A 57195-nucleotide genomic window follows, 5' to 3' on the forward strand; every position below is an offset into this window, starting at 1 on the left:
TCCCGGCGGACCGGCGTCGCTCGGCGGTCCGCGCTCGGTCCCGTTCCCCGGCGGACCGGCGTCGCTCGGCGGTCCGCGCTCGGTCCCGTTCCCCGGCGGACCGGCGTCGCTCGGCGGCCCGCGCTCGGTCCCGTTCCCCGGCGGCCCGCGCCCGGGTGCGACCGGCCCGCCGACGCCCCCGCCGGCCACGCCCCGGGCGATGGCGGCGACCTCGGGGCCGCTGAGCTCGTTCGCGCGCTCGCGCAGCGCCGCCAGCCGCTCGCCGTCGACGCCCGTCTCGTTGCGGACGGCGGCCGGGAGCTCGGCGGCCGCGCTCGCGCTCCGGTTCAGCCCCCGGGAGAGCGTCTCGATCCGTGCGGTCGTCGCCGCCATCCGCGCGGCGTACGCGCCCCGGCCCAACTCGCCGGCCGCGCGCCGCTCGCGGAGCTCCCGCTGTTGCTCTTCCAGCTCCGCGAGCCGCTCCTCGGTCCGGTTCAGGCGCTCCGCGACGACGCCGGCGCGGCTCTCGTTCGTCTCTGCCTCCCGGAGCCCGACCTCGAAGGCGCGCGACTCGACCTCACCCTCGATCTCGGCGCCCTGAACGCCGACGACGCCGGCGAGCCGCTCGCCGGGACTGAGGTCGACCGTCTCGTTCGCGACGCTCGCGTTCTCGGCGCCCGAGCCCGCACCGCTCCCGTTGGTCGGGTCGGTCTGTGCGGTCGCCATTCCCGCCGGCGCGGCCGCGGCGGCCCCGGCGATCACCGCCGCAGTGACGGCCACGACGACGAGGCTGGCAATCCATCGGTTCATTACCAGCCCGTACGCGCTCCGTCCCTATATACCCGAAACTCCGTTAAGCCGGATCAACGCGGATTAATCGCACGACGTAGCGGAGATCCCGCGGACGCCCGAAAACTGGGCCGACCCGGTTCGTCGCCGCCGGGCAGTCGCCGGTCCGAGTCAGTACGTCTTCGCGAAGTAGGCGGTCCGCTCCGCGTCGGCGTCGCACATCGCGCAGGTCTCGTCGTGATCGTCGGCGAGGGGGTCCTCGTCCTCGAACGGGACCATCACGATCTCGGCGGCCAGCGGCTCCTTGATCGGCTCCTCGCAGGCCTCGTCGCCGCACCACGGCGCCTTCACGTAGCCGCCGTGCTGTCCGAGCGTGCCGAGGATCTCGGCGCGGTCGTCCGCCTCGCGCACGCCGTCGTCGAGCGTCTCCTCGGCGGTCGCGTACAGCTTGGCGTATATCTCGTCGAACCCGTCGCGGACGGTCTCGGCGACGCCGTCGCGGTCGACCTCGACGCTCTCGCCGTCGGGGCGGTGGACGAGGGTGAGCTCCTCGTCGTCGACCTCGTGGGGACCGATCTCGATCCGGAGCGGGATCCCGTTGAGCTCGTGTTCGTTGAACTTGAACCCGGGGTTGCGCTCGTCGCGGTCGTCGAGCTCGACGCGGATCCCGGCGTCGTCGAGCTCGTCGGCCACGCCCTCGGCGTACTCCAGCACGTCGTCTTTCGTGTCCTCCTGCCAGATCGGGACGACGACGACCTGCGTGGGCGCGACCGTGTGGGGTAAGACGAGCCCCTGCTCGTCGGAGTGGGTCATGATCAGCGCGCCCAGCGCGCGCCACGAGAGCCCCCACGAGGTGGTGTGGGCGGTACGCTCCTCCTCGTCCTCGTCCGAGTAGGTGATGTCGAACGCCTCCGCGAACGACTGGCCGAGGTGGTGGGAGGTGCCCGCCTGAACCGACTTCCCGTCGGGCATCAGCGCCTCGACGGTCGTCGTCGTGTCCGCGCCGGGGAACTTGTCGTGGTCGGGCTTTTGCCCCTTCAGGACCGGCAGCGCCAGCAGGTCCTCGTAGACGGACTCGTACTGGTCGAGCCGCGTCATCGTCTCCGCCCACGCGTCCTCGTGCGTCGCGTGCGCGGTGTGGCCCTCCTGCCAGAGGAACTCCTTCGTGCGGAAGAACGGCTTCGTCTCGGTCGCCTCCCACCGGACGACGGAGCACCACTGGTTCACGCGCAGCGGGAGGTCGCGGTGGCTCCGCACCCACTGGCTGATGTACGGCGTGATGATCGACTCGGAGGTCGGGCGGACCGCGAGCCGCTCTTCGAGCTCCTTGTTCCCCGCCTCGTCGACCCACGCGACCTCGGGGTCGAACCCCTCGACGATGTCCTTCTCTCGTTCGAGGTACGACTCGGGGATGAAGAGGGGGAAGTAGGCGTTCTGGACGCCGGTGTCCTTGAACTTCGCGTCGAGGAACCCCTGGAGTCGCTCCCAGACCGCGTACGCTCGCGGGCGAGTGACGATGAAGCCGCTCATTCCCTCCGGCCCGTAGTCGGCCAGCCCGGCCTTCCGTACGACCTCGGCGTACCACTCGCCGGTGTTGTGCGTCTTGGACTCGGTGATCCCGAGTTCCTGGTCGTCGTCGCTCATTACTCTCGAAAGCGGGTGTCGCGGGCTTAAAAGGTCCGAACCCGAGCGCCGCGGCGCGGTCCGCCCCAGGCTTGCGGACAGATCACGTCCCGCGCGGACGGAATCCGGGGAAACGTTAACCGCCTCGCGTCGCCTAACTCGCCCATGGACCTGTCGGGGCTGCGTCGACACGCGCCGCAGTCGCTCGCCGGGCGGCGGCAGGCCGCGGTGCTGGCGCCGGTGATCGCGCGCGACGGCGAGGCCCACCTGCTCTTCACCAAGCGCGCCGCGCACCTCGGCGAACACCCCGGACAGATGAGCTTCCCCGGCGGCGGCCGCGAGCCGATCGACCGGACGTTGACGGACACCGCGCTGCGCGAGGCCGACGAGGAGGTCGGGATGCGGCCGACGGAGGTCGACGTCCTCGGTCGGATCGACGACACGCGCACCTCGTCGCAGTACGCGGTCCGCCCGTTCGTCGGCGTCGCACCCGACCGCGAGTACGTCCCCGACGAGTCGGAGGTCGCGGAGGTGGCGATCCTCTCCGTCGACGCGCTCACCGACCCCGCGAACTACGAGTCGGAGCGCCGCGTCGGCCACCCGGAGTACGGCGACCACCGCGTCCACTACTTCCACGTCGGCGGCTACACCGTCTGGGGCGTGACGGGCCGGATGGTCGTCCAGCTGTTGGAGCGGACGACCGACTGGCGCGCGCCCGCGGAGCCGGACCGCGTGGTCGGCGCGGACGCCGAACTGCCGATTTGAATTGTATACCGCAGAGGTCGGTCTTGAAGCGCCCGTTCAGTTGGGAGTTGACTGTGGATTGACCGCGACAGCCGCCAAAGCCCCACCTGCTCGTTTATAAATCGTTGACTTCGGATCGACCGCGACAGCCGCCAAAGCCCCAGCCGCGAGGACGGCGCACGCTCGCTGCGCGCTTCAGTCGCTCACTTCGTTCGCTCCTTCCAGTGCTTGCGTCGCCTGCGCCGTCCTCGCGGCTGCCCCTTTGAGTCCCGCCCCACACGGCACCGCACCGCAGCCTCACACCTCCCCAGCCTCGTCGGCGGTCCTCCGCCTCGCTCCGGACCGCCGACTCCCTCGCGCGTGCTGCTCGCGGCCTACCGGCCGCTCGCAGGCACGCGCCACCGCAGACGTTTATAAGTAATTCTCGTCCCCGTTCACGGCTATTTAAATACCGGACCAGTCGCGGTTCGGCGAAGCCCGACGGTCGTGCCGGATCCTGCGGACCTTTGTCGCTGGCGCGGACAGGTGGAGACATGCCACGCGAGTTCGACTTCGACTTCGACCTGCTCCGAGAGCTGACCGAGGCCCGCGGCGTCCCCGGCTACGAGGACGACGTCCGCGAGATCGTCCGCCGGGAGTTCGCGGACAGCGTCGACCGCGTCCGGACGGACGCGATGGGCAACGTCGTCGGGACGATCGAGGGCGACTCGGACTACTCGGTCGCCGTCGCCGCCCACATGGACGAGATCGGCTTCATGGTCCGCCACGTCACCGACGAGGGGTTCGTCCAGGTCGACCCGCTCGGCGGGTTCGACGCCCGCGTGCTGCGCGCGCAGCGCGTCACCGTCCACGGCGACGAGGACCTGACGGGCGTCATCGGCTCCGTCCCGCCGCACACGCTCACGGAGGAGCAGATGGAGAAGGACGACGAAGTGAAGGACGTGTTCATCGACCTCGGCCGCGACGCCGAAGCGGTCGAGGAGGCGGTGAGCGTCGGCGACCTCGTCACCCTCGACCAGACCACGACGCGGATGGGCGACCGGGTCACGGGGAAGGCGCTCGACGACCGGATCTGCCTGTTCGCCATGCTGGAGGCCGCCCGGCGTATCGACGAGCCCGACGTGACGGTCCACTTCGCGGCGACCGTTCAGGAGGAGGTCGGGCTCCGGGGCGCGCGGGCGCTCGGCGTGGACGTCGACCCCGACCTCGCCGTCGCCCTCGACGTCACCGTCGCCAACGACGTGCCCCAGGTCGGCGACCCGGCCGACGCAGTCACCGAACTCGGCGAGGGGACGGCGGTGAAGCTGAAGGACTCCTCGGTGATCACCAGCCCGAAGGTTCACAGCCGGCTCACCGAGGTGGCCGAGGCGGAGGCGATCGACCACCAGCACGAGGTGCTTCCCGCGGGCGGCACCGACACCGCGGGGTTCCAGAACACGGCGGGCGCGAAGCCCGTCGGCGCCATCTCGATCCCGACCCGCTACCTCCACACGGTCACCGAGACTGCCGACGCGGGCGATGTTGAGGCGACGATCGACCTGCTGACGGCCTTCTTGGAGTCCGAGACCGGCGAGCACGACTACACGCTGTAGGCGGGTTTGCCGCCACGCCGCGGTCGGATCAGTCGTCACCGGGGACGGCCCCGCCCGGGTCCCGGTCCGCGCGGTGGGCCGCCCGCGCCTGCCACGCGAAGCCGGTCGTCGCGAACGCGATGAACGCGGCCGCCAGCAGGAACCCCGTCTCGGTCGTCGTCGCGTCCATGGTGACGCCGACCAGCACGGGTCCGATCACCTGCCCGACCTTCCACGAGACGGAGCGTAAGCTCATCGCGCTGGCGACGGAGTCGTACTGCTCGCCCTCGCTGACGAACAGGGACATGCTCGCCGGCAGCCGGATCGAGTCGGCGACCCCTAAGAGCGAGTAGGCGGCGAACAGCGCGAAGAACGCCCCGCCGAGGGTCTGGGAGTCGCCGAGGTAGGAGACGGTGACGGGCGCGAGCGTCCCCTCGAAGTACGCCGCGAGCGGGATGATCGCGGTGCCGACGCCGTACAGGAGCGCGCCGACCGCGACGAACAGGTAGGTGCGCTCGTAGCGGTCGGTGAGGTCGCCGACGAACCCCTGCGTGAGCGCCTTCGTCAGCTTCCCGCCCGCCATGATCCAGCCGATGGCGAACGCGGAGATGCCGAACGTCGTCCGCGCGTAGATGGGGAGGAAGATGATCACCGCCATCTTCCCGACGCTGAAGGTGAACCGGAAGAAGACGAGCGCGCGCAGCATCGGGAGCTCCAGCAGCGACCGGAACGTCTCGATCCCGCCCGCGTCCTCGGGGTCCTTCCGGCCGCCGGGGTTGTCGCGGAGGAACGCGAAGACGAGCGCGAACGCGGCGAGCGTGACGAGGGTCAAGACGAGGTACGTCTCCGTGAACCCGTAGGCGTACAGGAGGTAGCCGCCGACGAGGTCGCCGGCGAGCGACGAGACGGAGGCGAACTGGTTGTACGAGCCCAGCCAGCGCCCCTGCTCGTCGTCCGGGCTGATCTCGCCGATCACCGTCGCGCCCGTGATCCAGAGGACGCTCGCGCCGAGCCCCTGGACCATCCGCACCAGGATGATGTGAACTGAGCTGTCGACCAAGGCGAAGCCGACGAAGACGGCGACGTTGATCAGGAAGCCGCCGAGCAGCCACCGCTTCGCGTTGCCGGTGTCTACCTTCCGGCCCAGCGGGAGGACGATGACGAGTTGGACGATCGCGAACGCGGTGCCGAACAGCCCCTCGACGAACCCGGTGGTCCCGAACAGGTCGGCGTACAGCGCGAGGGCGATGAGGATCGTCGAGTACGCCTGGCTACGGGCGAACGCGGTCCCGGCGAGCGCCGCGAACTCCCGGTCCCCGAGCAGCCGTACCGAGTTGCCGAACTGGGCCACGGTCGTCTCCGATCCGAGACGAGGGGAGCCCGAGAAAAAAGCGCCGTCGATCCGGCGGTCCGCGTGGGGTTATCGTTTCAGGCGGACGAGACGCGAGTCGGGCGCGGCGCCGACCCGTGACGTGCGGCGTTCCCGCGTCGAAATAACGTCCGGTTAATTCATAGGAAAGTGTGTACGATTTCGACTACATCGCATGCGACGTCGACAGTACGTGCGGGCGCTCGGCCTCGGCGGTGCCGCCTCGCTGGCCGGCTGTACGAATCGGACCGAGGAGCGCCCGTCCGACCTCGGCTCGCTGACGCTCGCCACTGCCACGACGGCGTACGACAGCGGGCTGCTCCCCGTCCTGAACCGAGGATACGCCGACCGGTTCGGCGCGGCCGTGGAGTCGGTCGTGCGCGGGACGGGCGCCTCGCTCCGCACCGCCCGGGACGGCGACTGCGACGTCGTGCTCGTCCACGCTCGCCCGCTGGAGGACGAATTCATCCGCGCTGGACACGGGATCAACCGACGCCGGGTGATGGTCAACGATTTCCTGGTCGTCGGGCCGCCCGACGACCCCGCGGGCGTCGCCGGAGCGGGTCCCGTGTCGGCGTTCGAATCGATCGCCGACGCGGAGGCGACGTTCCTGTCGCGGGGTGATCGGTCGGGAACCCACATCCGCGAGCGCCGGATCTGGGACGAGGCCGGCGTCGATCCCGGCGGCGAGTGGTACCTCGAAACCGGTCAGGGAATGGGCGACACGCTGACGACCGCGCAGCAGTCGGGCGCCTACACCCTCGTCGACCGCGGTACCTTCCTCGCCGTGGGCGGCGACGGCGCCCTGGCGCGCCACGTCGACGCCGGCATCGACGACCCGCCGCCGCTCCTCCGGAACGAGTACGCCGTCATCCCCGTCAACCCCGCGCGACACGACGCGGCGTACCCGCTCGCGATGTCCTACGTCGGCTACCTCACCGGTCCCGGGCAGTCGCGGATCGAGGAGTTCCGGGTCGACGGGGAGCGGGCGTTCCGGCCGCTCGCCCGCTCGGCCGACCCCGAGTTCGAGCAGTACGTGCCGAGCGGCTGGCCGGAGTGAGGGCGGGAACACGACGGCGGGCCGGGGACGATTGGACCGGGCTCGGCGGACTCAATCGTGCCGGAAGCAGCGCGACCCGGTGAACGCCATCGCCATGTCGCGCTCGTCGGCCGCGGCGATCACGTCCTCGTCGTTGACGGAGCCGCCGGGCTGGATTATCGCCTCGATCCCCGCGTCGGCAGCCTCCTCGACCGCGTCCGGGAACGGGAAGAACGCGTCCGAGGCCACCACGGCGCCCTCGGCGGACTTGCCCTCGGCGTCCTTCTCCGCCTTCATCGCGGCGAGCGTCACGGCGTCGACGCGGGACACCTGCCCCATGCCGACGCCGACCGTCTCCGTGCCGGTCGCGAAGAGGATGCCGTTCGACTTGACGTGTTTGAGCGTCTTCCACGCGAACAGCATCGTCTCGACCTGCTCGTCGGTCGGCTCGCGCTCGGTGACGACCTCCAAGTCGTCGGCCGTCGGCGACTGCCGGTCGCGCTCCTGAACGAGCCGCCCGCCGACGATGGGCTTCTCGGTGAACCGCTCCGAGAAGCGATCCTCGCCCTCGCCGAGCGGGCCGACGTCGAGCACGCGGAGGTTCTTCTTCTCGCGTAGCACGTCGAGCGCGCTGTCGGTGTAGCCGGGCGCGACGACGACCTCCTTGAACGAGTCGGCGACCGCGGTGGCGGTGTCGGCGTCGCACTCGCGGTTCAGCGCGACGATGCCGCCGAACGCCGACTTCGCGTCGGTGCGCAGCGCGCGGTCGTACGCGTCCGCGAGGTCCGAGCCGACCGCGCAGCCCGCGGGGTTCGTGTGCTTGATCACCGCGGCCGCGGGCTCGTCGAACTCCTTGACGAGGTCGAGCGCGGCGTCGGCGTCGTTGTAGTTGTTGTACCCCATCCCCTTCGCGCCGGGGTTCAGCTGGTCGGCGTCGACGACGCTCGCCTCCTCGCAGCCGTCGTCGACGTACAGGGCGGCGTCCTGGTGCGGGTTCTCGCCGTAGCGCAGCGAGGCGGACCGCTCCTCGGAGACGAAGCGCCGCTCCGGGAAGTCGCCGCCCACGTCGCCCGCGACCGCGACGCGCTCCGGGCTCCCGTCGGCGTCGCGCTCGACGGTCACGCGGTCCTCGGCGAACCAGCGGACCGCCCGCGGGTACGCCGTGAACTCGGCCTCGCGGAGGACGCGCGCCTTCAGCGAGTCGGCGTCGTCGTCCTCGTACACCGGGATCGGCTCCTGGGTGACGACCGGGCCCGCGTCGACCTCCTCGGTGACGACGTGGACCGTACAGCCGGTCGTCCGGACGCCGGCGTCGAGGACCTGCTCGTGGGCGTCCGTGCCGGGGAACGACGGGAGCAGCGAGGGGTGGACGTTCAGCGTCGTCGGGACGGCGTCGAGGAACTCGTCGGTGAGCACGCGCATGTAGCCGTCGAGGCAGACGAGGTCAACGTCGTAGTCCGAGAGGCGCTCGACGATCCGGCGCTCGTGCGACGCGCGCGACTCGCCCTCGTCGCGCTCGACGACCTCGGTCGGGATCCGGCGCTCGGTCGCGGCCCCCAGCACGGGCGCCTGCTCGCGGTTCGTCAGGACGACCGACAGCTCGGCGCCGCCGGGCGCGGCGTCGGCGATGTGTCTGAGGTTCCGTCCCCGGTTGCTCGCGAGTCCCGCGATCTTCATACTCGACGGTCCGACCGATCGGGTATATCGATTGCGGTCCGCACCGCGGCAGTGTACATGATCGGGGATCGAAATGTGATTTTCGGGCGATTCGAAGCGGATTCGGATCCACGTCTGTGCGTCGCCCCATCGACACGCTTTTGCTGGCTCCGGAGGCAGTCGCGGACATGACCGACGACTCCGAACCGGCCGGCGACGGCTCCGAACCGGCCGATGACGACACCATCGCAGGGCTGTCGCGCTCGGACCCGCTCGCGGCCGTCTCGCCGCTCGACGGCCGCTACGCCGGCCGGACGGCGCCGCTGTCCCCGTACGCGAGCGAGGCCGCGCTGATGCGCGCCCGGACCCGCGTCGAGGTCGAGTACCTGCTCGCGCTGGGCGAACTCGACGCGACGCCGATCGCGTTCGACGAGGCGACCGAGGCGGCGCTCCGGCGGATATACGAGGGATTCGACGTTGAGGACGCGCGCCTGATCAAGGGGCTGGAGACCGAGGGCGCCGCGGGATACGACGCGACCAACCACGACGTGAAGGCGGTCGAGTACTTCCTCCGCGTCCGACTGGCGGAGATCGCCGGAGGGGGCGAAATCGGTGCGGACGAGGCGTCCGAGGCGCCGCTCGACGACGCCGAGTCGCTGTACCCGTGGATCCACTTCGGGCTCACCAGCGAGGACGTGAACAACCTCGCGCAGCGGCTCCTCGTCAAGCCCGCGGTGAGCGAGGTGATCGTCCCCGCGGTCCGCGAGGTGCGCGACGCCCTCGTCGAGCTGGCACAGGAGCACCGCGACACGCCGATGCTGGCGCGCACCCACGGCCAGCCCGCGACGCCGACCACCTTCGGCAAGGAGATGGCGGTGTACGCCGCGCGGCTCGGCCGCGCCCTCGGGCGGGTCGTGGTGGCGAACGGGGACCTCTCCGGGAAGCTCGCGGGGGCCTCGGGAACCTACGCGGCGCACCGCGCCGCCTACCCCGACGTCGACTGGCGGGAGTTCTCGGAGTCGTTCGTGCGCGGACTCGACCTCGAACACACCGCGCTCGCGACGCAGGTGAACCCCTGCGACGACCTCGCGGCGCTGTTCGACGCGCTTCGGGGGGTCAACAACGTCCTCCTCGATTTAGACCTCGACGCGTGGCTGTACGTCTCCGACCGCTACCTCGGGCAGGAGGCCGTCGAGGGGGAGACGGGCTCGTCAACGATGCCCCACAAGGTGAACCCGATCGACTTCGAGAACAGCGAGGGAAACCTCTCGAAGGCGAACTCGGACCTCACCTTCCTCGCCGACTACGTGACGACCTCCCGGCTCCAGCGCGACCTCTCCGACTCGACCGTCAAACGCAACGTCGGCGCCGCCCTCGCCCACTGCCTGATCGGCTACTCGAAGGCCGCGGACGGGCTCGCGAAGGTCGTTCCGAAGGAGACCGTCATGCGCGAGGAGCTGGACGCGACCCCCGAAGTGATCGGCGAGGCGGTCCAGACGATCCTCCGCCGCGAGGGCGATACCGAGGCCTACGAGCGCGTGAAGGCGCTCTCCCGCGGCCGGTCGGTGACGCTCGACGACTTCCGGGAGCTGTTCGACGACCTCGACGTCGACGAGGGGGTCCGCGCGGAGCTGAAGGCGCTGACGCCGGCCGGCTACACCGGCTTCGGCGACGGGCTCGTCGACGAGATCGACGAGTAGCGTTACAGATGGACCGGCGGGTAACGCCACAAGAGGTTTAGCGATCGCGGGAGCAGGGGGCACCGATGCCCTCCGACAACGACGAGGAGACGGAGTACTCCGTCTTCGGCGACGAACCGAACGACGAGTGGGACGACGCGGGGGACGGCGATCGCGCCGCTCCCGACTCGGCTCACACGGGAGAACGGCCCGAGTCGCTGGCGGCCGGAGACGACGACGGCTGCCCGAAGTGCGGCGGCACGGAGACGGAGACCGACGAGATCGCGACCAGCGGCACCGGTCTCACCAAGATGTTCGACGTCCAGAACCGGCGGTTCGTGGTGGTCTCCTGCGCCGAGTGCGGCTACTCCGAACTGTACAAGGGCCAGTCGTCCGGCAACGCCATCGACTTCTTCCTCGGTTAGGTCGCGCGCGGTGGGCGGCGGTCGTTCCCGGGCGCCGTCTCGCATCGACGCCCCCGCCGCCGTCGAGCGAGCGATTTTTGTCGGGCGAGGAACCAGTCGCGGTATGGTCTCCCTCCGACCGCTCGCAGCCCTCCCCGTCGTCGGCGTGATCGCCGACGGCCGCACGTATCGCCACCTGGTGTACCTGCTGATCGCGGTGCCGCTGGGATTCGTCTACTCGGGAATCGGATCGTTCGCGCTCGTGTTCGGGGTCCTCCTCTCGGTCGTCCTCGTCGGAGTCGGCCTCCTGATCGCGGCCGTTATCGGCTCGCGGCTCGTCGCCGGGCTCGAACGGTGGCTGGCGAACCGCCTGCTCGGCACCGACCTCGTCGCGGCGGACGACCTCCCGGCCGCCGCCGCCGACGGCTCGACGGGCGCGACCGCGACCGTTCGCGCCTACCTGTCGGCGCCGTCGACGTGGCGGGGGCTCGGGTTCATCTCGCTGAAGTTCTGGGTCACGGTGGCGGCGGTCGCGCCGTTCGCCGTCCTCGCGCAGGCGCTCTCACTCGTCGGCGCCCCGGTCCGGTACCCGTACGAGACGACGTTCGGCGAGGTGAACGGCGAACCGGCGGTGTGGGCGATCGACACCGCGCCCGAGGCCGCCCTCGCCGCGGGGCTCGGGGCCGTCGGCCTGCTCGTCGGCCTCCACCTGACGAACCTGATCGCGGGCGGCGCCCGACTGATGGCCGTCGCGCTGCTCGGCGAGGACGCCGGGAGCGGCGACCGCCCGCCGGGCGACGCCGGGCGCGTCACCGTCGACGGCGACGCGGCCGATCGCGAGGGCGATGCCGGCCGGAACCGCGACGGCGACCGCGATTCGGAGGAAGGGACCGAGTCGGGCGAGGGGTCCGACTCGGACGCCGACGGCTTCGAGTCCGACGCGGACCCCGCCGACCCCGACGCGGACCCCGCCGACCCCGACGCGGACCGGAACGACCGCGACTGACCCGCCCGGAGCGCTTATTCGCCTCCGAGCGTCAGGACGGGTATGGCGCCGACGCTCGTGAGCGCGGCCGTTGGGGCGCTGCTCGCGGCCGCGCTGCTGGGCTTCGCCTTCGACCGGCGCGCGGTCGCGGTCGTCGTCGCGGCCGCGCTCGTCCCCTCGCTCGACGCGGTCGCGAGCCTCGCCGTCCCCGGCGCGACGAACGCCCTCCTCCACGCCGTCTGGCTCCCCCTCCTCGCTGGTGGACTGCTGTACTGGGACGCGACGCTGCGCCCCGAGTCGACCCTCCGCGAGCGGTGGGGTCACCGCGGCGTGCGGGTCGCGTGGGTCGCGCTCGCGTCGCTCGTCGTCGCCGGGATCGGGTCGGCGCTGTTCGCCGGCGAGGGGGCGGCGCTGCTGTACCCGCTGGAGGACGCGCGCTACGTCGTCCGCGGGCGGCTCAGCTACTCGACGCGGGAGGGGATCGTCCAGACGTTCCTCGCGCTCGGCGCGGAGGGGCCGGGGATCCTGCCGATAACGAGCGTGGACGGGGCGGTCGCCGACCCGGTCGCCTCGTGGCTCAACCCCGACGGGCGCCCCGGCCTCGACCCGGGCGCCGACCGGGAGGTCAGGTTCGTCGACGGCGGGTGGCAGCTGGTCGTCGTCGCCGCCGCGGCCGCGACGCTCGCGGTCCGGTTCCGGCGGGACGGGGACGCGACGGGCGGAAACGGGGTGACCCGCTGAATGCCCTCGACGGTCGTCCACGCCGGGTTCGCGCTGCTGCTCGCGGCGGGGCTGCTCGGCGCGTACTACGACCGGCGGGCGCTCGCGGTCCTGCTGGTCGTCCTCGTGATACCGGAGGCGGACAGCTTCCTCGGGGTGGTCATGGCGGGCGCGCACCGCACGGTCGGCCACAACTTCGTCCTCCCCGCGGCCGCCGCGCTGGCGCTGTACTACGACACGCGCGTCCGGGAGCGGTCGCTGATCCGCGAGCGGCTCTCGCCGCGGTGGGTCGCGGTCGCGTGGGTCGCCGTCTTCGTCCACGTCTTCGCGCACGCCGCGCTCGACTGGACGCACCTCGACGGAGTGAACGCGTTCTGGCCGCTCCGCGACCGCTTCTTCCAGCTAAACGGGGAGGTCATCTACTCGACGGCCGACGGATTCGTCCAGACGTTCGTCGACGTGCGCGTCGACCCGGAGACGGGATCTCGGACGGTCGACGCGGGCGCCGGCGGCACCAGCGAGTCGGTCCACGTCAGCAACCCGGTCCAGCCGCGCGACCCGGACGTCGACGTCGAGGAGCCGGTCGACCGGCGGTTCCCGGTCGCGAGCAGCGGGTGGCGGCTCTACCTGGTCGGGCTGGGGCTGTTCGCCCTCGGCGCCCGACGGCTCCAAGGGGACGGCGTCGGAGACGGGGAGTGAGCGGAGGACAGTATCCGGAAGGGCCGCCCGACCGCGGCGCCCCTAACATGGTATGACCCCAGCGTAAACGGCCCCCGACGCGTAGCCAGAGGTAATGTCACCCCAACCAGACGCGGGTTCGTCGAACGCAGCCGAACCGCTCGCCGGGGAGTCGATCGCGGTCGTCGGCGCCGGCTTCGGCGGGCTCTCCGCGGCCAGCTACCTCGCCGACGCCGGGGCGGACGTGACGCTGTTCGAGCGGAACGAACACCCAGGCGGGTACGCCGGACGGATCGAGCGCGACGGGTTCCGGATCGACACCGGGCCCTCCTGGTACCTCATGCCGGAGGTGTTCGACCGGTTCTTCGAGCACTTCGGCCGCTCGACCGACGACTACTACGACCTGATCGAGTTGGACCCGCTGTACGAGGTGATCTGGAAGGACGGCGACCGCGCGTCGATGCCGGCCGACCGAGAGGGACAGAAGGCGCTGTTCGAGTCCTACGAGCCGGGGGCGGGGGAGGTCTTGGACGACTACCTCGCTGACGCCGCGGAGGCGTACGAGCTCGGCATGGACCGGTTCGTCTACCCGAGCCGGTCGCGGCTGCGCGACATGGTCGACGCCGACGTGCTCCGCTCCGGCCGCGCGCTGCCGAAGCTCCGCGAGATGGACGAGTACGTCGGCGACTACTTCGACGACGAGAAGCTCCGGCAGATCGCGGAGTACAAGCTTGTCTTCCTCGGCGGGTCGCCGTACAACACGCCCGCGATCTACACGCTGATGAGCCACGTCGACATGAACCTCGGCGTCTACCACCCGGTCGGGGGGATCGCGAGCGTCGTCGACGCGATGGCCGACCTCGCCGAGGAGCTCGGCGTCTCGGTCCGAACGAGCGAGCCGGTGACCGCGATCGAGCCGTCGGTCGCCGCGTCCGTCCCGAAGTTCACCGTGGAGACCGAGCGGCGCGACGGTGGCGGTGCGACGACGGGCGACGGCGCGTCCGGGGGCGGCCGCTTCGACCGGGTCGTGGCGAACGCCGCCCCGCCGCACGTCGAGCGCGAGCTCCTCCCCGCGGGGACCGTCGACCGCGAGTCGTACTGGGAGTCGCGGACGTACGCGCCCTCGGCGTACCTCTCGTACATCGGCGTGGAGGGCGACGTCGACCTCGACCACCACACGCTCGTGTTCCCGACCGACTGGCGGCCCCACTTCGACGCCATCTTCGACGAGCCCGGGTGGCCCGACGACCCCGCGTACTACGTCCACGTCCCGTCGAAGACGGACCCGGAGGCGGCGCCCGACGGTCACGAGGCCGTCTTCCTGCTCGTCCCGCTGGCGGCCGGGCTGGAGGACGACCCGGAGACGCGCGAGCGGTTCCGCGAGCTGGTGTTCGACGACCTCGCCGAGCACGCCGGGGTCGACTTCCGCGACCGGATCGTCTTCGAGGAGACGGCCTGCGTCTCCGACTTCCGGCAACGATTCAACGCGCCGCGCGGCACCGCGCTGGCGCTGTCGCACACGCTCGAACAGACCGGGCCGCTCCGCCCCGCGCACCGCGCGCCCGGCGTCGACGGCCTCTACTACGCCGGGGCGTACACCAACCCCGGCATCGGGATGCCGATGTGCCTGCTCAGCGGCGAACACGTCGCCGAGGCGGTCGTCGAGGACGCGACCGGCGGCGGCGTGCTCCCGTCGGTCGTCCCGACGTCGACGCTGCGGTGAGCGGTCGAATCCGTTCGTTCGTCGGCGGCGGCCTCCGCCTCACACGTCACCACCTCACTCGCCGCCGGCGTTCGATCCCTCGATCGGTTCCGGTTCCTGCGCCGCGACCCAGTGCGTGACCGTCCCCGCGTCGCCGAACAGCGGCCGCAAGGTGACGCGGTTCGCGAACGGGACGCCGTCGCGGCGTCGGTTGCGGACGTCGACGGTGACCCGCGACCACGTCGACAGCGCCTCGCGGAAGTCCGCGCGGACCTCGTCGTCGACGTCCGGGGCCTGAAAGAGGCGCGGGTTCCGGCCGCGGAGTTCGTCGAACTCGTACCCGGTCCAGTCGCGGAACCAGCGGTTGACGTAGACGATCGGCGTGTCGCGGTACGCCGGCCCGGTGAGCGTGAGCCCGAGCGGCGCGTCGTCGAACGCCCGAACGCGGTCGACGAGGGTCGCTTCGCGCTCGGACCGGTCGCCCGGGTGGTCCGGCTCTTCCGGGAAGGACGCGGCGTCGAGGTCGCGCTCGTCGGCGAGCGCCGCGAGCCGGTCGGCGAACTCCCCGGGATCGGCGTCGATCGCCGCGAGAACGTCGCTTCGAAGCGTCACGTGTGGGGTTGGACGCGCTGCGACAAGCACGTGTCGTTCGGGCGGAGGGCGCCGGGGTCGCGTCCGCGTTCCGGTCGCGTCCGCCTCACGTGATGGGGAGCTGAAACGAACGTTATGTACGTCCGGGCCCGACGGTGAGGTCACGGATGCGCGACTCCACCGTCACCGCCGTCGTCGCCGTCGGGCTGCTCGTGGTACTCGCCGGCTGCGGCGGGCTCGGCGGCGACACCGCCGGAGGACTCTCGGGCGCGCCGTCGCCGTCGATCGAGTCCGTCGACGCGCCCGAGTCGCTCGGCCACGACGAGCGGGCGACGGTCGAGGCGAGCGTGCGGTGGGAGGGGCTCGCGAGCGACGGCGGCGGTGGTGAGAGCGGGGGTTCGGCGAGTTCGAACGCGACGCTCGACCCGGTTCGGGTCGCGGTTCGGGCCGGCGACGCGACGCTGCTCTCGGAGAACCGGTCGGTCCCGGCGAACGGGACGATGACGGTGACGGCGACGGTCGACGCCGCGGCGCTCGACCCGGGAGAACGCGAACTCGCGGTGTCGGTCGGCGAGGCGACGGCGAGCCGCACTGTCGTCGTCAAGGAGGCGCGGGCGGCGACGTTCGCGGTCTCCGAGGTCGAGGCCCCCGAGAGCGTCGGGTACGGCGATGACCTCGCGGTCACGGCGACGGTGACCAACGTCGGCGACCTGGCGGGCAACCAGACCGTCCGGATCCGGTACGGGTCCGGCACGAGCGCGAACGTGACGGACGCCCGGACCGTGGCGCTCGACGGCGGCGCGGAGGCGGAGGCGTCCGTCACGTTCGCGGACGTGCGGCTCGACGGCGGCGACTATCCGGTCGTCGTGACGACCGCGAATCGGACGCGCGAGCGGGCCGTCTCGGTGGTCCACCCGAGCCCGTACGGGAAGACGACGCTCGGGCTCTACGTCGACGACGCGGCGGTCGACCGGAACGTTTCGGACGTCGTCGTGGCCGCGACGGGCTACTGGGAGCGGAGCGACGAGCGCTACCTCGGCTACCCGGTCGAGTACGATCGGGTCGACGACGAGGAGCGAGCCGACGTCGTCCTCCGGTTCGACCGCGTGGAGCGGTGCGGCGTGGAGGAGACCAACGAGACGCGGTACTTCGGCTGCGCGGACCTCCTCGTCGACGAGCCGCGGACGCCGATGACCGCGACCGTCGACCCCCGGATCTCCGACGCGGAGATGAACGCGACGATCATCCACGAGCTCGGCCACGTTCAGGGGCTCGAACACGGCGCGGAGCCCGCCGGACTGATGAACGCGACGAGCACGCTCGCGACCCACCGGGCGCTGAAGGTCCACCTGCGCGCCGACGAGGGCGCGGTCACGGGCCCCGTCGAGGACGAGGTCGCTGCCGCGCTCGACTACTTCGCCGGCCGTGACGATATCGCCGGGAACGACCGGTTCGCGTGGGAGTTCGTCGACGGCGCGCGCGAGGCGCACGTCCAGATCACCTACGACGAGCGCGGCGACGTCTGCTTCGCCGACGGCGGCGGGTCCTGTACGGTCGAGGGCGAGTACTACGGACAAGAGGACGTGCGCTTGGAGGCGTTAGACGAGGAGGTCGTCGCGTGGCACGTCGGCGCGTCGCTGGCGCCGGTGTTGCTGGAGGAGGTGCCGCCGGAGCTTACAGGCGATGCGGAGCGGCGGGAGCGGGAGGCGTGGCCGGGATAGAGTTCGGGCGGCGAGCTACTCCCGATACCGCGCTTCGAGTTCGTCGGTGAAGTAGACGTATCGGCGCTCGACGCGTTCGAAGTCCGTCCCGGGGATGAGGATCGATTCCTCCGGTGAGCCGCTGTCGCGCACCGTCTCCTCGACCCGCTCGGTGGTGACGAGTCCCCTCGATTCGAGGCTCTCGATGGCCGTTTCGGCGCTGCCGTCGCTGCCGAGAACTCGGAGTTCTTCCGCGGGGAGGCCCTCCTCGATCATGAACTCGAACGTGTCCCGCTCGATGACCTCGCCCACCTCCAAGACGTCCTCGACGAGCCGTTCCTCGGGGTCGGTCAGCACGGTCGGCTGGTCGTCTGTCGCGATTTCACTTTAGCGTTCGTGCGGGAAGGCGAACGGAGTGCTCCCGTCTCGCCGGGAGAGACTCTCGATCCCGAGCCCAGTTTTGTGTCCCGAGGATCGAACCGTCCGCGGCTCGGGCGTTCGAAAACGGTGTTCGAAGCGACAGAACGCTTATTCCACGGTGACGACTACTACCATCCATGAGTACTGGCCGGGAGATCCGCCTGATCGAGGAGGACGAGGGGGGATGGTCTGCGATCGATCAAGAGCTGAACGTCGCCAGCCAAGGTGAGACGCGTGAGGAGGCGCTTTCGAACCTCGACGAGGCGGTCGAACTGACGAAGGAAGCCCGCGAGGCGGACACGAACGCGCCAGAGCCGGACGCTCCCTGGTTCGAGGAATGAGCGGTCCACCGCGAAACTTCTCCGGCCGAGAGATCGTCACCGTCTCACCTCTTTCAATTACCGCAAAGACCGACAGCGCGGAAGCCACGCGATTCTGAAGTACACGAACCCCGACACCGGCGAGGTCCGAACCGTCACCGTCCCGCTACACGACCGGGTGAAGATCGGGACGCTCCAGTCGATCGCGGATCAGTGCGGCGCAGAGGACTTCGACGCGTGGTGTCGCTGGATCGACGAGCATCGCTGACGCGGTCACACGCGAGTTCCTTCTACGCCGCTCACTGTCGGTATCGGCGACCTTGTCGACCGCTGCGTCGCAAGAGAACGAGGAAATGAGGCGACCGGAGGGAATCGAATGGACTCGCGGGGGTCCCGCGAGCGAACGGAGCGAGTGGGACCACGCGAGGGAACGACTAAGCGAACGAAGTGAGCGCAGGAGTGGACTCGCGGGGATTTGAACCCCGGGCCTTCCCCGTGCCAGGGGGATGATCTACCACTGATCTACGAGCCCGCGAACGCATTCGTTCGTTCCGCGGTGAATATCTTAAGGGCTTCGAATCGCGGACCGACGAGGCCGCGCTCCGCCCGCGCTCAGATCCGGTCGGAATCGACGTACACGTCGAGGTCGACGTCCCGCGTCGACCCCTCTAAGTCCTGGACCGCGCGCTCGACGACGCGCTCGGCCTCGTCTCTGATCAGCGGGATCGCCTTCTTCAACACCCAGTCGAACGAGACCAGCCGCGGGAGGTCGAGCGCGTCGGAGCTGGCCGATCCGGGGTCGAACTGGACTTCGAGTGCGACCTCGCAGGGGGCGTCGTCGGTCGCGTCCGCGTCGTCGTCGTCGTCGCCCTCGACGCTCTCGGGCGGCGTCACTCGCCAGCAGCCGCCGGCGTCGATGTCCTTCGTGATCTCCCAGTCGATGCGCTCGGGCGGCTCGACGCCGGTCACCTCCGAGCGAGCGGTGTAGGAGATCTTCCACCACGCGAACGTGAGCGCGTACTTGGTCCCGGGACCGCCGTCGCCGGTGACGGTCCGGACCTCGCGGAGGTACTCGGAGTAGTTCGCGTACCGCGGGAAATCGAGCAGGAAATCGTACACCTCCTCGGGGTCGGCGTACACCTCCGTTCGCACGACGAGTTCGTCCACGTACTGGGGTTCGGGCGGCGCTTATTAAACGGACCGGCGATGGTACTCGTTCAATATCTCTGTGGTGGTCGCTCTCCCGGCCTCGGCCGCTCGGTTATAAATGAGAGACTGTGGATCGGCGGCGTAAACCTCCAAAGCCCCAGCCGCTCGGTTATAAATGAGAGACTGTGGATCGGCGGCGTAAACCTCCAAAGCCCCAGCCGTGAGGCCGCAGTACGCTCGTTGCGCTCCTCGTCACTCGCTTCGCTCGTTCCTGCGGTGCTTACGTCGCCTACTGCGGCCTCACGGCTGCCCCTTTGAGTCCCACCCCGCACCGCACAGCACCGCACCTCACACCTCCCCAGCCTCGTCGCTGGCGCCGGCGGCGCCAGCGACTCCCTCGCGCGTGCTGCTCGCGCCCGCCGGGCGCTCGCAGGCACGCGCCACCGCACTCGGTCGGTTCTTTATAAGTGATCGGCGGGTCGAGAGCCGCAATCGTCGGAACCCGGAACGGGCCGCCGAGGCCGCCGGATACATGGGGCCTCCGGCGCTCGTACGCCTATGGCTGCCGACGAGCGCAACGCCTTCGAAGTGTACCGCGACCGGGTCGACCGACCCCTGGGTCGGCTGTTCCGCGAGTACGGGGCCTCGGAGGCCCACTGGCTCGTGATCGGAATGGTCGCCAACGTCGTCGCCCGGGTCGCGGGGCTGATCCCGCCGGTCGTCCTCGGCGTCGCCATCGACGCCGTCTTCACCGGCACCGGCCCCTACACGCTTCCCATCGTTCCCGACGCGTGGCTCCCCACGGAGGCGGACGCGCAGTTCCGCCTCTCGGTGATCCTCATCTTCGGGTCGTTCATCGTGACGGGCGTGTTCACGTACGTCTACGGCATCGCCGCGAACAACTTCGCCCACCGCGTGATGCACGCGGTCCGCACCGACTCCTTCGACCGGATGCAGCGGCTCGACATGACCTTCTTCGACGACAAGCAGACCGGCGAGGTCATGTCCGTCCTCAACAACGACGCCTCGAACTTAGAGGTCTTCCTCGATAACGCCCTCCAGAACTCCGCGCGCCTCGGCGTGATGCTCGTGGGGATCGCGGGCGTCCTCGTCTACTACAACTACGAGCTCGCGATCGTCACCCTGGCCGCGGTCCCGCTCATGTTCCTGTTCACGCTCTGGTTCATGCGCGCGGTCGAGCCGCGGTACGTCGCGCAGCGCTCGGTCGTCGGCGACCTGAACACCTCGCTCGAAAACGCGCTGTCGGGCGTCGAACTGGTGAAGACCTCCAACACGGAGGCCCACGAGAGCGAGCGCGTCGAGGACGCCTCGTTCTCGTATTTCAAGCGCACGATGTCGATCCTCCGGCTCAACTACGTCTACCGGCCCGGGATGGAGCTGCTGGCCGGGCTCGCCTTCGCCGCGACATTCGCGGTCGGCGGCTTCTGGCTCGCGAACGGCCCGCCGGGCCCGTTCACGACGGAGCTGACGGTCGGCACGTTCGTCACCTTCGTCCTCCTCACCCAGCAGTTCGTCGCCCCGCTCGCCGAGGTGTCGAACATCATCGACCAGTACGAGAACGCGAAGGCCTCCTGCGAGCGCGTGTTCGGCCTGCGGGACATCCCCGTCCGCATCGAGGACGACGACGACGCGGTCGAACTCGGCGGCGGGACGCGGAGCGACGGCGGAAGCCAACAAGCCGGCGGAACCGACGAGGGTAGCGGCGGCGTGACGCCGGCCGGCGACCCCGACCGCGGCGGCGTCGCCGGCGCCGTCGAGTACGACGACGTCTCCTTCGCGTACCCCGAGAACGCCCTCGTCGACCCCGAGGACGCCGAGGAGGAGGTCCTCAGCGGCGTCTCCTTCACGGCCGAGCCGGGCGACACCGTCGCCCTCGTCGGCCCGACCGGCGCCGGGAAGTCGACGCTGCTCAAGCTGCTCCTCCGGCTGTACGACGTCACCGACGGCGCCATCCGCGTCGACGGCCACGACGTCCGCGACGTGACCGTCGAGAGCCTCCGCTCGTCGGTCGGCTACGTCGCGCAGGACACGACGCTGTTCGATGGCACCATCGCGGAGAACATCCGCTACGGACGGTTCACGCGGATCGACGAGGCGGGCGCAGAGGGCCTCGACGAAGACGAGGTCCGAGAGCGCGTGGTCGAGGCAGCGAAGGCCGCGGAGGCCCACGAGTTCATCGACTCGCTACCGAACGGGTACGAGACGCGGATCGGCGAACGCGGCGTGAAGCTCTCCGGCGGCCAGCGCCAGCGGCTCGCCATCGCCCGCGTCGTCCTCCAGGACCCCGCGATACTCATCCTCGACGAGGCGACCTCGGCGGTCGACACGGAGACGGAGATGCTGATCCAGCGCTCGCTCGACCGGCTCGCGGCCGACCGCACCACCTTCGTCATCGCGCACCGCCTCTCGACGGTGACCGACGCCGACACGGCGCTCGTGTTAGAGGACGGCGAGGTCGTCGAGCGCGGCACCCACGACGACCTGCTCGCCGCGGACGGGCTCTACGCGAAGCTCTGGGGCGTTCAGGCGGGCGAGATAGACGAGTTGCCGGAGGAGTTCGTCGAGCGCGCCCGCGAGCGCCACGTCGACCGCGCGGTCGAGCGGGCGACGGCGGAGAGCGAGGTCGACTCGGAGACGCTCGACTGACCGCAGGCGACTTTTCTCCGAGCCTCAGTCGTCGCTCGACACCTGACCGGTCGCGTCGGCGTCGGCGTCCGGCACCGCGGCGGCGGGCGCGGGCGGCTCCTCGCGCACGTCGGCGCCCGTGCCCTCCGCGATGACCTCGGCGTACGCGTCGGGGAAGACGCGGACGAAGTCGTCGAGCGCGGCCTCCCAGTCGTCGAGCAGGTCGGCCGCGCGCTCGCTGTCGGTGTAGGCGCGGTGGTTCTCGACGAGCCGGCGGAGCATCCGCTCGTCGGACTCCTCGAGCGTCTCGGAGACCGACACCATCCCGCGGTTCACGCGGTCGCCGAGCCGGTCGTCGGGGTCGTACACGTACGCGACGCCGCCGGACATCCCGGCCGCGAAGTTGCGGCCCGTGTCGCCCAAGACGGCGACGACGCCGCCCGTCATGTACTCGCAGCCGTGGTCGCCGACGCCCTCGACGACCGCCCGGACGCCCGAGTTGCGGACGCCGAACCGCTCGCCCGCGACGCCGTTGACGTACATCTCGCCCGACGTGGCGCCGTACAGACAGACGTTACCCGCGACGACGTTCTCCGTCGGGTCGTACGCGGCCTCGGCGGGCGTATCGATCACGATTCGGCCGCCGGAGAGCCCCTTCCCGACGTAGTCGTTGGCGGCGCCCGACAGCTCCATGGTGATCCCGGGCGCGAGGAACGCGCCGAAGCTCTGTCCGGCCTCGCCGTCGAACCGACAGGAGATGGTGTCGTCCGGGAGCCCCTCGCCGCCGTGCTCGGAGACGACGCGGTTCGAGAGCGTCGCGCCGACCGCGCGGTCGACGTTGCGCACGTCGCGGGTGAGCGCGACCGGCGCGCCGTCCTCGATGGCCGGCGCGGCCTCGTCGATGAGGTCCCAGTCGAGCAGGTCGTCGATGCCGCCGTGGGGCTGCTCGCGGACCTTCGTGCGGGACTCGCCCGCGGGCTCGGCGATCACCGCGGAGAGGTCGAGATGTTTCGCCTTCTCGTGGTCCGTCTCGCGCTGGGTGAGCAGTTCGGGGCGGCCGATGAACTCCTCCAGTTCCGTGTACCCCTGCTCGGCCATGATCTCGCGCAGCTCCTGCGCGATGAACGTCATGTAGTTGATGACGTGGTCCGGCTGACCGGGGAACCGCTGGCGGAGGTCCTCGCGCTGGGTGGCGACGCCGACCGGGCAGGTGTTCTCGTGGCACTGCCGGGCCATCACGCAGCCCGCGGTGACGAGCGACGCGGTGCCGAAGACGTACTCCTCGGCGCCCAGCGCGGCCGCGACGGCGACGTCGCGGCCGGTCCGCAGCCCGCCGTCGGCCGACACGCGGATGCGGTCGCGAAGGCCGGTGGCGCGGAGCATCTGGTTCGCCTCCGCGAGCCCGAGCTCCCACGGCAGGCCGGCGTTCTTGATCGACGTCTTCGGCGAGGCGCCGGTCCCGCCGTCGTGGCCCGAGACGTGGACCACGTCGGCGTTCGCCTTCGCGACGCCGGCCGCGATGGTGCCGATGCCGGCCTCGGAGACCAGCTTCACGTTGACATCGGCCTCGGGGCTGGCGGCCTTCAGGTCGAAGATGAGCTGCTTGAGGTCCTCGATGGAGTAGATGTCGTGTTGCGGCGGCGGCGAGATGAGCCCGACGCCGGGGGTCGAACACCGGACGTGCGCGATCATCTCGTTGACCTTCTTGCCGGGGAGGTGGCCGCCCTCGCCGGGCTTCGACCCCTGCGCCATCTTGATCTGGAGCTCCTCGGCGCTCGCGAGGTACTCCGAGGTGACGCCGAACCGGCCCGAGGCGACCTGCTTGACCGTACACTCCTTCTCCGTGTCGAACCGCTCGGGCGGCTCGCCGCCCTCGCCGGTGTTCGACTTCCCGCCGATCCGGTTCATCGCGACCGCGTTGTTCTCGTGGGCCTCCGGCGAGATGCTCCCGAGGCTCATCGCGGCCGTCGAGAAGCGCTCGACGATCGATTCGACGGACTCGACCTCGTCGACCGGCACCGGGTCGCGGTCGGAGTCGAACTCGAGCAGGCCGCGCAGCGACTGGAGCTCCTCGGTCTGGTCGTTCACCAGCTCGGCGAACTCCTGATACTGCTCGTAGTCGCCGCCGCGGACCGCCTGCTGGAGCGTGCCGACGGTCTGGGGGTTCCAGCCGTGTTTCACGCCCGAGGAGCGGTGCTCGTACTCGCCGATCGTCTCCAGCTCGGGGTCGGCGCCGAAGGCCATCGCGTGGCGCGTGCGGAGGTCGTCTTCGATCTGTTCGATCCCGATCCCCTCGGTGCGGATCTCGGTCCCCTCGAAGTACTCGGCGACGAAGTCGGAGTCGAGGCCGACCGCCTCGAAGATCTGGGCGCCCTGGTACGACTCCATCGTCGAGATGCCCATCTTCGCCATCGTCTTGAGGAGGCCGTCCTCCAGCGCGTGGCGGTACGCCGCGAGCGCCTCGTCCTCGTCGGCGCCGTCCGGACCGGCGACCACGTCGGCGATGGAGGCGTACGCGAGGTACGGGTCGACCGCGTCCGCGCCGTAGCCGACGAGCGTCGCGAGGTGGTGGACCTCGTGGGGTTCGCCGGACTCGACGACGACGCCCGCGCGGTTGCGGAGCCCTTTCCGGACGAGGTGGTGGTGGACCGCGCCGGTCGCGAGCAGGCTCGGTACCGCGAGGCGGTCCGGCCCCACAGCGCGGTCAGAGAGGACGACCACGTCCGCGCCGTCCTCGATGGCGGCCGCGGCGTCCTCGCGGACTCTGCTCACGGCGTCGACGAGCGAGCCGTCGCGGTCGTAGGTGACGTCGACGGTGACCGAGGTGAACGAGGGCCCGCCGGACGCGTCGTCGTCGCCGTCGCGGTCCCCCGGACTTCGCTCGCCCGGCCCGGGGAGGTCTCGCAGAGCCGTCGTCTCGGCGTCGGTCAGGATCGGGGTGTCGGCGACGATCTGCTCGGCGTGTTCGGGCGTCTCGTCGAGGAGGTTCCGCTGGTTGCCGATTCGCGTCTCCAGCGAGGTGACGAGCTCCTCCCGGATGTAGTCGATCGGCGGGTTCGACACCTGCGCGAACAGCTGCTTGAAGTAGGTGAAGAGGGGGCGGTCGACGTCGGCGAGGACCGAGAGCGGCGTGTCGTCGCCCATCGAGCCGACCGGGTCCTTCCCGTCCTTCGCCATCGGCTCGACGAGGTGGTTCAGCGAGTCGGTGGTGTAGCCGAACGCGGCCTGGTGGGCGCGGACGGTGGGTTCAGTTTCGTCTTCGTCGTCCGCCTCGCTCGACTCACCCGTATCGTCTCCTTCCCCCACAGGCTCGGCGTCGATGCCGGCCGCGACGCCGTCCTCGTCGGTGAGCGCGTCGAGGTCGACCTGGCCGTCCTCGACCCACTCGCCGTACTTCTCGTCGGTGAGTTCCTCGAACACCTCGTCGTCGGGGACGATCCGGCCCGCCTCGGGGTCGGCGACGAAGATCTCGCCGGGCTGGAGTCGACCGCGGCGCCGCACGTCGGCGGGCTCAGTCGGGAGCGCACCGACCTCGCTGCCGACGACGAGTCGGTCGTCGGTCGTCACCTCGTAGCGGCACGGGCGCAGCCCGTTGCGGTCCAAGACGCCGGCGACGCGCTCGCCGTCGAAGCCGATGACCAGCGCGGGGCCGTCCCACGGCTCGACGAGCGAGGCGTGGTAGTCGTAGAAGTCGGCGCGGTCGTCGGCCATCAGGTCGTCGCCGCGGAACGCCTCCGGGATCAGCATCCGGAGCGCGTGGGGGAGGTCGCGGTCGGTCTGGAGCAGGAGTTCGAGCGCGTTGTCGACGCTCGCGGTGTCCGACTGGTTCGGGTCGTCGATCACCGGCTTGATCGTGTCGAGCTCGGCCCCGAACGCCGGGTGTTCGAGGTCGTTCTCGCGGGCGCGCATCCAGTTGACGTTGCCGCGGATCGTGTTGAACTCGCCGTTGTGGACGATGTTGCGGTACGGGTGCGCGAGGTGCCACGCGCCGAGCGTGTTCGTCGAGAACCGGGCGTGGACCAAGGCGACGTGGCTCGCGAACCGCTCGTCCGTCAGGTCCGGGTAGTAGCCGTCGAGCTGCGAGCCCTTCAGCAGGCCCTTGTAGACGACGCGCTGGCGGTCGAGCGAGCAGACGTAGAAGCGGCCGGCGCCGTCGACGTCCGACACCGCGTTCTCGATCTCGCGGCGGGCGGCGTACAGCGCGCGGTCGAACCCGAGCAGGTCGGGGTCGACGTCGTCGGACCGATTCTCCTCGCTGGTGAACCGCTGGGCGAGTCCCGCGCCCTCGACGGGCGCGACGAACACCTGCGACACCTCCGGCTCGGAGTCGAGCGCCGTGGCGCCGAGGTCGCTGTTATCGGTCGGGACGGAGCGCCACGCCAGCACCTCCAGCCCGTAGACGGCGCACACCTCGGCGATGACGTCGTGGATCTCCGCCTGGACACCCGGTTCGGGCGGCATGAACACGGAGCCGACCGCGTACTCCTCGGGGAGGTCGGCGTCGACGACCTCGCGGAAGAACTCGTCCGGACGCGCGACCATGATCCCCGCGCCGTCGCCGGTGTTCTCCTCCGCGCCCGTCGTCCCGCGGTGTTCGAGGTTCTCGAGCAGTTCGACCGCGTCCGCGACGGCCTCGTGCGACGGCGCGCCGTCGAGGTCGACGACCCCGCCGATGCCGCAGTTCGACCGGTCGTCCGTCGGCGCCGCGAGCCCCCCCTCCTGACCCGAGGACTCCGAGTCGCGTACGCCCCGGGTGGTACTACGTGACTTGGTCATACACTCGCGTACGAGTGAACAGTTAAAGGTATGACCCTGATAGGGGTAGGATCCATCGTACACACATTAGGGAATATAAGGTAATTATTCATCACGGGTGGTGACCAGATCACACACCACGGTATCGATCAGAAATTCTTCACTACGAGCCACATATTGACGGATTCTACAGGAATTCTCCGCGGTCGTCTCACGGATTCCGATCAGAGTGGCGGAACGTCCAGTCGCGGACTACTCTTCGAGGGGGACGAACGAGCCGTTGATGTCCCACTCGTGGATACAGTAGACGTTGCCGGGCTCGTCCGCGATGCGCCACCCGTCGACCTCGTCGTCCCACCGCTCATCGCGCCCGCACAGCTCGCACGTGCGCTCCTCCGGCGGTGTGATGGTCACGCTCATGTCCGGGCGAACGTCACCAGCGAGCAAAAGGATACCGGCGATCGGCGGCGCCGACCGCCCGCAGTGACCCGGTCCGACGGGGCCCCGCCGACCGCGACTCCGCGATCACGAGCGCCGTCGCGATCACGATCCGCGTCCGCGACGCCGAGCGAGAAGCGACGCGCCCGCCAGCGCCGCGAGCGACGCGGCGGCGTCGAAACCGGGGAGGTCGTACACGGTCGATCGGATCGGCGCCTCGTCGTACCCGAGGTCGCTCGGCGCGGACGAGTCGGACGGCTCGATCGAGTCGGCGGATTCCGTCGACGTCGCGCCGTCGCCTTCACCGCCACCCGCGTCGTTCGACCGACCGTTCTCGGAGCGAGACCCGGCCGCCGGGGAGTCGCCCGCGCCGCGCTCACGTCCGCCGGGTCCGAAGAGCTCCGGCGGCACCGCGGACGGCGGAATCTCCGACGTCCCGGGAGCGATCGAGATGCCCACCCCGGGGCGCGGCGCCGGGCGGTTCGCGTCCGGTCCGGGCGACTCCTCGGACGAACCCGGACTGCCCGCGTTCGTGGCGTTACCGGCTCCGGCCGAGACTGCGGGGCCGGCGCCCCCTCCGGATGCGCTCCGGCCACCGGTCGAACTGCCGGCGGTCGAGCCGCCACTGGTCGAACTGCCACCGGTCGAGCCGCCACCGGTCGAGCCGCCACCGGCCGAGCCGCCACCAACCGAACTCCCGCCGACCGAACCGCCGCTGGCCGAACCGGAACCGCCCGCCGTGCCGGTCGAGCCCGACGCCTGCAAGTCGGCGGACGCGCTCGCTCCGGTCGAGTCGGCGGCGGCGTAGGTCAGCACAGTCGTCGCGCGGTGCCGGTCGTCCGCCGCAGTCCGACGGAGTCGGTCGTCGTCGACTCGGAACCCGGCCTCGAACGTCGCGCCGGGATCGGGGAGCGTCTCGGTGCCGAATGCGCGTTCGCCGTCGGCGACGACGTACAGGCCCTCCCGGTCGAGGTGGACCGCGGACTCGTTCGGCGTCCGACCGAGCGCGTCGCCCCCGATGGACTCGTTGTTCGCCGTCCCCGTCGGCGACACGCCGAACGAGAGGCCGTCGAGGCGGTCGAGGTCCGCACCTCGCTTCAGCGACGCGTTCGCGGCCGCCGGGAGGCCCGTCAGACCGGTCGCGTTCACGGCGTACACGACGGTGTCGTTCGCGGTCGCGGCCGTCGCCGGCGTGAGCGTTCCGTCGGCGATCGCCTCTCGAACCGCGGTCGCGTTCCCGAACTCGCCGGGAGCGACCGCTCGCGTGGTGTACGCGGCCAGGTCGCTCGTCGAGCGGGGTTCCACGGTGACCGTCGCGGTGTCGTTGGCGACTTCGGTGCCATGCTCCGACCGCAGCGTCAGGTCGTACGTCCCGGGCGAGAGCGGAGCGGTATCGCCCGTGACCGATTCGACGTCGATGCCGGACCCGGTCGTGACGAACTTCGACGGCGATTCCGGCGACGCGTACGTGTTGAGCGTGACTGGTGTCGGACTCGTCTCGGTGGTTGTCAGTTCGAGTGTTGTAGTGGTATTATCTGATGACATCAAAGTTATCGAAGAGGTATCATATGTTGAATTTAGAACTAGATCGAGATGGCTGCCACTGTGTAATTTCTCATGAATAGTAGCACGGACAGTAGGGTTTCTGTCTTTCAAAACCTCTACATCCTGAGTAGTGGTGATATTCGTATCCAGATCATGTACTTCTACTGAATATATTCCGGGTTGAGAAACAGGAATATATCTACTGACATTGGAAGCGTTATTCAACATAATCTCTGTCCGAGATATCATACCAGAATTTGCCTTCGAGACATTAAGAACAGCAGTCCGATTGGTTCCATTCGCTCCAATATGAATCGGTATCTGAGATCCGTTTACTGTGTCAGCTGTTTCAAAATGAATGGATGAGTCAATCAAATGGAAGGTGATATTCTCTGTTCCAGAATTAGAACTCACTGAGTAGTGGCCGGGACTAAGACCTTCTGTTCTTACCGTATGAACAGTGTTTAACCCAGTAGAATCTATTCGTCTAACTGAACTTCCGTTGATTTTTGATAGATTATAGGTATACTGTTGTTCTAATTGGATGCCAATATTTGAACCTTGATTGATTGTATATTCTTTCCCACTATAGACTAAATTATCTACACGAACAGGAGAACTAAATTGGTTTTTGAACGGATTACTACTTGATGTGGAGACAATACCACCAACTTCGATATTGTTGATCACTGGTTGAATATCTTGAGTAGAAATGTTGGCTGCGGTCGGGGGATAAACATACAGAAACTCACCATTTATGTCAAACGCCTCTGGGTTGTTTTTAATAGAGATATTTCCTGTCCTATTGTTGGATAATTTAGTAGTTATATATCCCTGAGAACGGGATATATTCGTGTTGAATTCGAACAGGAGAGTACCATTAGACCCCTTATCCACGTCAGTTCTGCTGTAATAAAATGGACCACCTATGAGTTGAGCAGGCACAGAGACATTGATAGTTGTTGAATCTAAAGCGTAGATCGCATTGAAACCGTGCTTGTCCGGTGAAGAGTGAAGACCAATTATTATCTTTGTTTCACCTTCGATATTAGTGTCTCTGAGCGATATATTTTTACTAGATGTCTCTACAGTTTTGATTTTCTCTCCTAGGCCCCCATCTTGCTTCTCCTTCCAAATTGTTACAGCAGTGTTTAGACTTTGATTGTTGTTTGCGGAGTAATCGTAGAAAACAGATTGTGTAGATTGGTTATACGTGTCAGATTTGAATTCGATAGATCCAAGAGAAGATATGGTAAAACTAACAGATGCTTTCTTTCCTCCCTGTTCAGCGGTATATGAAAGATCGCGATTTATTTTTGCTCCTTCTTCATCGTATTTACTAACATTTGTTGTATCTATATTGTTGATGTATAGATCAAACCGGCCAGGACTGGAAATTGCTGAAGCAGACACGACAACGGTCGCATTTGAGCTGTTCGGGTTTTCTATATACACCTCTGAGCTATTCGTTTTCTCATCAATGTCTATTCGATAGGATGTCGCGTTGTGATCTAACTCTGCGCCAGAGTCAACAAGAGCTCCAACATGAATCTCGACAGGCTCGTTAGAGTCAAGAACTTCGATATTGGTGACTACTTGCTGCTGTTCGGATCCAATTTCAAGATCGCTCGCACTATCTACATCCCATAGTTGTGCGGAGGCTGCGAATGTCCCAGAGATAATTAGTAAGACAACGGCGCCCACCACAGCACTCATTACGACGACGACCCACAGCCATCGAAGCGATCGCGTCCGGATCATAGCGAACGAGCCACGGATGCCAGAGCGGTCGCTCTCGGGGCGGCGCGGCGTCAGTAGTCGGCCAGGCCCCGCGAAGCGCCTCTTGTCACACCGCGGGATCTCTCACTCGGGTCGATCGCTTATAAGTGACTTACGGACGTGAAAGCTTCCGTTCGAAGAAATAATCGCATGACTGCGTCGCCTCGTAACCGGGTCGTGGTCGGAGATTCGTGCGGGACGACCGAAACCTGAGGGAGAGAAGAGCGGAGAGGCGAGTCGCCGGGGCGGGTCAGTGTTCGACCGCTTCCATCATCGAGAGCAACTGCTCGCGCTGGGACGCCTGTTCCGGGTGGACGCCGACCATCGCGATCGCGTCTTCGCTGTCCGCGCCGTCCGCGGTGTGTTGGACGGTAGCGATGTACAGGAGAACGGGGACGTCTTCGACGGATCCGGTCGAGTTACCCGTCCCCTCGACGTCGGCGCTGATCGTCGTCTCGAAGACCGGGATGGTGGTCTCTTCGCCGAGGATCGTCCGAGTCTCCTCGCCGCGCTCCTCGATGTCGTCCGTTTGGATGTCGGCGTTGCCGCCGCCGACGTCCTGCTGATTGATCTGGTTGAGGAGCCGTCGGATGAGATCCGCGCCCTCCACCCTGACGAGCGGATTGACCGACTGGCCGGCGACGGAGGCGTTCGGCGTACTCGCCACGAACAGCGCCGACTGGGTCGTCGAGTTGGTGTACCGGGCGACCCACGTCGTCGCCGTGACCTTCGCGTTCACGCCAGTGACGTTGAACTCGCGGTCGATGGTGTACGATTCCGGATCCTCCCCGGAGTAGCCCTCCGCGTACGCGGACTCGGGAACGCGCGCCGGTTCCGCGTCGAACTCGTAGCTCCCGTCCTCGCCGGCGCACCCGGCGATAGCGACCGAGGTCGACGCCGCGAGTGCCGCGAGCAGTCCACGTCGTTTCATGTGTTCCGGTAGGTCTACACGGTTCTTTAAGCCTATCGACGCGTCTATCGGTCGCGAGAACCCCGCAGCCGAAGGCACAAAGTTCACGTCGGGCCGCGCGCGACGTGAGGCAAATGGAACGACGAGGACAAACCGGGCTGGTGGAAGCGCTCTTCTTAGACGTGGTTCGCCTCCACGAGACGTGGATGGAGGTGGTCTTCCCGCGGCAGCTCGACCCGAGCGCCGTCTTAGGGAAGTGGAAGCCCGAGACGGCCGTCCAGTCGGTCGGCTACTACCTCTGGGCGGTGCTGGGCGCGCCGCTCGTCGCGGTCGCGTACCCCCTCCTGCTCGTCGGGTTCGCCACGCGCTTCTACGCGGCGAAGCTCGACTCCGCGGTCACGCGCTTCGGCGTGCTCGGCGCGGTGATCGTCGCGACCGTCGTGTGGGGTTCATTGACGCTCCTCGCCCATTTCCAACTGCCGACGGACATCATGCTCGTCATCGGGCTAGCCAGCATCGTTGCAGTCGTCTCTGCCGGGCTTGCGGCCGGCTTCTCGAAGGTCGGCGGTCGGTTCGTCAGCGTCTTCCTCGCCTATCCGTTCGCGATGACGGCGATATTCCTGCCGCCGGTCGTCGCGGCAGTGATCACACCGGCAATCGGTGAAATAATCCTCCCACCGAGCTCCCAACTCGCGCAGTGGATCCTCGACACGTTCCTTACGGTCGGCGGGATCAACGAGACGCTTCAGGGCGCGTTCGATCTGGACACGTTCGGACAACAGTGGGGTGCTCCCGGTCTCGGCTACGTGCTGATGTGGATCGGCATCTCCGTTCCGCTCGGCTGGTTCCTCGGGCTGCTCGTCGCGCTGGCGAACCTGATCCGGCCGAAATCGGACAACTGAGTCGACGCGTCGACCGACGTTTCCCTCCCCGTTCTGTCCCGCTACTCCTGCCGGTCGAACCGCTCGCTCGCGGTCTCGAACGCGGACTCCGACTGCTCCTTGCTCCGGCGGCTCTCGCGGGCCGCGATCGCCTCGGGATCGGGGACGGCGTCGTCGTCGATCCGTGCGAACGACTTGTGGACCTTCGTGTGACACCAGCGACACAGCGCGACGGTGATCTCGTGGGGGCCGGCGCCGTCGGATTCTGAGTCGTCCGATTCTGAGGCGCCGGGTGCGGAGGAATCGGCGTCGCCGTACGAGAGGTGGTGCTCCTCCACCAGCGGTCGGGCGTCGTCGTGCGCCAGCCGGACCTCCGCCAGTCCGCATCGGTGGCACTCGCGCCCGTCCGTCGTCGACCGGTAGTGCGGGCACCTGGGCCACTCGCCGTCGGCGCCGACGTGGCAGTCGTACCCGTCCGCGCGCCGGGCCGCCGCGAACTCGCGGTCGTCACCGGCCCGCGTCAGCGCGAACCGACAGCGGCCGTCGTCGGTGAGGTGGTCGCAGACGCCGGCGACCGCGTACGGGTCGTCGACGCCGACGGGAGTCCCGTCGGGGGTGCGCTCCATACCGACCGGTGGGGACGGGCCCACTTCAATGCGGTCGACCGTCTCGGGGGGGAAGCGGTCGCCGCGAGAGGACTCTCGGCCGACTCAGACCAGGGAGGCCCCGTCGAAGTCCGTGCGGCCGTAGTCAATGTCGAGTAGTCGGAGGAGGGTGGGGGCGACATCGAGGAGGTCGGCGTCCTCGATCGTCGCGTCCGGGTGGTCGACGAACAGCGCGGCGTCGTCGAAGGCGTGCATCCCGGTCCGGGGTCCGTCGGGGTCGAACACCTCGTCGTGCGGGCGGAACCCGGACTTGAGGTCGAAGCCGTCGTTCGGGAGGACGACGAGGTCGGGGGCGATGGCCGCGTGGTCGCCCCGGAACACCGTCTCGCGGTCGACGACGCGGTCGGCCACGGGGTTCCCGTCGGGACCGGTCCACGACTCCAGCGCATCGCGCAGCTCCGCGCGCGTCTCCTCGTACTCGGACTCGGGGACGACGCCGTTCGGCTCGCGGCCCTCCACGTTGAGGTAGAAGCGGCCGGGGACGAGCGAGTACGCGCGGGCGTCGTCGTCGATGTCGGCGAGCGCGTCGTGGTCGTCGTCCGCGTAGGAGAGCCACCCCTCGCGTTCGAGCCACTCGTTACAGTAGACGTCGTAGCGCAGCCGCCGGAACCCGTGCGTCGAGCCGACGACGAGCGTGACGTCGTCCGGGAGCGCCTCGCGGATCGAGCCGACGTGCTCGTCTAAGGCGGCGTGGAACGAGAGCAGCTCCTCCCGGTACGTCCCGCCGTCCTCGTAGTCGCCCCACAGGAAGTGGTTGACGCGGTCGGGAGCGGTGAAGACGCCGACGAAGAGGTCCCAGTCGTCGCGCTCGACGTACCGCTCGAAGGCCGCGGCGCGGGCGTCGAGGGTCTCGCGGGCGTGTTCGAAGAACGCGCTCTTGTCCTCCTTGTGGCCGAGCTTCGCGTTGACCGACAGCCGGTAGTCGCTCTCGGTGAGGTTCTCCCGGAGCTCCTCGGGATGCGCGGCCGCGTCGAGGTCGGGCGAGAGGTAGCCGGAGACCATCCGCTGGACGGTCCGCTGCGGCGGGAACGTGACTGGGACGTTCATCACGGTCGCGTCGAACCCCGCGTCGGTCGCGCGGTCCCACACACGGGGGGCCTGAACGTCGCGGCCCATCGGCACGTACGTGTCGTAGGATCCGACCTCGCGGTCCTGAAAGCCGTACACGCCCGTCTCGCCCGGGTTCTTTCCCGTCGTGAGGCTCGGCCAACACGCGCTCGACTCCGCGGGGACGATGCTGTCGATCCGTCCGCCCTCGCCGTCGTCCGCGATCGCCGACAGCGTCGGGAACGTCTCCGGGTTGTCGGCGACGAGCCGGTACGAGAGGCCGTCGATCCCGATGAACGCCACCCGCGGCGTCTCGCTCCCACGCAGCCGGTCGAAGAGGCCCATACACACCCATCCGCGGTCGAAGGCAAAAGGATTGACATCGGCCGCTGGGTCGCGTTAAGTTAAGCAGAAACGCAAGACGGTAAGAGTATCCCGCGAGTTTTGGAAAGCCGATTTATATACTCAAGATAGGTAGTAACTCCGGGAGAAACTGGATCTGCCTTCTCAGTTCTCCTTCTCGTTGATCCTCAGAACACGATCCGCTACAACATTCCAGAACACTACAAAAAATCGCATGACAGCAGCTAGGTGAGTACTAACTTAACGCGACCGGCCGCTGCGCCGGAACGCCGTCTGACGGCCCCGGAGCGGCTCGGGAGGCTTTTTGTCCGTGACCCGCGGAGGGTCCGACATGGAGACCCGACGCGCGCTGCTCGTCGACGCGTTCGCCGCTGAGCCGCTGACCGGGAACGCCGCGGGCGTCGTCCCGGACGCCGAGGGGCTGAGCGACGACCAGATGGCCGCGGTCGCCGCGGAACTCGGCGCATCGGAGACGGCGTTCCTGGCCGACGGCGACGGGGCGGCCGGTGACGGCGATGAGTCGGCCGGCGACGGCGCGGCCGACGACCGGCTCCGCTACTTCTCGCCGACGACGGAGGTGGACCTCTGCGGGCACGCCACGATCGCGACCTACGGTGCCCTGTTCGCCGAGGGGGCGATCGACGGCGGCGAGCGCACTGTCCGCACGAACGTCGGCGACGTCGCGGTCGCGGTCGACGACGACGGCACCGTCTGGATGCGACAGCAGGCGCCGAGCGTGGAGGTCGTCGACGTCGACCTCGACCGAGTGGCGGCCGCGCTCGGGGTCGACCCCGCCGCGCTGCGCGACGTGGGCGCGGACCTCCCCGTCGCGGTGGCGTCGACCGGGCTGCCGTTCCTCGTCGTCCCCGTGAACTTCTTGGAGCGGCTCGGCGAGGCCGACCCGGACGACGACGCGGTCGAGGCGCTCTCCGAGGAGTTCGACGTCGCGGGCGTGTACGCGTTCACCTTCGACGCGCTCGACGCGGACTCGACGCTCCACGGCCGGGCATTCGTGCCGTCGCTCGGCATCCCCGAGGATCCGGTCACGGGCACCGCGAGCGGGGCGGTCGGGGGGTACCTCCGCCGCGTCGACGCCTTCGACGGCGACGAACCCGACGAGTTCCGGTTCGAACAGGGCCACTTCGTCGACCGGCCGGGCCACGTCCGCGTCCGCGTCGAGGCGGAGGGCGTCCGCGTCGGCGGGCAGGCAACGGTCGCGCTCGACGGCGAGATCCGGGTCCCCGACGACGAGGACGACGAGATTATCGAGGCGTGAGCGCGGTCGGTTCTGGGACCCGGAACCCGTCCCGCGGACCGAACGTTTAGGCTCGCTCGCGACGTACCCGGTCCATGGAGTTCGACCTTCCACGCGCGGCAGCGATCCTCGTACTGATCGTCGCGATCGGCGCCGGCGGCCTCATCGGCGCGGGGATGATGCCCCTCCAGACGACGCTGATGATGGTCGTCCCGTCGATGCTCGTCTTCGGCGCGCTCGCGTTCGCGATCGGCGTAAAACACGGCGAGTTCCGGTCGGCACACGCCTGAATCGACGCCGAAGGCGAGAGACGGGCGCCCGACCGCGAAGCGATCAGCCGCGGCCGTCCCCCGACCGGGGATCACGAGCCTTTTGAAACGGCGTTGCGAACCGGGAGCCGTGCTGCCCGGGTCGCCACTCGTCGAACTGCTGCTGATCGCCGGCGGCGTCGCCCTCCTGTACGCCGGCGCCGAACTGCTCGTCGCGGGCGCGAGGGACCTCGCGCTCGCCGTCGGGCTGAAGGCGTCGACCGTCGGCGTCACCGTCGTCGCGTTCGCGACGACCGCCCCGGAACTCTTCGTCTCGCTCCTCGGCGCCGTCACGGTGTCGACCGACATCGGCCTCGGCGCGATCGTCGGCTCGAACATCGCGAACATCGGGCTCGTGTTGGGCGTCTCGGCGATCATCCGCCCGCTCGACGTCTCCGACACCGTGTTCCGCCGGGACGTGCCGTTCATGGTGCTGGCCGCGGTGCTGCTCGTCGGCCTCGGCTGGGACGGCCGGATCGGCCTGTTCGACGGCGCGGTGCTGCTCGCGGCGCTCGTCGCGTTCACCGCCGCGGTCCTGCGGCGCGTCCAGGAGAACCAGTCGGCGATCACCGACAGCGAGCGTGACGAGATGCCCGACGCGAAGCTCCGCGACGCCGCGATCGTCGTCGCCGGGATCGCCGCGCTCGTCCTCGGCTCGCAGTGGCTGATCGACGGCAGCGAGTCGCTTCTGGCGGCCGCGGGCTTCTCAGACATCTTCATCGGGCTCACAGTGTTGGCGCTCGGCACGTCGCTGCCGGAGCTGGCCGCGAGCGTCGTGGCCGCGGTGCGCGGCGAGGCGGAGTTCAGCGTCGGCAACGTCGTCGGCTCGAACATCTACAACATCCTCGCGGTCATCGGCATCGTCGCGGTGGTGACCCCCATCGGCGTCGCGCCGGGCGTCCGGGGCTTCGAGTTCCCCGCGCTGCTCGCGTTCACGGCCGCCATCGTCGGGGTGATGGCGTACCGCGAGCGGATCACCCGCGTCGACGGCGCGGTCCTCACGGTCGGCTACGGGGTCTTCGTCTACCTGTTGCTCCCGTGACGACGGACGGCGTGCGGGCGTCCGAGGAACGGGGCTGAGGGGCGCGCGAACCGACGGGTATTCGGTCGCGGGCGGCGGAGCCGGTGACGTGATAGCGATCGTCGTCAGCCGGGCCGACGGCGCCTCGGCGCACATCGGCGAGCGGCTGTTGGAGGTCGGCGACTGGGAGGCCCGGGAGGATGACGCGCTCCCCGACGCCGACGGGGGCGGGACCTACTACCGGACCGAGGGCTTCGAGCTCCGCGAGTTCGACGAGCTCCACATCCGCCTGTCGGACCCGACCGCCGCGTTCGACTGCGACCCCGAGTTCCTCGCGTTCGTCTCCCGGCACTCGGGCGAGACCGGGAAGCTCCTCACCGCACACGTCACCGGGAACTTCGGCGGCGCCGAGTACGGCGGCGAACCCGAGTCGCTGGCGCGGGCGGCGCCCGGCGCCGAGAAGCGCGTCGTCGAGGCGCTCGCGCGACACGCGCCGGACGGGTACGAGGTCGGGATCGAATGTACGCACCACGGCCCGACGGACGTCTCGGTCCCCTCCCTGTTCGTCGAACTCGGCTCCGACGAGCCGCAGTGGGAGGACCCGGACGCGGCCCGGGCAGTCGCGCGGGCGGTCCTCGATCTGCGGGGGACCGGAGCGGACCTGCCCGACGCCGAGGGTCGGCCCCGCCACGTCGTCGGCTTCGGCGGCGGTCACTACGCGCCGCGGTTCACCCGGATCGTCCGCGAGACCGAGTGGGCGGTGGGGCACGTCGGCGCCGACTGGGCGCTCGCCGACCTCGGCGCGCCGGAAGCGAACCGCGACGTGATAGCGGCCGCCTTCGATCGGAGTCGGGCCGAACGCGCCGTGATCGACGGCGACCGTCCCGAGCTCGCCGCGGTCGTCGAGGATCTCGGCCATCGGGTGGTGAGCGAGACGTGGGTCCGTGAGGTCGGCGACGCCCCGCTCCCGCTCGTCGAGCACCTGGAGGCAGAGATCGGTCCCGTCGACGAGGGGCTGCGGTTCGGCGCGGTCGAACCGAGACTGGCCGGCGAGCAGCGCGGCGACGGGATCGCCGACGAGGTCCGCGTCCGCGACCTCCCGGACGAACTGCTCTCGCGGGCACAGGGACTTGACGCCGACGCGGCTCGCGCGGCGGTCGAGCGCGTCGCCGTCGCGTTCGACACGGAGCAGGGCGGTACTCGTGCGGCCGGGCGCGTCGCGTTCGCGACAGACCCCGAGACGCCCGGGTACGCGGACCTCGTCGAGGGGTTGGCGGACGTGCTGGAAACGGGATACGACGCGGTCGAGGTGTCGCCCGACGAGGGCGCGGTCGTCGCAAGCGAGAGGGCGTTCGACCCGTCGCTGGCCGCCGAGCGGGGCGTCCCGGAGGGGCCGGCGTTCGGTCGGCTCGCCGACGGCGAGGCCGTCGAGGTCGACGGCGAGGCCGTCGAGCCGGAGGACGTGTCGCGGACGCGCACGGACCGGTTCCCGATCGACGGCTCCGGCCTGAAATAATTTATAAACGCCCGCGGCAGCGTCAGCTCGCCCGCGGGAGCCGTACGTGCTCGGGTCGGCCGCGAACGCCGGGGATTTCGGTGTCTGACGCGAGTCAGACGAACGGGCAAAAATAAATACGTCCGGGTCGCAACCTCACCACATAATGGACTCCATCGTTGAGGACGCCATCGACGAAGCCGAAGAGGCCCCCGCAGACGACGCCGGGGGAGCCGGCGAGAGCGCCGCCGGGGGGAGCGCCGGCGCGCCGCCGCAGACCGGGACGATGACCGACGACGAGCTGCAGGACGTCCTCCAGGACCTCCAGACGAACATCACGGTCGTCGGCTGCGGGGGCGCCGGCGGCAACACGGTCAACCGCATGACCGAGGAGGGGATCCACGGCGCGAAGCTGGTCGCGGCGAACACCGACGTCCAGCACCTCGTCAACATCGAGGCCGACACGAAGATCCTCATGGGCCAGCAGAAGACGCAGGGGCGCGGCGCGGGCTCGCTCCCGCAGGTCGGCGAGGAGGCCGCCATCGAGTCCCAAGAGGAGATCCAGGACGCCATCGACGGCTCCGACATGGTGTTCGTCACCGCCGGGCTCGGCGGCGGCACCGGGACCGGCTCGGCGCCGGTCGTCGCGAAGGCGGCCCGCGAGTCGGGCGCGCTCACCATCGCCATCGTCACGACGCCGTTCACGGCGGAGGGCGAGGTGCGCCGGACGAACGCCGAGGCCGGCTTAGAGCGGCTCCGCGACGTGAGCGACACCGTCATCGTCGTCCCCAACGACCGCCTGCTCGACGCGGTCGGGAAGCTCCCGGTCCGGCAGGCGTTCAAGGTGTCCGACGAGGTCCTGATGCGCTCTGTGAAGGGGATCACCGAGCTGATCACGATGCCCGGGCTCGTCAACCTCGACTTCGCCGACGTCCGCACCGTGATGGAGAAGGGCGGCGTCGCGATGATCGGGCTCGGCGAGTCCGACTCCGACTCGAAGGCGCAGGACTCCGTGAAGTCCGCGCTGCGCTCGCCGCTGCTCGACGTCGACATCTCCGGCGCGAACTCCGCCCTCGTCAACGTCACCGGCGGCACCGACATGTCCATCGAGGAGGCGGAGGGCGTCGTCGAGGAGATCTACGACCGGATCGACCCCGACGCGCGGATCATCTGGGGGACCTCCGTCGACGACGAACTGGAGGGCGAGATGCGGACGATGATCGTCGTGACCGGCGTCGAGTCGCCGCAGATCTACGGGAGCAACGGCGAGCCGCCGGAGGGCGGCGCGCCGAGCGACGTCGAGGACATCGACTACGTCGAGTAACGGGCGCCGGACGACGGAGTCGGTCGCCTCGCGCGGCCGGGCGACCGCGGTCGCGTGGCCGCCCGACTCGGGCCCGCATCAAAAGGTAAAAACCGTCTCGTCTCGAATCTGCTCGCAACATGGACGTTCCGTACGACCTCAACAGCTACATTCGGGTGCTGAAGCTGGCGAGCACGCCGAGCACCGACGAATTCCTCCAGGTGTCGAAGATCGCCGGCGCCGGCATTCTGCTCATCGGGTTCATCGGCTTCCTGATCTTCGCGATCATGAGCCTGCTCCCGGGGGTCGGCGCGTAATGCCGATTTACTCGGTCAAGACGACGGCGAGCCAGGAGCGGACGGTCGCCGACATGATCGCCGAGAAGGAGGCGCCGGAGATCCAGGCCGTCATCGCCCCCGACCAGCTCACGAGCTACGTGATGGTCGAGGCGACCGACGGGACCGCTTTCGGGCGGATCCTCGACGAGATTCCGCACGCCCGCGGCGTCATTCAGGGCGGCGACGGCCCCGCCGAGAGCCCCTTCTCCGAGGTCGAGCACTTCCTCTCGCCGACCCCGGACGTGGAGGGGATCGGCGAGGGCGACATCGTCGAGCTGATCGCCGGCCCGTTCAAGGGCGAGAAGGCGCGCGTCCAGCGGATCGACGAGGGGAAAGACCAGGTGACCGTCGAGCTGTACGAGGCGACTGTCCCGATTCCGGTGACGGTCCGCGGCGACCAGATCCGCGTGCTCGACAGCGAGGAGCGCTAGCTCCTCAAATTGAGCGAGCGGCGCGACGGACGGCGGAGCCGCGACGGAACGGTCCGGCGCTCTGACATCGGTCTCGCACGCAACGACAAGGGCTTTATTCGACGACGACGGACGAAACGGATATGTTCGGCCACGGCGCGCCGGCGGTGTTGAGCGTGATCCCCGACACGTTCACGTTCGCGTGGATCGTCGCGATCCTCTTCGCGACGGCGTGGCTGCTCGACAGCCGCGGACTGTCCGCGGGGCGGACGCTCGCGGCCGCAACGTGGGCGCTGTTCGGACTCTTTTGGCTGTCGACGGTACCGTACTTCGCGTTCGAACACCAGAGCTACGTGGAGTCGATCCTCGCGCTCGTCGGCTTTCCGGCCAGCGTGTACGCGGGGTACCTCCTGTACGACGGGCGGGCGTCGCTTTTCACCCTCACCCGGGCCATCGCGATCATGCTGTTCATCTACCTCCCGTTCGAGACGATCCCGGCGTTCACGTTCGCCGGGGTCGCGGTGCCGGAGCCCCGTCGGATCCTCATCGAAATCGTGGCTTCGCAGACCGGGGCGCTCATCGATCTGCTCGGCTACGCGCCCGAGGCGGTGACGAGCAACGAGGGGTACGAGGCGGCGTACTCGTGGACGCTCGACGACGGCCACACGGTCATCATCCACATCGTGCTGGCGTGTACGGGGCTCGGGAGCATGGCCATCTTCGGCGGCCTCGTGGCCGCCGTCGAGGCGCCGCTCTCCCGGAAGCTCCGCGCGCTCGCGGTGTCGCTCCCGCTCATCTACGTCCTCAACATCCTCCGGACGACGTTCATCTCGGTGGTGGCGGGTAACCAGTACATGCACTGGTACCCGGACCTGGTGTTGACGATGTTCGGCGCGACCGACCCGTACCGCGTCTCCTTCCTCATCTCCGACCGGATCATGAGCCAGCTGTTGGCGGTCGTGGCGCTCATCGCGATCACTTTCCTCGCGGTGCGCGAGCTGCCCGAGCTCGCGGTGATCTTAGAGGACGTCCTCTACCTCATCACCGGCGATGAACACGACCTGACGGAGTCGCTCGACCTGCCGCGCGAGCCGACGAACCGGTAGCTCGGAGGCCGGACGACGGCACCCGCGGGCGATCGAGGGCGGTCGTGTCCCGGAGTAATCCCGAGGATACATAGTGCTATATAGCAAGCTATAGACGTTGGGGACGGGTACGAGCGACCATGACTGCGAGGACGCGGGACGGACCGCCGGGCTCCGGCCGCGGAGCCCGGCCGCGACGGGGTGTTCGCCGGTGCTGAGCGGGGTCGACCCGTTCGTCTACCTGGAGACGAACGTCGCCAAGCTGGTGCTCGCGACCGCGCTCGGCATGTTCCTCGGGTTAGAGCGCGAGTGGTCCCAGAAGTCGGCGGGGATCCGGACGTTCGCGCTCGTCAGCCTCGCGGCCGCGGTGTTCTCGCTGCTCGGCGAGCCGGGGCTGCTCGTCGTCGGTGGGGTGTTGGTGGTCGCCAGCGCGGTGCTTTTAGCGGTCCGGAGCTTCGTCGAGGCCGACGTCGACGGGCTCTCGCTGACGACGTCGGCGTCGATGCTCGTCGCGTACGGAGTCGGCGTCCTCGTCGCGGAGGGACTCTTCATCGAGTCGGTGACGGTCGCCGTGCTCTCGTCGCTGCTGCTCGTGTTGAAGCGGGAGCTCCACGCGTTCGCGTGGGGGCTCTCCCGGCAGGAGGTCCGCAGCGCGGTGGAGTTCACCATCCTCGCGTTCGTCGTCTTCCCCCTCCTCCCCGCGGAGACGATCGACCCGTGGAACGCGGTCCAGCCGCGGCTCGTCTGGTCGCTCGTGGTCGCGGTCAGCGCCATCGGCTTCGTCAACTACGTGCTGGTGAAGCGGTACCAGGGGCGCGGCTACGCGGTGACGGGCTTCTTCGGCGGGCTCGTCAACTCGACCGCGGTCGTCGCCGAGATGGCGAAGCGCGCGAAGGGACGGGCGGACCTGCGCGAGATCGCGGTGGGGTCGATCCTCCTCGCGAACGCGGCCATGGCCTTCCGCAACGCCGCGGTGGTCGCCGTCTTCGTCCCGGAGGCGGCGCTCGTCGTCGGAGTGCCCCTCGGCGCGATCACGCTGGCGGGGATCGGCGTCGCGGTGTGGCGAAGCGACTGGCGGACGAACATGGAAGCGGAACTCACCTCCCCGTTCAGCCTCGGCAACGCGCTCACGTTCGGCGCGCTCTTCCTCGTCGTGCTGCTCGTCTCGGCGGTCGCCGAGGAGACGTTCGGCGCGGGCGGGTTCGTCGTCACCTCCTTCCTCGCCGGGCTGGTGTCGTCGGGGACCTCGACCACCACGGCCGTCTCGCTGCTCGGGACCGGACAGATCGGGGTCGACACCGCGGTCGCGGGCGTGGTCGCCGGCACGGCCGCCAGCATCCTGATCAAGACCGCCTTCGCGGCGAGCATCGCGCGCGAACTGGTGCGGCCGGTGTTCCTGTGGAACCTCCTGCTGATCGCCGTGGGCGTGATCGCGGGGATACCGTTGCTGCTGCTCTGATCGGTTTCGCCACGAAATCGGGGTGAGTCGGGAACTCTCGCCCTCAGGAGAGGTGTTCGGCGATGTCCGTCGACGAGACCATGCCGACGTAGTCGTCGTCGACCACCGGGAGGTGTTTCACGCCGTACATCGTCATCATCGCGGCGACCTCCTGCATCATGAGGTCGGGCGTCACCGTCTCCACGTCCTCGGTCATCACGTCGCGGACCGCCGTCGTCTCCGGGTCGAGCCCGTCGGCGACGGCGCCGACGACGTCGCTCTGCGTGACGATACAGCCGCCGCCGGTCGTCACGACGAGCGCGCTGATGCCGTCGTCACGCATCCGCTTCGCCGCTTCCCGGATCGGCGCGGACGCGCCGATCGTCTCCAGCGGGGTCGACATCACGTCCGCGACGCGGGTCCTGTCGTCGAGATCCATGCCTCGTCGTGTGTTACCGTGTCACATTACTCTTCCGGAACGCACAACGCGGGGCGGGCGCCGCGGTTCCGGCCCGTCACCGCGCCTTCGAGAGGTGCGCGGTGAGGTCCGTCGTCGACACCATCCCGATCGGCCTGCCGTCGGCGTCGGTCACCGGGAGGTGGGTGTACCCGTGTGCGGTCGGCTCCGCCAGCTCGGCGACCGTGTCCTCGCGACCCACCGTGACGACGTCGGTGGTCATGAACGCCTCGACCGGCGTCCGGTCCTTCGGGTCGTTGTCGCGGACGAGCGCGACGAAGTCCGTGGCGGTGATCAGCCCGGCCAGCGTCCCGTCGGACTCGACGACGAGGATCGAACTGACGCCAGTGTCGCGCATCCGCTTCGCCGCGTCGGCCGCGGCGGCCCCGCGTTCGATCGTCGTGAGGTCGGTCGACATGAGCCGGTCGACGGGCACGTCGTTCATGGAGCGTGGTAACGCGAGGCACGGTAATCAAACGTCCGGTCGGCAGGAGGCGGTCGCGGGGTCCGACCGCCGCGGGGTCCGACCGCGAGGGACTCACTCCTCGACGAGCGACTCCGGAGCACCGGCGAGGCCGACGAGGGCGTCCGCCTCGACGTGGTGGAGGTCGCCGGGGATCACGAGCAGGTGGAGCGGGTCGCCGAACTCGCGCTCGGCGAGCGCGCTCAGGCGGTCGGCCGCGACGACCGCGTCCGGCGAGCCGGCGCGCGCGACGACGACCGCGAGCTCGTCGCCCCAGTTGTCGGCGAGTAACCGGGCGGCGACGTCCGCGGTCATGTACTCCTCGTGGTCGGGGTCCGGTCCGGTCGGCCCCGTGCCGACCTTGATGTCGAGGTAGACGACGGTGTGGAGGCCGCGTTCCCGGTTCGCCTCGATCGTCTCGATCACGCTCGCGGGCACGTCGTCGCCGCCGTGCGCGTACGGGAACGGGAGCGTCGTCGCCTTGCCGAACCGATAGTTCTGGAGGCCGGTGAGGCTCGACGCCGCCGACTGCGCGGTGACGCCGTGGATCACCCGCGTGTCGATCCCCCGCTCCTCGGCGCGAAGCCGGAGGTCGGTGTGGGTGGTCGAGATCATCGTGTCGCCGGCGGTGAGGAACGCCGCGTCGCCGGATTCGGCGGCCTCCAAGATCGGCTCCGGGTCGCGCTCGACGCCGGCGCGGTCCCGGACCTCGATCTCGACGTCGTGGTGCGCCTCCAGGTCGGCGACGTCGGCGCCGACGAGCCGACTGGTGTAGAACTCCGCGAAGACGCGGTCGGCCTCGCGCAGCGCCTCCCGTCCCTCGACGGTGACGGAGCGCTCGTCGTAGAGGCCGAGCCCGATGAACGTGAGCATGCGAGCGCTCGGCGCGCGTCGAAGTAAAAGGGCGCGGAACCCCGGTCGGCGGCGTGGGACAGCGTGGCACCCTAATAGACCTTCATGATTGTCCCTTGGGATTCCATAGCAAGCCCTAAGAGGGAACCAACACAACTTCCGACCACGAGGCCCACTCGGGCTCACACACCACTATGACTGACGACGAACTCATCTGGCGGATATCGGGGGGGTCCGGTGACGGGATCGCTTCGACAAGCCAGAACTTCGCGAAGGCCTTGATGCGATCGGGGCTCAACGTCTTCACGCATCGGCACTACCCGTCGCGGATCCGCGGCGGTCACACCTACACCGAGGTCCGCGCGTCGGCGGGCCCCGTCGAATCCCGAGGCGACGGCTACAACTTCCTGCTCGCGCTGGGCGACTCGTTCGCCCGCAACCCGCAGGAGGAGGCCGTCTACGGCAACGAGGAGATCAAGCCGCTCTCGGAGAACCTCGACGAGCTCCGCGAGGGCGGGGTCATCGTCTACGACGAGGGGCTCCTCGACGCCTCGGAGATTCCGGACTTCGAGGAGCGCGCCGAGGAGAACGACTGGCACGTGTACCCCCTCGACCTCCGCGGGCTCGCCCGCGATCAGGGGCGTGAGGTCATGCGGAACACCGCCGGCGTCGGCGCGACCTGCGCGCTGACCGGGATGGACCTCGACCACGTCCAGGACCTCATGCGCGACGCGATGCCGGAGAAGATCCTCGAGCCGAACCTCGAGATCCTCCAGATCGCGTACGATCAGGTCAAAGAGGAGTACGACGTGGACGCCCCGGACGTGTCGGTACCGACGGGCGAACACGACGAGACCCAGCTGCTCATGTCCGGCTCGGACGCCATCTCCTACGGCGCCATCGACGAGGGCTGCCGGTTCATCGCCGGCTACCCGATGACGCCGTGGACCGAGGTGTTCACCATCATGACGCAGAACCTGCCGAAGCTCGGGGGGATCTCCGAGCAGGTGGAAGACGAGATCGCGGCGGCCGCGCTCGCGGTCGGCGCCTCGCACGCCGGCGTGAAGGCGATGTCCGGCTCCTCCGGCGGCGGGTTCGCGCTGATGTCGGAGCCGCTCGGGCTCGCGGAGATGACGGAGACGCCCGTCGTCCTCGTCGAGGCCATGCGCGCCGGCCCCTCGACCGGGATGCCGACGAAGCCGGAGCAGTCCGACCTCGAACACGTCCTCTACACCTCGCAGGGCGACTCCCAGCGCGTCGTCTTGGCGCCCGGGACCGTCGAGGAGGCGTACGAGCAGTCGCGGATCGCCTTCCGGCTGGCCTACGAGTACCAGATCCCGACGATCCTGCTGTACGACCAGAAGCTCGGCGGCGAACTGAAGAACGTCCCGAAGAGCCACTTCGACCGCGAGCCGAACCCGACGCTCGGGAAGACGCTCTCCGAGGACGCGCTCGCCGACGAGCCGCACTCGCCCGACGGGAAGTTCCACCGGTTCCAGCACGACGTCGAGGACGGCGTCTCCCCGCGGTCGATCCCCGGCCAGAAGGGCGGTCGCTTCCTCGCGACCGGCAACGAGCACGACCCCACCGGGCACATCGCCGAGTCGCCCGACAACCGCGTCGCGCAGATCGACCGGCGGACCCAGAAGCTGGAGGCGATCCGCGACGACCTCGATCAGGAGGACACGGGCTCGTACGCCGGCCCCGAGGACGCCGAGTACGGCATCCTCACGTTCGGCAGCCAGCAGGGGACCGTCGAGGAGGCGGTCGGTCGCCTCAACGACGCCGGGATCTCGGTGAAGTCGTACGGCGTCTCCGACATGCTCCCGTTCCCGACCGAGCAGGTCAGGGAGTTCGTCGAGAGCGTCGACGAGGTCCTCGTCGTCGAGATGACGGCGTCCGGACAGTTCCGCGGGCTCGTCCAGAAGAACCTCGGTCAGTACGGTGAGAAGCTGTCGAGCCTGCTGAAGTACAACGGGAACCCGTTCGAGCCGGCGGAGGTCGTCGACGGGTTCGAGGCCGCGATCGTCGAGGGCGACGGCGACGCGTCCGGCCATCAGACCACCTTCGTCCCAGCCGCAGGTGACTAACCAATGAGCACGTTTTCAGCGATCGGAGAGGAGCGAGAGATCGACCGCGACGAGTACACCCCCGGCGTGGAGCCGCAGCCGACGTGGTGTCCCGGCTGCGGTGACTTCAGCGTCCTGAAGGCGCTGAAACAGGCGCTGCCGGAGGTCGGGCGCACGCCCGAGGAGACCCTGCTGTGCACGGGGATCGGCTGTTCGGGCAAGCTGAACAGCTACCTCGACACGTACGGGTTCCACACGATCCACGGGCGCTCGCTGCCCGTGGCCCGCGCCGCGAAGCTCGCGAACCCCGACCTCGAAGTGATCGCCGCCGGCGGCGACGGCGACGGCTACGGGATCGGCGGGAACCACTTCATCCACACGGCCCGGGAGAACCACGACATGACGTACATCGTCTTCAACAACGAGATCTTCGGGCTCACGAAGGGGCAGACCTCCCCGACCAGCCCGAAGGGCCACAAGTCGAAGACGCAGCCCCACGGGAGCGCCAAGGAGCCGATCAAGCCGCTCTCGATGTCGCTGAACGCCGGCGCCTCCTACGTCGCCCGGACGGCCGCGGTGAACCCGAACCAGGCGAAGGAGATCATCATCGAGGCGATCGAACACGACGGGTTCGCGCACGTCGACTTCCTCACCCAGTGTCCGACCTGGAACAAGGACGCGCGCCAGTACGTCCCGTACATCGACGTCAACGAGTCCGACGACTACGAGTTCGACAAGACGGACCGCGTCGAGGCCGCCGAGATGATGCGCGAGACGGAGGAGTCGCTGTACGAGGGCGAGGTCCTCACCGGCCGCTTCTACGTCGACGAGGAGCGCCCCTCCTACGGGGCCGAGAAGCAGGAAATCGGCGAGATGCCCGAGGAGCCGCTGGCCGAGCGCTACTGGGACGACGACTACGAGTGGGAGCGTTCCCACGACATGTTCCTCGACAAACACGCCTGAGCGGGGCCGGCGACCGTTCACGGCGCCGTGCGTTCGTTTTTTGATTCGCAAGGTATTTTTTCATTGGTGACAAACGGAGTGGTATGAGTACCGTATCGACGGAGGAACGGATCCTCTCCGTGTTAGAGGAGGACGCGCAGGCGTCCTGCGGAGAGATCGCCGAGCGGGCCGACGTCTCGAAACCGACGGTGCGGAAGTACATCGACCGCCTCGAGGAGCGGGGCGTGATCGTCGGCTACTCCGCGGAGGTCGACCCGAAGAAGCTCTCGTCGCAGTCGATCGCGATGGTCGGAATGGACGTGGACTCGGGGCAGTACGTGGAGGCAACCCGCGAGCTGAAGTCGCTCGACGAGGTCCAGGCGCTGTACACCTCCTCCGGCGACCACATGCTGATGGCCGAGGTCCGCGCCGGCGACGGCGACGAGCTCGGCGACGTCATCTCCGAGAAGCTGCTCGGCGTCGACGGCGTCACCGCGGCGCACCCCTCCTTCCTCCAGGAGCGCCTGAAGTAAGCCGACGCAAAAACCCCGTTTTCCGACGTCGCGCTCGCGAGTTACGTGAGCGCGTGCGGGTCTGCGACGACGATCGACTCGTCGCCGGCGGGGCTGCGACGCGTGCCGCGGTGCGCGAACCCGTGCGCAGTGAAGAACTCCGCCGCGCTGGGCCGGTCCGCGGGGACCGTCGCGCGCAGGGTCTCGACCCCGCGGTCCGCGAGCGCGTTGCCGACGCGGGCGAGCAGCTCGTCCGCGACGCCCTCGCCCGCGCGGCTCGGGTGAACCCACAGCGCCAGCAGCTCCGCCTCGGTCTCGTCCGGGTCCGGGTGCGCGATGGCGAGCCCGACGGGTCCCTCCTCGGCGTGTTCCATCAGGAACGACCACTCCGCCTCGGCGGCGGCCTCTCGAACGCCGGCGGCGGACACGTCGAGCAGCGGCGCGCCGATGTCGTCGAACACCGTCTCCTCGCGGGCTCGCGAGACCGCCGTTCGCAGGTCCTCCGCGTCGTCGGGCCGAGCCGCCCGGACATCCATGTTCGACCGTGAGTAAAGAACGCACCTATAGGTTTCGGGATGGGAACTGTTGGCACAGTACCGCCGGGAGAAGGAGCCGGGGGTCCGGGGAGCCGCCGAGTCCCTACGCGACCGGCTCGACGCCGATCGTGACCGCGACGCCCTCGACCTCCCACTCCTCGACGAGGCCGCCGTCGGCGTTCGCGGCGTCGCTCGGGTCGTCGAGCCACGCGTCGGCGCGCACCTCGCCCGCGATCAGGTCGGCGTGGTCGTCGACGAAGCCGGCGACCCGCTCGTCGTCGACCGCGACGCCGACGCGGATCCGCGCCTCAACGTCCAAGTCGAGCTCCTTGCGCATCTCCTGAACGCGGCGGATCACGTCGCGGGCGTATCCCTCGGACTCGATGTCGGGCGTGAGGGAGGTGTCGACGTAGACGGTGCCGCCCTCGAAGTCGGCGCCGGAGACGTCCTCCGGCGGCTCCGCGACGTACTCGACCATCTCGTCGTCGAGGTCGACGGGGTCGCCGTCGACGGTCACCTCGCCGCCCTCGACCGCGGCACGGGTGGCGCCCTGAACCGCCTCCATCACCTTCTGCGCGTCGCCGCCGAAGGCGGGGCCGACAGCCGCCATCTGCGGCTCCGCGGTCTCGATCAGCTCGTCGAAGGCGTCGGTGACGACCACCTCCCGAGCGTTGACGCGGTCGGCGATCAGGGCTTCGAGCCGGTCGACCGCGGCCGCGACCGTCTCGTCGTCGGTCTCGACGACGACGCGCGGCACGGGCCAGCGGAGCTTCCGGCCGGCCTGTTGGCGCGCGTTCGCGGCCGCCTCCTCCACGTCGCGGAAGACCGCCACGTCGCGTTCGAGGTCCGGGTCGCGCAGGTCGGCGTCCGGCTCGGGGTACGACAGCGCGTGGACCGTCGTCGCCTCGCCGTCGAGCCGCTGGTGCATCCGCTCGGTGAGGTACGGGGCGATCGGCGCGAGCAGCCGGATCACCTCGTCGAGGACCGTCGCGAGCGTGGCGTAGGCGCCGCGCTTCGAGGCGGAGTCCGCCTCCTCCCACATGCGGTCGCGGACGGCCTTCACGTAGAAGCGCGAGACGTCCTGCGTGACGAACTCGATCACGGCGTTGACCGCGTCGCTCACGCGGTAGTCGTCCCACGCGTCGCCGACCTCGGCCTCGACCGACTGGAGCCGCGAGAGCACCCACTCGTCGACGAGCTCCAGCTCGCCGTCCGAGAGGTCGGCGTCGGCGGGGTCGTAGCCGTCGAGCTCCATGTACTCCAAGGGGAACCGGAACACGTTCCAGAGGATGTTGAGCTTCCCCTGGATCTCGCCGAGCCCGTCCCACTCGAACGCGAGGTCGACGCCCTGCTGGTCGTGGCTGAGGAGGTACGTGCGGAGCGGGTCGCGACCGGCGCGCTCGATCGCCTCCTCCGGCGTGACGATGTTGCCGACCGACTTCGACATCTTCCGGCCGTCCTCGTCGTTGGCGAAGCCGTGCATCAGCACCTCCTCGTAGGGGATCTGGTCGACCGCGGCGGTCCCCATGCCGAGCTGCGACCAGAACCAGCCGCGGGTCTGGTCGTGCGCCTCGATGATGAGGTCGGCGGGCCACAGCTCGTCGTGGGCGTCCGTCTCGCTCGGATAGCCCAGCGTGCCCCACGAGGCGACCGACGAGTCGAGCCACACGTCGAACACGTCCTCGACGCGGCGGTACGTCGTCCCGTCCTCGACGATGGAGAGATCGTCGACGGAGGGCCGGTGGAGGTCGATCGAGTCGGGGTCGACGTCCTCCTCGACGCGGTCGGCGAGCTCCTCGCGGGTGCCGATAACGATCATGTCCTCGTCGAGGTTGCCGGCGTCGGCGTTCTCCGGCACCCAGATGGGGATCGGGACGCCCCAGTAGCGCTGGCGGGAGACGTTCCAGTCGGGCGCGTCCTCGATGAAGTCGCGGAACCGGTTGTCGCGGGCCCACTGCGGGTGCCACTCCGACTCCTCCATGTTGTCGAGGAGGTCCGCCTTCACGTCCGTGATCGAGATGAACCACTGGTCGGTGACCAGCTGGATGATCCCGGTGTCACAGCGCCAGCAGTGGCCGTAGCTGTGCTCGACGGTGCCGTGCGCGAGCATGTGCCCGTCCGCGACCAGATCGTCGACGATGTCGTCGTTGGCGTCGCGCACGAACTGGCCGGCGTACTCGCCGGCCGCCTCGGTGAACTCGCCGTTCGGCCCGACGGGGCAGTGGATGTCGAGCCCGAGCTCCGTTCCGCGGTGGAAGTCCTCCTCCCCGTGGCCCGGCGCGGAGTGGACGAGGCCGGTGCGGTCGGCCTCGACGTAGTCGGCGGCGTACACCCGCCCGGCGCCCTCGAAGTCGGGGTACTCGGCGACCCGGTCGGCGAGGGGGTGGTCGTACGCCCAGCCGACGAGCTCGTCGCCGGTCAGCTCCGCCTCGACCTCGTACTCCTCGTAGCGGCCCTCCCCGAGGACGTCCTCGACGCACTCGGCCGCGACGTACAGCAGCTCCTCTTCGCCGTCCTTCTCCGCGCGGACCGCGTTGTAGGTGAGGTCCTCGTCGACGGCGACGAAGGTGTTCGCGGGGATGGTCCACGGCGTCGTCGTCCAGATGACGAGGCTCCCCTCGCGGTCCGCGAGCGGGAACTTCACGTAGATCGAGGGGTCCTCGACCTCCTCGTACTCGACCTCGTTGTTGGCGAGCCCCGTCTCGCAGCGCGGGCACTGCGAGATCGAGCGTTTCCCCTGCTCGACGAGCCCGTTGTCGGCGACCTCGGAGAACGCCCACCAGGCGGCCTCCATGTACTCCGGCGAGACCGTCTCGTACGGGTCGTCCCAGTCCATCCAGACGCCGATGGACTTGAAGTCCTCGTCCATCGCCGCCCGGTTCTCCAGGGCGAACTCCTTGCACTTCTCGATGAACGACTCCATCCCGTACGCCTCGATGTCCCGCTTGTTCTCGAAGCCGAGCTCCTCCTCGACTTTCACCTCGATCGGGAGCCCGTGCATGTCGTAGCCCGGGCGGTCGGTGACGCGGTGGCCGGTCATCCGCTTGTGCCGGATGACCGCGTCCTTCAGCGTCTTGTTCCAGGCGGTTCCGAGGTGCATCTGCCCGGAGGTGTACGGCGGCCCGTCCACGAAGAAGAACGGCGGGTCGTCGGCGTGCGCCTCTTTCGCCGCCTCGTAGGCGTCGTGCTCGTCCCAGTACTCGTCGACCGCGGACTCGACGTCCCCGGGCGTGTACTGGTCGTCGATCTGCTCCATACGCGTTGGTCTCCGCGCGCGTATTTGAATACGGCGGAGTCGTGGGAACGGTTCGAACCGGCGAAGCCGCGGGAACGGTTCGAACGGCGAAACGGAGACAAGACACTTCCGCCGGGAGCCGGACGCCTCGGACATGGAGACGCCGCGAGTCCTGCGCGAGAACCTCGGGTACGCGCTCCTCGGCGGGCCGGCGCTGGCCGCCGTCTCGTTCGCCGTCGGCGCACAGCTCTCCGGCACCGCCGCGGGCGTCGCCGTCGCGGTCGCGACGTACGCGCTCGGCTGGGCGCTCTCGGCGCGGCGGTCCGGGTCGGAGCCGGAGCGGTCGCCGTCGGACGCGGACGACGAGCGCGAGCGCCGCGAGCGGGAGGCCGAAGCGGGGAAGGGCGGCTTCGGCGGGGGCGGCGACGGGTAACGCGGGGGCGGCGGCGGGTAACGCGGGGGCGGCGGCGGGTAACGCGGGGGCGGCGGCGGGTAACGCGGGGGCGGCGGGTAACGCGTGGCTTCAGCGCCGGCCGGCCGGGTAACTACCGTATACCAATACCGGTAGCGCCTCGCGTCTCGGGCATGGACGCCACACGCTCGGCGCTCGTCGGGGCGGCGGTACTGTTCGTCGCGATCCTCGCCAGCGGCGGCGCAGTCGCCGACGATCCGGTAACGCTCACCGTCTCGGTGACCGACCGGGACGGCGACGCCGTCGGCGGCGCGACCGTCGAGGCGACGTGGGAGACCGACGCGGGCGACACGGGGAGCGCGTCGGGAACGACGGCGAGCAACGGGCGGGTGCTCCTCGACGTTCCCGAGGGGGCGAGCGTCGAGTTAGACGTCGACGACGACAGGTACGTCCGGAACCGACCGCTCGCGATCGCGAACGCGAGCGAGACCGACGTGGCGCTCGGCGTCGCCCGGAGCGGGACCGCGACCGTGACCGTGGTCGACGGAGAGAACCGGTCGCAGGCCGGCGCGAGTGTGACGGTCCGCGAGGACGGGCGGGCGGTCGACCGCGGCGAGACGGACGATGACGGGACGTACGAGACGGCGCGCCTCGAACGGGGCGAGTACGAGGTCGTCGTCGTGAAGCCGGGGTACGTCGAGGCCGAGGGGCGGGCGACCGCGGGGCCGGACGGGGCGGTGACGGTCCCGATCGAGCGGGGGACCACGACCCTTCGAGTGCGTGCCCTCGACGAACACTTCGATCCGCCCGTCCCGATCGAGAACGGGTCGGTCGAGGCGTCCTCGTCGGTGTACGACGGCGAGGTGACGCTGACCGACGGGACGGCCTCGTTCACCGTTCCCGTGAACGCGCTGTACACGGTCGAGGTGATCAAGGAGGGGTACGACCCGTCCGCCGAACGGGTCCGGGTGCGGGAGGAACCGGTGACCGCGAACGCCACGGCGCAGCGAACCCCCGCGCTCTCGGTCGAACCGGCGAACGACCGCGTCCTCGTCGGGGAGACGACCCGCGTGACGGTCCGGAACGCGTACGGCGAGCGCGTCGCCGGAGCGACCGTCGAGGTCGACGGCGAGGCGGTCGGCGAGACCGACGACCGGGGGGAGATCGACGTGCGCGTCCCGGCGACGGGGAACCGGACGATCCGCGCCCAAGACGGGGCAGTCGCGTCCGAGCCGGCGTCGGTCGAAGGCGTCGAAGCCAACGAGAGCGGCGACGGAGTCGGAAACGGCTCGGACGGGAACGGCTCCGAGGGCTCGGACGACGACGCGGGGACCACGGACGACGGCGCGGCCGGGTTCGGGGCCGTCGCGGCGCTCGTCTCGCTCCTGACGCTCGGAGCCGCGAGTCGCCGTCGCGGACGGTGAGCGGCTCCGCCGAGGTCACCGCGGGTCGGGACCGCCGTCGTCGAAGTACTCCGCGAGCCGCTCGGCGGCCTCGGCCGCGCGCGGCGTCACTAAGGCGAACCGGATCCACTCGTCGCGGGCAGTGCCGAACGCCTCGCCGGGCATGCCGGCGACGCCCGCCTCGTCGATCAGGCGCTTGACGTTCGCCATCGTGCCGGGGAACCCGTCGAAGCGCGCGAGCACGTAGAACGCGCCCTCCGGGCGGCTGTACTCCGCGCCGGCCGCGTCGAGGGCGTCGGTGAACGCGTCGACGCGCTCCGCGAGCAGCTCGCGCGACTCGGCGTAGTAGTCCGGCTGCGTCTCCGCGAGCGCGTGGTGGACCGCGTACTGGGAGGGGCGCGCGCCGGTGACGTTCACGAGCATGTGTCGCGTCTTCGCGGCGCCGACGTGCGCCTCGGGGAACACGCCGTAGCCGACGCGGAGCCCCGTGATCGCCATCGACTTCGAGAAGCCGCTGGTGACGATCACGCGGTCCGAATCGAGGGTGAGGGCGGACTCGAACGAGCCGGCGAGGTCAAACTGGTCGTACACCTCGTCGACGACGACCACGGCGTCGACCGACTCGGCGAGGTCGACGACCTCGCGGACCGCGTCGAGGTCGTACACCGCGCCGGTCGGGTTGTTCGGCGTGTTGAGGACGACGAGGGCGGTGTCCTCGCTCGCCGCCTCGCGGACCGCGTCGACGTCGAGGCTCCCGTCGCGGGCGGTCGGCACGAGCGTCGGCTCCCCGCCGAGCAGGTGCGTCTTCCCCGGGTAGTACGGGTACACCGGGTCCATCAGCAGCGCCTCGTCGCCGGCGCCGCGGTCGAGTGCGCGCGCCATCGCGAGGTAGTTCGCCTCACCGGTGCCGTTGGTGACGACCACGCGCTCGGGGTCGACGCCGCGCCGCCCGGCGATCGCCTCGCGGAGCTCGCGGAGCCCGTCGCTCGGCGGGTACTGGAAGTCGGCGGGCGGGAGGTCGGCGTACTCGCGGAGCGCCTCGCGGAGCGCGGCGGGCGGCTCCCAGTCGGGGTTGCCGCTCACCATGTCGATGACGTCGCCGTCGGCGGCCGCGGCGTACTGCATCACGTGGAAGAACTTCGGCTCCTCGTACTCCATACGGTCGGGTCGGGCGCGCCCGCCGTGGCTCTTTCGACCGCTCCGGAGCGGCGGCTCGGAGGATCGTAAGCGGCGCCTACCGAGGGGCGGCGATCCGGTGGTTTGACCTGCCGACCCGCACACGGGGGGACATGAACAAACGCGGCCACGTCCTCAACGGCCTGCTGCTCGCCCTCGGGCTCGGCTTCATCGTGGAACCCGGCCTCGACGCGGCGACGGCGACGACCGTCGCCGAGATCACCGTCCCGGTCGTGTTGGGGGCGCTGTTCCCCGACGTCGACACCGCCTTCGGGCGCCACCGGAAGACGCTCCACAGCCTGCCCGTGCTGGCGGTGTTCCTCGCGTACCCGATCGTCTTCGGCAACCTCCAGTACGTGTGGATCGGCGTGTTGACCCACTACCTCCTCGACATGGTCGGGAGCCGGCGCGGCATCGCGCTGTTCCACCCGCTCTCGGACAAGGAGTACGGGCTGCCGAGCGGCGTGACGACGAGCAGCAAGTACGCCGACCTCGTCACCGTGATCATCACCGCGATCGAGCTGGCGGGCTTCTGGGCGATCCACACCTACGTCGTCAACCTCGACCTCGACCTCTCGGCGGCCTCGCAGGCCGCAGCGGGGTTAGGTTTATAAATAACTCGCGGGCGAGGCGGTCGTCCGGCGATCGGCGAACTCGACGATAGCGTGGGGGGGGCCAGGTTGGTTATTTATAAGCAAGCGACCGCAAAGCGGCGGAGTACAGTTTCGGATTTTCAGACGTTTACTTATAAATAATCGACTGAAGATCGACGGTGACTACCTCCAAATCCCCAGTCGCTCGTTTATAAATGACTGAGCAGGGATCGACAGAGAATACCTCCAAAGCCCCAGTCGCGAGGGCGGCGCACGCTCGCTGCGCTCCTCGCTCGCGTTGCTCGCTGCGGTGCTTGCGTCGCCTGCGCCGCCCTCGCGACTGCCCCTTTGAGTCCCACCCGACCGCGACCGCACCGCACCTCACGCCTCCCCAGCCTCGTCGGGCGCGTCCTTCGGGCTCCCTTCGGTCGCCCTCGGAGCGCCCGACTCCCTCGCGCGTGCTGTCTCGCGGTCGCCGGGGGCGACCGCTCGCAGCCACGCGCCGCCGCAGCGTTTCCATCGCCGTCCCGGTGGCTTTTCGTCGTCGCTCGCGTGTCTCGGGGCATGACCGAGGAAGACGAGTCAGCGCCGTCGGTCGCGGTCGTCGGCGGCGGCGCGGTCGGCGTCACGGCGGCTCACGACCTCGCGGCCCGCGGCGCCGACGTGACGCTGTTCGAGCGCGAGGAGTTGGCGGCCGAGAGCTCCGGGCGCGCGGCTGGGGTCCTCTACGACGCCTACGCCGAGGACGTCGACGCCGCGGTCGGCGCCCGCGCGCTGGAGCGGTTCCGCGCGTTCGACCGGTCGCTGCCCGGCTTCTCGTTTTCCGCGTGCCCGTACGTGATCGCGGTCCGCGAGGGCGACCCCGACGCGGACGCCGTCCCGGCGATGGTCGAGCGCATGCGCGAGCACGGCCGCGAGGTATCGCTCGTCGCCCCCGACGCGCTCGGTAAGCGCTTCCCCGCCCTCCGCGCCGACGACCTCGCCGTCGCGGCGGTCGCGGAGGGGGCGGGCTGGACAGACCCGCCGAGCTACGTCCGCGCGCTCGGCGAGCGGGCCGCTCGGGAAGGGGTCGAGATAGAGACGGAGACCGCTGTCGCGCTCGGCCCGGAGACGGGTTCGGGACGCGAACTCTCGATCCGAGACGCGGGCGACGGGAACTCGACGACCGGCACACGCGCGTTCGACGCCGTCGTCGTCGCCGCCGGGGCGCACACCCGGTCGCTGCTCGCGGACGCCGGCGTCTCGGTCCCGGTCGTCCCCTACCGCGTTCAGGCGCTCGTCGCCCCCGGGCCCTACGACGGGCCGATGGTCTACGACGCCACCGCGGACGCGTACTTCCGCCCACACCCGGACGGACTGCTCGCGGGCGACGGCACGGAGCCCGTCCCGGCCGACCCCGACGACTACCGCCGCGAGGCGGACGACTGGTTCCGCGAGGACGTCGCCGCGGTCCTCGACGAGCGACTCGCCCGCGGCGACTCCGCGGAGCGGGCCGACCCCGGCGACCGCGATCTCGACGTCTCCCCGGCCTGGGCCGGACTCTGTACCGCGACGCCGGACGGCGACCCGCTCGTGGGGCCGGTGGACGCGGACGGCGCTCCCGCCCCTACCCTATTCGTCGCCGCCGGCTGGCAGGGACACGGGTTCATGCGCGCGCCGGCGATCGGCGAGACGGTCGCCGAGGGCGTGCTCGCGTCGCTCGCGGGGGCCGGGTTCGGGGATCCGGACTCCCCGTGGATCGGCGC

General features: G+C 69.4%; 48 protein-coding genes, 1 tRNA gene and 1 pseudogene (2 of these 50 cut by a window edge). 30 read left to right on the plus strand and 20 right to left on the minus strand.

The features are described 5' to 3' along the window. On the minus strand, window positions 1-789 hold the 5' portion of the coding sequence (locus DVK07_RS06350) for a hypothetical protein (protein WP_121596274.1). It extends 468 nt beyond the left edge of the window; 789 of the gene's 1257 nt are visible here — the first part of the coding sequence; the start codon lies at window positions 787-789; the stop codon falls past the left edge of the window. Between the two features lie 150 nt (window positions 790-939). Further along, window positions 940-2412, minus strand: coding sequence for a proline--tRNA ligase (gene proS, locus DVK07_RS06355; protein ID WP_121596275.1), 1473 nt, complete (start codon window positions 2410-2412; stop codon window positions 940-942). Between the two features lie 144 nt (window positions 2413-2556). Between proS and DVK07_RS06360 the strand changes: the two genes are divergently transcribed. Further along, window positions 2557-3156 (plus strand): CoA pyrophosphatase, encoded by a 600-nt coding sequence (locus tag DVK07_RS06360; RefSeq protein WP_017342720.1) that lies wholly within the window; start codon window positions 2557-2559, stop codon window positions 3154-3156. A gap of 512 nt (window positions 3157-3668) precedes the next feature. After that, entirely contained in the window at window positions 3669-4727 is a 1059-nt protein-coding gene (locus DVK07_RS06365; RefSeq protein WP_121596276.1) for a M42 family metallopeptidase, read from the plus strand. Window positions 4728-4755: 28 nt separating this feature from the next. On the opposite strand, the gene DVK07_RS06370 is transcribed toward DVK07_RS06365, so the two are convergent. Then, window positions 4756-6057 (minus strand): MFS transporter, encoded by a 1302-nt coding sequence (locus DVK07_RS06370; RefSeq protein WP_121596277.1) that lies wholly within the window; start codon window positions 6055-6057, stop codon window positions 4756-4758. Between the two features lie 193 nt (window positions 6058-6250). Between DVK07_RS06370 and DVK07_RS06375 the strand changes: the two genes are divergently transcribed. After that, complete coding sequence (locus DVK07_RS06375; protein ID WP_121596278.1) at window positions 6251-7135, plus strand: substrate-binding domain-containing protein; 885 nt, start codon at window positions 6251-6253, stop codon at window positions 7133-7135. A gap of 51 nt (window positions 7136-7186) precedes the next feature. Here the strand turns inward: DVK07_RS06375 and purH are convergent, their stop codons facing one another. Beyond that, the gene (gene purH, locus DVK07_RS06380; protein WP_121596279.1) at window positions 7187-8791 is read right to left on the minus strand and encodes a bifunctional phosphoribosylaminoimidazolecarboxamide formyltransferase/IMP cyclohydrolase; all 1605 of its coding nucleotides are present in this window, start codon (window positions 8789-8791) and stop codon (window positions 7187-7189) included. Window positions 8792-8958: 167 nt separating this feature from the next. On the opposite strand from purH, the gene purB reads away from it, so the two are divergent. From purB to DVK07_RS06410, 6 genes are all read left to right on the plus strand, one after another. Further along, a complete protein-coding gene (gene purB / locus DVK07_RS06385; protein WP_121596280.1) occupies window positions 8959-10470 on the plus strand; it encodes an adenylosuccinate lyase in 1512 nt (503 codons plus the stop codon). Window positions 10471-10535: 65 nt separating this feature from the next. Next, window positions 10536-10874, plus strand: coding sequence for a zinc ribbon domain-containing protein (locus DVK07_RS06390; RefSeq protein WP_121596281.1), 339 nt, complete (start codon window positions 10536-10538; stop codon window positions 10872-10874). 103 nt (window positions 10875-10977) lie between these two features. Then, window positions 10978-11859 carry a sensor domain-containing protein gene (locus DVK07_RS06395; RefSeq protein ID WP_121596282.1) on the plus strand — a complete coding sequence of 294 codons (882 nt, stop codon included), beginning with the start codon at window positions 10978-10980 and terminating at the stop codon, window positions 11857-11859. A gap of 42 nt (window positions 11860-11901) precedes the next feature. Next, window positions 11902-12579, plus strand: a complete 678-nt coding sequence (locus tag DVK07_RS06400) for a hypothetical protein (RefSeq protein ID WP_121596283.1) — start codon at window positions 11902-11904, stop codon at window positions 12577-12579. Beyond that, a complete protein-coding gene (locus DVK07_RS06405; RefSeq protein WP_121596284.1) occupies window positions 12580-13257 on the plus strand; it encodes a metal-dependent hydrolase in 678 nt (225 codons plus the stop codon). A gap of 94 nt (window positions 13258-13351) precedes the next feature. Next, entirely contained in the window at window positions 13352-14959 is a 1608-nt protein-coding gene (locus DVK07_RS06410; protein WP_121596285.1) for an NAD(P)/FAD-dependent oxidoreductase, read from the plus strand. A gap of 54 nt (window positions 14960-15013) precedes the next feature. On the opposite strand, the gene DVK07_RS06415 is transcribed toward DVK07_RS06410, so the two are convergent. Continuing rightward, window positions 15014-15550 (minus strand): PAS domain-containing protein, encoded by a 537-nt coding sequence (locus DVK07_RS06415; RefSeq protein ID WP_121596286.1) that lies wholly within the window; start codon window positions 15548-15550, stop codon window positions 15014-15016. A 146-nt stretch (window positions 15551-15696) separates the two neighbouring features. On the opposite strand from DVK07_RS06415, the gene DVK07_RS06420 reads away from it, so the two are divergent. After that, window positions 15697-17250: an Ig-like domain repeat protein gene (locus DVK07_RS06420; RefSeq protein WP_121596287.1), complete on the plus strand. Its 1554-nt coding sequence runs from the start codon at window positions 15697-15699 to the stop codon at window positions 17248-17250. Window positions 17251-17265: 15 nt separating this feature from the next. Here DVK07_RS06420 and DVK07_RS06425 read toward each other — a convergent pair whose 3' ends face one another. Then, window positions 17266-17586: a hypothetical protein gene (locus DVK07_RS06425; RefSeq protein WP_121596288.1), complete on the minus strand. Its 321-nt coding sequence runs from the start codon at window positions 17584-17586 to the stop codon at window positions 17266-17268. A 200-nt stretch (window positions 17587-17786) separates the two neighbouring features. Between DVK07_RS06425 and DVK07_RS06430 the strand changes: the two genes are divergently transcribed. Beyond that, a complete protein-coding gene (locus DVK07_RS06430; protein WP_017342706.1) occupies window positions 17787-17990 on the plus strand; it encodes a type II toxin-antitoxin system HicB family antitoxin in 204 nt (67 codons plus the stop codon). Further along, window positions 17987-18237 (plus strand): annotated as a pseudogene (locus DVK07_RS06435) (type II toxin-antitoxin system HicA family toxin). The gene DVK07_RS06430 and the pseudogene DVK07_RS06435 overlap by 4 nt, the downstream one beginning before the upstream one ends. 192 nt (window positions 18238-18429) lie before the next feature. Here the strand turns inward: DVK07_RS06435 and DVK07_RS06440 are convergent. After that, a tRNA-Ala gene (locus tag DVK07_RS06440) sits at window positions 18430-18501 on the minus strand. A gap of 80 nt (window positions 18502-18581) precedes the next feature. Further along, window positions 18582-19136, minus strand: a complete 555-nt coding sequence (locus DVK07_RS06445; protein WP_121596289.1) for an SRPBCC family protein — start codon at window positions 19134-19136, stop codon at window positions 18582-18584. 540 nt (window positions 19137-19676) lie between these two features. Here DVK07_RS06445 and DVK07_RS06450 point away from each other — a divergent pair. Further along, on the plus strand, window positions 19677-21785 hold the full coding sequence (locus DVK07_RS06450) for an ABC transporter ATP-binding protein (RefSeq protein ID WP_121596290.1): 2109 nt from the start codon (window positions 19677-19679) through the stop codon (window positions 21783-21785). Between the two features lie 24 nt (window positions 21786-21809). On the opposite strand, the gene gltB is transcribed toward DVK07_RS06450, so the two are convergent. From gltB to DVK07_RS06465, 4 genes are all read right to left on the minus strand, one after another. Beyond that, window positions 21810-26540, minus strand: coding sequence for a glutamate synthase large subunit (gene gltB, locus DVK07_RS06455; RefSeq protein WP_121596291.1), 4731 nt, complete (start codon window positions 26538-26540; stop codon window positions 21810-21812). 231 nt (window positions 26541-26771) lie between these two features. After that, window positions 26772-26939, minus strand: coding sequence for an HEWD family protein (locus DVK07_RS23230; protein WP_199719430.1), 168 nt, complete (start codon window positions 26937-26939; stop codon window positions 26772-26774). A gap of 123 nt (window positions 26940-27062) precedes the next feature. Then, a complete protein-coding gene (locus DVK07_RS06460; protein ID WP_233565387.1) occupies window positions 27063-28502 on the minus strand; it encodes a hypothetical protein in 1440 nt (479 codons plus the stop codon). A 2029-nt stretch (window positions 28503-30531) separates the two neighbouring features. Continuing rightward, window positions 30532-31212: a DUF6517 family protein gene (locus tag DVK07_RS06465; RefSeq protein ID WP_121596292.1), complete on the minus strand. Its 681-nt coding sequence runs from the start codon at window positions 31210-31212 to the stop codon at window positions 30532-30534. Window positions 31213-31352: 140 nt separating this feature from the next. Here DVK07_RS06465 and DVK07_RS06470 point away from each other — a divergent pair, with 140 nt between their 5' ends. Continuing rightward, complete coding sequence (locus tag DVK07_RS06470) at window positions 31353-32093, plus strand: hypothetical protein (RefSeq protein WP_121596293.1); 741 nt, start codon at window positions 31353-31355, stop codon at window positions 32091-32093. Window positions 32094-32134: 41 nt separating this feature from the next. Here the strand turns inward: DVK07_RS06470 and DVK07_RS06475 are convergent, their stop codons facing one another. Together DVK07_RS06475 and DVK07_RS06480 are read right to left on the minus strand one after the other, a co-directional pair. Beyond that, window positions 32135-32698, minus strand: coding sequence for a hypothetical protein (locus tag DVK07_RS06475; RefSeq protein WP_121596294.1), 564 nt, complete (start codon window positions 32696-32698; stop codon window positions 32135-32137). 84 nt (window positions 32699-32782) lie between these two features. Further along, entirely contained in the window at window positions 32783-34129 is a 1347-nt protein-coding gene (locus tag DVK07_RS06480) for an alkaline phosphatase family protein (RefSeq protein ID WP_121596295.1), read from the minus strand. 349 nt (window positions 34130-34478) lie between these two features. Between DVK07_RS06480 and DVK07_RS06485 the strand changes: the two genes are divergently transcribed. The 9 genes from DVK07_RS06485 (at window position 34479) to DVK07_RS06525 (ending at window position 42821) form a co-directional block, all read left to right on the plus strand. Next, window positions 34479-35423, plus strand: a complete 945-nt coding sequence (locus DVK07_RS06485; protein ID WP_121596296.1) for a PhzF family phenazine biosynthesis protein — start codon at window positions 34479-34481, stop codon at window positions 35421-35423. A 74-nt stretch (window positions 35424-35497) separates the two neighbouring features. Further along, window positions 35498-35692, plus strand: coding sequence for a hypothetical protein (locus tag DVK07_RS06490; RefSeq protein WP_017342693.1), 195 nt, complete (start codon window positions 35498-35500; stop codon window positions 35690-35692). Window positions 35693-35801: 109 nt separating this feature from the next. Then, entirely contained in the window at window positions 35802-36752 is a 951-nt protein-coding gene (locus DVK07_RS06495) for a calcium/sodium antiporter (RefSeq protein ID WP_121596297.1), read from the plus strand. 88 nt (window positions 36753-36840) lie between these two features. Continuing rightward, window positions 36841-38247 carry a D-aminoacyl-tRNA deacylase gene (locus DVK07_RS06500; protein ID WP_121596298.1) on the plus strand — a complete coding sequence of 469 codons (1407 nt, stop codon included), beginning with the start codon at window positions 36841-36843 and terminating at the stop codon, window positions 38245-38247. A gap of 145 nt (window positions 38248-38392) precedes the next feature. Further along, window positions 38393-39550, plus strand: coding sequence for a cell division protein FtsZ (ftsZ, locus tag DVK07_RS06505; protein ID WP_053771518.1), 1158 nt, complete (start codon window positions 38393-38395; stop codon window positions 39548-39550). Window positions 39551-39669: 119 nt separating this feature from the next. Then, complete coding sequence (locus DVK07_RS06510) at window positions 39670-39846, plus strand: protein translocase SEC61 complex subunit gamma (RefSeq protein ID WP_017342689.1); 177 nt, start codon at window positions 39670-39672, stop codon at window positions 39844-39846. Then, window positions 39846-40298: a transcription elongation factor Spt5 gene (locus DVK07_RS06515; protein WP_004598345.1), complete on the plus strand. Its 453-nt coding sequence runs from the start codon at window positions 39846-39848 to the stop codon at window positions 40296-40298. Before DVK07_RS06510 ends, DVK07_RS06515 begins: the two co-directional genes overlap by 1 nt. Before the next feature lie 122 nt (window positions 40299-40420). After that, entirely contained in the window at window positions 40421-41383 is a 963-nt protein-coding gene (gene artA, locus DVK07_RS06520; protein ID WP_121596299.1) for an archaeosortase A, read from the plus strand. 190 nt (window positions 41384-41573) lie between these two features. Then, window positions 41574-42821 (plus strand): DUF4010 domain-containing protein, encoded by a 1248-nt coding sequence (locus tag DVK07_RS06525; protein WP_121596376.1) that lies wholly within the window; start codon window positions 41574-41576, stop codon window positions 42819-42821. 43 nt (window positions 42822-42864) lie between these two features. Here the strand turns inward: DVK07_RS06525 and DVK07_RS06530 are convergent, their stop codons facing one another. The 3 genes from DVK07_RS06530 to dph5 all read right to left on the minus strand — a co-directional run bounded on the left by DVK07_RS06530 (window position 42865) and on the right by dph5 (window position 44593). After that, window positions 42865-43239, minus strand: a complete 375-nt coding sequence (locus DVK07_RS06530) for a CBS domain-containing protein (RefSeq protein ID WP_121596300.1) — start codon at window positions 43237-43239, stop codon at window positions 42865-42867. Between the two features lie 76 nt (window positions 43240-43315). Continuing rightward, complete coding sequence (locus DVK07_RS06535) at window positions 43316-43702, minus strand: CBS domain-containing protein (RefSeq protein ID WP_121596301.1); 387 nt, start codon at window positions 43700-43702, stop codon at window positions 43316-43318. Between the two features lie 93 nt (window positions 43703-43795). Further along, window positions 43796-44593, minus strand: a complete 798-nt coding sequence (gene dph5, locus DVK07_RS06540) for a diphthine synthase (protein ID WP_121596302.1) — start codon at window positions 44591-44593, stop codon at window positions 43796-43798. A gap of 173 nt (window positions 44594-44766) precedes the next feature. Between dph5 and DVK07_RS06545 the strand changes: the two genes are divergently transcribed. The 3 genes from DVK07_RS06545 to lrpA1 all read left to right on the plus strand — a co-directional run bounded on the left by DVK07_RS06545 (window position 44767) and on the right by lrpA1 (window position 48116). Beyond that, the gene (locus DVK07_RS06545; RefSeq protein ID WP_121596303.1) at window positions 44767-46662 is read left to right on the plus strand and encodes a 2-oxoacid:acceptor oxidoreductase subunit alpha; all 1896 of its coding nucleotides are present in this window, start codon (window positions 44767-44769) and stop codon (window positions 46660-46662) included. Window positions 46663-46665: 3 nt separating this feature from the next. Then, window positions 46666-47604 (plus strand): thiamine pyrophosphate-dependent enzyme, encoded by a 939-nt coding sequence (locus tag DVK07_RS06550; RefSeq protein WP_121596304.1) that lies wholly within the window; start codon window positions 46666-46668, stop codon window positions 47602-47604. 83 nt (window positions 47605-47687) lie between these two features. Beyond that, window positions 47688-48116 (plus strand): HTH-type transcriptional regulator LrpA1, encoded by a 429-nt coding sequence (lrpA1, locus tag DVK07_RS06555; RefSeq protein ID WP_004598353.1) that lies wholly within the window; start codon window positions 47688-47690, stop codon window positions 48114-48116. 41 nt (window positions 48117-48157) lie between these two features. Here lrpA1 and DVK07_RS06560 read toward each other — a convergent pair whose 3' ends face one another. Beyond that, window positions 48158-48631: a GNAT family N-acetyltransferase gene (locus tag DVK07_RS06560; protein ID WP_121596305.1), complete on the minus strand. Its 474-nt coding sequence runs from the start codon at window positions 48629-48631 to the stop codon at window positions 48158-48160. A 103-nt stretch (window positions 48632-48734) separates the two neighbouring features. After that, complete coding sequence (gene ileS, locus DVK07_RS06565) at window positions 48735-51887, minus strand: isoleucine--tRNA ligase (protein ID WP_121596306.1); 3153 nt, start codon at window positions 51885-51887, stop codon at window positions 48735-48737. Window positions 51888-52020: 133 nt separating this feature from the next. On the opposite strand from ileS, the gene DVK07_RS06570 reads away from it, so the two are divergent. Both DVK07_RS06570 and DVK07_RS06575 read left to right on the plus strand, forming a co-directional pair. Next, complete coding sequence (locus DVK07_RS06570; RefSeq protein ID WP_121596307.1) at window positions 52021-52299, plus strand: hypothetical protein; 279 nt, start codon at window positions 52021-52023, stop codon at window positions 52297-52299. A gap of 152 nt (window positions 52300-52451) precedes the next feature. Then, the gene (locus tag DVK07_RS06575; protein WP_121596308.1) at window positions 52452-53702 is read left to right on the plus strand and encodes a carboxypeptidase regulatory-like domain-containing protein; all 1251 of its coding nucleotides are present in this window, start codon (window positions 52452-52454) and stop codon (window positions 53700-53702) included. A gap of 15 nt (window positions 53703-53717) precedes the next feature. Here DVK07_RS06575 and DVK07_RS06580 read toward each other — a convergent pair whose 3' ends face one another. Then, window positions 53718-54839 carry a pyridoxal phosphate-dependent aminotransferase gene (locus DVK07_RS06580; RefSeq protein WP_121596309.1) on the minus strand — a complete coding sequence of 374 codons (1122 nt, stop codon included), beginning with the start codon at window positions 54837-54839 and terminating at the stop codon, window positions 53718-53720. 131 nt (window positions 54840-54970) lie between these two features. On the opposite strand from DVK07_RS06580, the gene DVK07_RS06585 reads away from it, so the two are divergent. Further along, the gene (locus DVK07_RS06585; protein ID WP_121596310.1) at window positions 54971-55471 is read left to right on the plus strand and encodes a metal-dependent hydrolase; all 501 of its coding nucleotides are present in this window, start codon (window positions 54971-54973) and stop codon (window positions 55469-55471) included. Between the two features lie 543 nt (window positions 55472-56014). After that, window positions 56015-57195, plus strand: partial view of an FAD-binding oxidoreductase gene (locus DVK07_RS06595; RefSeq protein WP_121596312.1) — the 5' portion only. Its footprint extends 85 nt past the window's final position; only the first 1181 of its 1266 coding nucleotides appear in the window; it begins with the start codon at window positions 56015-56017; its stop codon lies beyond the right edge, outside the window.

The organism is Halorubrum sp. Atlit-26R (assembly GCF_003666015.1).
Lineage (GTDB): Archaea > Halobacteriota > Halobacteria > Halobacteriales > Haloferacaceae > Halorubrum.

Excerpts from the sequence above, each read along its gene's own strand:
- proS (WP_121596275.1), bottom strand. The coding sequence starts at position 2,412 with ATGAGCGACGACGACCAGGAACTCGGGATCACCGAGTCCAAGACGCAC.
- DVK07_RS06360 (WP_017342720.1), top strand. The coding sequence starts at position 2,557 with ATGGACCTGTCGGGGCTGCGTCGACACGCGCCGCAGTCGCTCGCCGGG.
- DVK07_RS06365 (WP_121596276.1), top strand. The coding sequence starts at position 3,669 with ATGCCACGCGAGTTCGACTTCGACTTCGACCTGCTCCGAGAGCTGACC.
- DVK07_RS06375 (WP_121596278.1), top strand. The coding sequence starts at position 6,251 with ATGCGACGTCGACAGTACGTGCGGGCGCTCGGCCTCGGCGGTGCCGCC.
- purH (WP_121596279.1), bottom strand. The coding sequence starts at position 8,791 with ATGAAGATCGCGGGACTCGCGAGCAACCGGGGACGGAACCTCAGACAC.
- purB (WP_121596280.1), top strand. The coding sequence starts at position 8,959 with ATGACCGACGACTCCGAACCGGCCGGCGACGGCTCCGAACCGGCCGAT.
- DVK07_RS06390 (WP_121596281.1), top strand. The coding sequence starts at position 10,536 with ATGCCCTCCGACAACGACGAGGAGACGGAGTACTCCGTCTTCGGCGAC.
- DVK07_RS06395 (WP_121596282.1), top strand. The coding sequence starts at position 10,978 with ATGGTCTCCCTCCGACCGCTCGCAGCCCTCCCCGTCGTCGGCGTGATC.
- DVK07_RS06400 (WP_121596283.1), top strand. The coding sequence starts at position 11,902 with ATGGCGCCGACGCTCGTGAGCGCGGCCGTTGGGGCGCTGCTCGCGGCC.
- DVK07_RS06405 (WP_121596284.1), top strand. The coding sequence starts at position 12,580 with ATGCCCTCGACGGTCGTCCACGCCGGGTTCGCGCTGCTGCTCGCGGCG.
- DVK07_RS06410 (WP_121596285.1), top strand. The coding sequence starts at position 13,352 with ATGTCACCCCAACCAGACGCGGGTTCGTCGAACGCAGCCGAACCGCTC.
- DVK07_RS06420 (WP_121596287.1), top strand. The coding sequence starts at position 15,697 with ATGCGCGACTCCACCGTCACCGCCGTCGTCGCCGTCGGGCTGCTCGTG.
- DVK07_RS06430 (WP_017342706.1), top strand. The coding sequence starts at position 17,787 with ATGAGTACTGGCCGGGAGATCCGCCTGATCGAGGAGGACGAGGGGGGA.
- DVK07_RS06450 (WP_121596290.1), top strand. The coding sequence starts at position 19,677 with ATGGCTGCCGACGAGCGCAACGCCTTCGAAGTGTACCGCGACCGGGTC.
- gltB (WP_121596291.1), bottom strand. The coding sequence starts at position 26,540 with ATGACCAAGTCACGTAGTACCACCCGGGGCGTACGCGACTCGGAGTCC.
- DVK07_RS23230 (WP_199719430.1), bottom strand. The coding sequence starts at position 26,939 with ATGAGCGTGACCATCACACCGCCGGAGGAGCGCACGTGCGAGCTGTGC.
- DVK07_RS06460 (WP_233565387.1), bottom strand. The coding sequence starts at position 28,502 with ATGTCATCAGATAATACCACTACAACACTCGAACTGACAACCACCGAG.
- DVK07_RS06465 (WP_121596292.1), bottom strand. The coding sequence starts at position 31,212 with ATGAAACGACGTGGACTGCTCGCGGCACTCGCGGCGTCGACCTCGGTC.
- DVK07_RS06475 (WP_121596294.1), bottom strand. The coding sequence starts at position 32,698 with ATGGAGCGCACCCCCGACGGGACTCCCGTCGGCGTCGACGACCCGTAC.
- DVK07_RS06480 (WP_121596295.1), bottom strand. The coding sequence starts at position 34,129 with ATGGGCCTCTTCGACCGGCTGCGTGGGAGCGAGACGCCGCGGGTGGCG.
- DVK07_RS06485 (WP_121596296.1), top strand. The coding sequence starts at position 34,479 with ATGGAGACCCGACGCGCGCTGCTCGTCGACGCGTTCGCCGCTGAGCCG.
- DVK07_RS06490 (WP_017342693.1), top strand. The coding sequence starts at position 35,498 with ATGGAGTTCGACCTTCCACGCGCGGCAGCGATCCTCGTACTGATCGTC.
- ftsZ (WP_053771518.1), top strand. The coding sequence starts at position 38,393 with ATGGACTCCATCGTTGAGGACGCCATCGACGAAGCCGAAGAGGCCCCC.
- DVK07_RS06510 (WP_017342689.1), top strand. The coding sequence starts at position 39,670 with ATGGACGTTCCGTACGACCTCAACAGCTACATTCGGGTGCTGAAGCTG.
- DVK07_RS06515 (WP_004598345.1), top strand. The coding sequence starts at position 39,846 with ATGCCGATTTACTCGGTCAAGACGACGGCGAGCCAGGAGCGGACGGTC.
- artA (WP_121596299.1), top strand. The coding sequence starts at position 40,421 with ATGTTCGGCCACGGCGCGCCGGCGGTGTTGAGCGTGATCCCCGACACG.
- DVK07_RS06530 (WP_121596300.1), bottom strand. The coding sequence starts at position 43,239 with ATGGATCTCGACGACAGGACCCGCGTCGCGGACGTGATGTCGACCCCG.
- DVK07_RS06535 (WP_121596301.1), bottom strand. The coding sequence starts at position 43,702 with ATGAACGACGTGCCCGTCGACCGGCTCATGTCGACCGACCTCACGACG.
- dph5 (WP_121596302.1), bottom strand. The coding sequence starts at position 44,593 with ATGCTCACGTTCATCGGGCTCGGCCTCTACGACGAGCGCTCCGTCACC.
- DVK07_RS06545 (WP_121596303.1), top strand. The coding sequence starts at position 44,767 with ATGACTGACGACGAACTCATCTGGCGGATATCGGGGGGGTCCGGTGAC.
- DVK07_RS06550 (WP_121596304.1), top strand. The coding sequence starts at position 46,666 with ATGAGCACGTTTTCAGCGATCGGAGAGGAGCGAGAGATCGACCGCGAC.
- lrpA1 (WP_004598353.1), top strand. The coding sequence starts at position 47,688 with ATGAGTACCGTATCGACGGAGGAACGGATCCTCTCCGTGTTAGAGGAG.
- DVK07_RS06560 (WP_121596305.1), bottom strand. The coding sequence starts at position 48,631 with ATGGATGTCCGGGCGGCTCGGCCCGACGACGCGGAGGACCTGCGAACG.
- ileS (WP_121596306.1), bottom strand. The coding sequence starts at position 51,887 with ATGGAGCAGATCGACGACCAGTACACGCCCGGGGACGTCGAGTCCGCG.
- DVK07_RS06570 (WP_121596307.1), top strand. The coding sequence starts at position 52,021 with ATGGAGACGCCGCGAGTCCTGCGCGAGAACCTCGGGTACGCGCTCCTC.
- DVK07_RS06575 (WP_121596308.1), top strand. The coding sequence starts at position 52,452 with ATGGACGCCACACGCTCGGCGCTCGTCGGGGCGGCGGTACTGTTCGTC.
- DVK07_RS06580 (WP_121596309.1), bottom strand. The coding sequence starts at position 54,839 with ATGGAGTACGAGGAGCCGAAGTTCTTCCACGTGATGCAGTACGCCGCG.
- DVK07_RS06585 (WP_121596310.1), top strand. The coding sequence starts at position 54,971 with ATGAACAAACGCGGCCACGTCCTCAACGGCCTGCTGCTCGCCCTCGGG.